The following is a 52,565-nucleotide window of genomic DNA, read 5'->3' as shown; positions in this document are numbered from 1 at the left end:
GATAGTTCATATTCCCTTCATTCAAGACAAGCAGTACGTCGATGCCGCGCTCGGCCATCTGCTGGCGCAGCCGGGTCGTGCGTGCGCGATACTCTTCTTTAGGGAATGCAGGCATGGACGATGATCCTATATTGACCACTAAGGTTGCATAAGTTAGTGCTTTGAGTTGCTCGCAAAAGGTAACATCTTGCCAGCGTGGCAATCATCCAAATTTATTTTGTTCTGGCTGAAATGCCTCAAAAATAGCCGTCAAATGAGGGATTCTGCGAAGAAGTGCATTTGGATGCTGGCCTCCGACCGTGCGCCCATCGCGCGGGCATCTGCCGCAATGCCGGTATCAATCTGGCGAACCACCTGAACTGGAAGAAAGTGTGAAGAGAGAGATCCAGGTCGCCCACGCCGGTAATCGACATCGTCGACGGTGGCGCTAGGGGCACGCAGCATCTTCTCCTGTTCGAGCAGCAGTCCGAGCCATTCACCATCGTCGAGGGTACGGGCCTTGGATTGCCAAGGTGTTGCGTTTGTTCGCCCGCCTCGAATCTGCTCATTCTACACGAATGGGGACCGGAACGCCCCAACGCCGATAGCGGCTGCGATCTGCTTGACATAGTGGAGGACCGCAGCCAGATGCTGGCCAATCAGCGGCAAGACTGAGATCATCTCAGGCTGCCACGGCAAGGACGCATTCCGACAATTCTCTCGCTTTCAGCATCGCCCGGATGATGCAGACCGCCTTGTTAGCCTGCGATCGCCACCTGCATGCGTGGCTTGCACGCAAGCATGCGGACAGCCAGAAACCCTGCTCCGGATCCGGTCACGCTGCCTTCCCCTCCAACTTCTTGGCTGCTATTTCCAATGCGTGCCAGAGCGAAGCGGCAAACGAACGCGCACCGAGCACGGCCACCTGGGTTTCACTGCGACGGATAACGAAACATGTCATTTGCTCAAGGACTGTACGCGTCGCGCGGCCCGGACCAAATTCAGCAAGATCGATGTTGATCAGCTTCTCCAGCAGTGCCTCGATAGCCTCCGTGCCAGCCGCGGACATAATTTCGACAGCCACCCACCCACCAGTCTGCTCGGTCACCGAGCAACTGGGGGCCTGCTCTTTCAGATTCGCAGCAAAGTCCTCTTCAGAGCGGCCTTGGGCCTCGATCATCCACTGATCAGGTCCGGTCCAGAAAGCAGCCACTTCTTGACCTGCTACCCAGCATCCCGGCCCCGGCAAATTCAAACCGAACGGCTGGGGCTCAACGGTTTCCCTGCGTAGCGCAAGAGAGGCAAGCGCTAGATTTTCGTTCTCACGAATCTCCAAGGTTGCAAACGATGCGGAACGAGGCTTTTCAGCGTAGAGGGCGATGAGCGGTTTCAGATTAGCCACGCAGACGTACTCCTTCAGCATCGACGAAATGCGCCGATACGACACGCAGGCGTGCACTCTCTCCTTCAACGGGGTTCGAAGCCACGACCACTTCGCCCAGCCGTTCATACCCGTTCTTGAGGAAAGCGAGTCCGATCATGGACCCGACATGGGGCGAATAGCAGGCCGATGTGACCCAGCCCTGATCGCTATCGAGGTCAAATGCTGCCCCCTCGGCGAAGAGATGTGACCCAACAACGATCTTGCCCCGAGGCTCGACAGGCTGGACACCCACCAGCCGGCGCGTATCCCCCGCCAGCCCCTCGCGCCGAGACATGATCGCGCCAATTGAGTCTTTCTTCTGCGACACCATTTTGCCGAGCCCGAGCATTTCCGCGGTGGTTTGGCCGTTAAGCTGGGCTCCACCGACGTGGCCCTTTTCCATTCCTAGGACAGATAGCGCTTCTACTCCGAAAGGTGTCACTCCAAGATCAACACCCATCTCCATCAGCCGTTTCATCAGCGCATGCCCGTAGCGGGTGGGAACCGCGATCTCGTAGCCAAGTTCTCCCACGAAGGAGACGCGGAAGAGCCGCGCCTGCAGACCGCCGCAAACCGTTAGCTCCGCACAGGCCATAAACGGAAACGCCTCGTTCGAAAGGTCGAATCGGTCAACGATTCGGGCGAGCAACGCACGCGAACTCGGCCCCGCAACAGCGATCTGCACCCAGGCCTCGGTCGTGGAGATGGGCTGTACGTCGAAGTCGGGCCAGAGGCATTGCCGGGCGAAATCCATATTGCGGTAGACCAGCCCCGCATTGGCTGACGTTGTGGTAACCACATAGTGGTCCTCGGCGAGCCGCGCGCACGTACCATCGTCATAGGCAAAACCGTCCTCGCGCAGCATCAGCCCATAGCGAACACGGCCGACCTTCAGCGTGGACATCATATTACTGTATAGACGGTCAAGAAACTTTCCCGCATCGGTGCCCTGCACGTCGATCTTTCCGAGCGTCGAGACGTCACATAAGCCCACTGCGGTACGCACAGCTCGGACTTCGCGATCTACGCTCATGCGCCAGTGCGTTTCCCCCTCACGCCGAAAATAATCGGCTCGCCGCCAAGGGCTGGACTCATCAAATACCGCACCATGGGCTTCGGCCCAGTGGTGAGTCGGCGTCAAACGGGGCGGGCGGAAGTGCGGCCCTATTTCGCCCCCCCCCAGGACCGCCAGCGCCACGGGAGTATAGGGCGGGCGAAAGACCGTAGTTCCTGTTTCCGGGATTGTTTTCCCGGTGAGCTCCGCCATCACCGCGAGCCCGATCATATTGGCGGTCTTGCCCTGATCCGTCGCCATGCCCAGGGTAGTGTAACGTTTCAGATGCTCTACCGACCGCATGTTCTCAACATGCGCGAGCTTGATGTCCTTCACAGTAACGTCGTTCTGGAAATCGACCCATGAGCGTTTCCTGCCCGGCACGTGAAACACGGGCGCAATAGTATATGCGTCCTCCTCCGGGCACGGCAGACTAGGCGATCTTGCTGCTATCCCGATGTCCTCCAACGCACATTTCGCCGTTTCAGCACCCGAACGCAGCGCTGCCGCGGTCGAAAAGCGCCCCGCAGCAGCGCCCGCCACAAGCAAGCCAGAAGGCCCGTTCTCGCCAGGCAGGAACGCCAGCAACATCTCATTCCAGGTCGGCTTACCCCCATGGTGCGAAGCCAGATGCACGTTCGGGTTCCAGCCGCCCGCGACCCCAAGGGCGCCGCAATCGATCCATTCGGACCTGCCGTTTGCCTGAACCTCAATCGACTTCAAGCCAAGTCGGCCGCGCGAGCCAGTCACCAGGCCCCCCCCGATCAATCGGTAGTCACCACGAGCCTTGGCCTCGGGTCGCACGTCGATGACAGCGGCGATCTGGACACCCTTGGCGGCGAGATCGCCCGCGGTACGGTGTCCGTCGTCGTTGTTGGTAAAGACCGCGACCTTTTCGGATGGGCACGCCGCCCAGCGATTTGCGTAAGCCCGCATCGCGCCGGCCAACATGATACCAGGACGGTCATTGTCCTCAAAGGCAATGGGTCGCTCTATCGCGCCTGCAGCCAAAACAGCGCGTTTCGCCGTGATGCGCCAAAGTGTCTGGCGGACGCGGTCACCCGGCTCCGCGAGATGATCCGAAACCCTTTCCACCGCACCATAGATGCCGTGGTCATAGACGCCGAAAACCGTTGTGCGGCTCATCACCCGAAGACGTGGCAGGCTCTCGAATTCTGACTCCAGCGCTGAGATCCAATCCGCGACTGGGACCTCGCCCAGTGTTTCCGTCTCGCACAAGAGCCGTCCGCCCAGGCGGAAATCCTCCTCCGCCAGGATTACACGGGCGCCCGAGCGAGCGGCCGTCAGCGCCGCAGCAAGCCCGGCTGGACCCCCGCCGATCACCAGCAAGTCGCAATGCAGGAAGCCCCTGTCATAAGCGTCGGGATCGGCCTGCATTGAGATGCTGCCGAGTCCCGCGGCCCTACGGATGGCGGGCTCATAGACTTTTTCCCAGAAGCTTTTCGGCCACATGAAGGTTTTGTAGTAGAACCCTGCTGTGAAAACCGGAGACAACAGGTCATTGATAGCCATTGCGTCGAAGCCAAGCGAGGGCCACCGATTTTGGCTTCGCGCCTCCATGCCCTCGAACAGCTCGACCGTTGTCGCGCGGGTGTTTGGCTCCTGCCGCGCGCCGGTGCGCAGCTCGACCAACGCATTGGGCTCCTCCGAACCTGCAGACAGCACCCCCCGGGGGCGATGATACTTAAAGCTGCGCCCCACCAGGCGAACGCCGTTGGCTAGTAGCGCCGAGGCGAGCGTGTCGCCGGGATGGCCCTGATAGCGTTTACCGTCAAACTTGAAGTTCAGTGTTTGTGAACGGTCGATCAGTCCGCCTGAAAGCCGCGTCATAGTCCGCTACTCTTTCGCACAAGAGCGATATCGCGCGCCAACTCCGCGCCGAGAACCTCGTGTGTGACCGTATTGCGCGTAACTACCAGGCAGGAGCGGTCGCCGTGCTCGTGGAACCACAGTTCGCGGTGCGCGCCCGCCGGATTGTCGCGCAAATATACATAGTCGCAAAATGCAGGCTCGGCGTCTGGTGTAGATGGGTCTGGACGGTCGATAAGCTGGGCGTCACCGAGATAGGTAAATTCTCTTGCATCGCGCAAACCCAGAATTGGATGGGGAATGAGCATGTTGACCTCACTGTAGATGTGGCTGCGCACCAGCGCCGCTTTCATCGATTAAGAATCCTCTTGCGAATCGATCGAGTCGGTAAGCACGCGCGGTCTCATGAGGAGTATCGGTCGCAAGGAGATGGGCGAAGGCATGGCCACTGGCGGGCGTCGCCTTGAAGCCCCCTACGCACCAGCCCCCGTTGAAATAAAGGCCTTCAATGCTCGTGCGGTCGATGATCGGCGAGCCGTCCATCGACATGTCCATAATGCCGCCCCATTGCCGCAGGAGCCGCACGCGCCCGATCATCGGCATCACGGCCATGGCGCCTTCGCAGACCTCCTCCACCATGGGCAAATTCCCACGCTGCGCGTAAGAGTTGTAGCCGTCGATATGGCCACAGAAGACCAGGCCGCCTTTATCGGATTGGCTTATGAAGAAGTTCCCCGCGCCGAACATGATTACACCGGGAATTATGGGTTTTAGACCTTCCGTGACGAATGCCTGTAAGACATGGCTCTCGATCGGAAGTCGCATCCCCGCCATCGCCATCACGCGGCTAGAGGAACCCGCCACTGCCACTCCGACCTTAGAAGCAGCTATATAGCCACGCGACGTTTCCACACCACGGACCTTGCCGTCAACGATCCGGAAACCTGTGACCTCGCAATTCTGAATTAGGTCCACACCGTGTAGGTCGGCGCCACGAGCGTATCCCCATGCGACAGCGTCATGTCTTGCCGTCCCCGCGCGCGGCTGCATAAACCCGCCATGGATCGGAAAGCGCGCGTTGTTGTAGTTTAGGAAAGGCACCATTACCCGCAGTTCCTCTCGACTCAAAAAGCGGGCATCGGCTCCGAACAGTGTCATCGAATTGGCGCGGCGCCGATAATTATCTCGCTCCCAATCCGAGTGAAAGAGGTAAATAACGCCGCGCTGGGAGACCATAGAATTGAAATTCAGTTCCTGCTCCAAACCTTCCCAAAGCTTCAGTGAAAACTCGTAAAAAGGCCCGTTGCCGGGAAGCAGGTAGTTCGAGCGGATGATTGTCGTGTTTCGGCCAACATTCCCGGAACCCAGCCAACCCTTCTCTAATACGGCGATACGGGATTGCCGGAATGTCTTGGCCAAATAATAAGCCGTCGCGAGGCCGTGTCCGCCGCCGCCAATGATGACGTAGTCATAGAACGGCTGTGGATCGGGATTGCGCCATAGAGGCTTCCATCCCGAATGACCTTTGAGCGCTTGAGAAAGAACCCGGAAGCCCGAAAATCTCATACACAGAGCCCTCGATAACGCATCAAAATCAGAATTTGCTCATTCAGGGCAAGCAGCCTGGAGATGCCTAGATGCGGTTTAACATTGTGCAAACGTGGCGGGAGACACAAAAAATCTGACAATCTGGCCGAAAGGCGTCAAAAAAGGGCGTCGAATGAGGGATTACGCGAATCCAATCGGACATTGCTACCTATGAAATGTCGCTACTCAGGCACCAGGCTTTGGTGCATCGTTCCTCTTTTAACGTTTGGCATATTGTTCGCAATCAGTTCTGATTGGAGCCATGTCGTTCAAACAGGCAAACAGGCATTGTCACGTTCTTTGAGGTGGCCGCAGCCCGACCCCGCGTTTTTGAGGCAGGCGTGCCTTCCTCGAGGCTGCGTAGCGAATTGCTGTGCAGAACGGCGGCAGGAGGGAACTGAAAGCGGTTGCGGGCTGCTGAGTGCATAAAGAAGAAAGGTTGCAACGCTCCCGGCGATAGGTGGCCTTGCATAATCGTTTCCGTTCGAAAAGGCACATGGCTGTTCTTGGCGCGATTGTTGATCTTGTGCGACAATGGTCGAGACCGAACTTGGCCATCCAACGGCGGACCGTTTCATATGACACGCTCATTCCATGCTCGATCAGCATTGTTTTAACTTTCAAGCAGACTCAGGTTGGAGCGCTGATCGTACCTACTCGGCTTACGCGACACTCCATAGCGGTACCGGTTCTGCCGGTTCGGTCACCACCGCCTTCTGCAACCTTGCCAGGTCCGCATACGGGATGTGGCATCGGATCGAATGTCCGGGCTGCGCTTCGGCCAGCGGCGGCTCCTGCTGCTCGCAGATCGCACCGATCTTGCGCGGGCAACGGGTGTGGAAGACGCAGCCCGACGGCGGGTTGGTGGCACTGGGTATTTCACCGTCGAGACGAATGCGCGCCGTCTCGGTCTGGTCGAGCTTGGGCACGGCCGACAGCAGCGCTTCGGTGTAGGGATGATGCGGCCCGGAAAAGACTTCCTCCGATGGCCCGATCTCCATGATGCGACCGAGATAGAGCACGGCGATCTTGTCGGAGAGGTAACGCACCACGCCAAGGTCGTGCGAAATGAAGATGTAACTGACATCCTCCTTGGATTGCAGGTCGGCGAGCAAATTGAGGATCGCCGCCTGCACGGAGACGTCGAGTGCCGAGGTCGGCTCGTCGCAGACGACGATGCGCGGATTGCCGGCGAAGGCACGCGCAATGGCAACGCGCTGCTTCAGCCCACCTGACAATTGACGCGGCTTGACGGCCAGATGCCGTTCGGTGAGGCGCACCGAGCGGACGAGGTCTTCGAGGCGCGTCTCCATCGCCTTGCCGGACAGGCCGGCCAGCCGTTTCAATGCGCGGCCGAGGATGTGGCGGATCGAATGCGAGCGGTTGAGCGCGGAGTCCGGGTTCTGGAAGACGATCTGCATCGCCTTGACCTGATCATCGCTGCGGTTCTCCAACCGTGGCGCCAGCGCCTTGCCCTCGAGCTCGATGGTGCCGCCGTCATCGGGCGGGACAAGGCCGAGCAGCAGCCTGGCGAAAGTGGTCTTGCCGCTGCCGGATTCGCCGACCAGTCCCAGCGTCTCGCCCGGTCGCAGATCGAGCGAGACATCCTTGACCGCACGCAAGGGGTGGCCATGGCTACCATAGGTCTTGTTCAGCCCCGCGACGCGCAGCACGGGTGCCGCCTTCTGCTTTGGTGCCGGCGCCACATCGCTAGGTGTAGCGCGCGGCAGGGCCTGTGCCTTGTCGTGATGGAAGCAACGCGACAGGCGCCTGCCTCGCTCGTCGCTCAGGTCAAAGAGCGGAGGCAATTCGGTGCGGCAGCGATCGTCGGCGAGAGCACAGCGGTCAGCAAAGGCACAACCCTTAATGTCAGCGCCAATGCCCGGCAGGAAGCCCGGAATGGTGTCGAGGCGGCCCTGGTCTTTGCGCTGGCCGCCGCGTGGCAGGCAGCGCAGTAGCGCGACCGTATAGGGATGGCGCGGGTCGTTGAAGACGACATCCGTCGGGCCTTCTTCCATTAGCATGCCGGCATAGAGCACCCCCACCCGGTCGCACATGCTGGATACGACGGCGAGGTTATGGCTGATGAACAGGATCGAGGCGGATAACTCTTGCCTGAGCTGTGCGATGAGGTCGAGCACCTCGGCCTCCACCGTTGCGTCGAGCCCGGTAGTAGGCTCATCGAGGATTAGCATCGAGGGGTCGTTGGCCAGCGCCATGGCGATCGCCACGCGCTGCTGCATGCCGCCGGAGAGCTGGTGCGGATAGCGCTGCATGACGCTTGGTGGATCGGAGATGCGCACCCGGTTCAACATGGCGATCGCCATGTCGGTCGCCGCCTGTCCCGTGATGCCGGCGAGTTCGAAGATCTCGGTCAACTGCCTGCCGATGCGGATCGACGGATTCAGCGCCTTGCCGGGATCCTGATAGACCATGGAGACGCTTTTGGCGCGGGCGCGCCGCAAGGCCTCGGCATCGAGCTTCATGACGTCCTGACCGTCGAGCGAGATGGCGCCGCCTGATATCGAGCCGTTCCTCGGCAGATAGCGCACGACGGTGAGCGCCACGGTTGATTTGCCGCAGCCGGATTCGCCGACCAGCCCGTAGGCCTCGCCCTGCCTGATGTTGAGGCTGATATTGCGCAGCACGGCGCGGTTCCGCCCGGCAACGCGGTAGGCGACTGACAGATCGTGCAGCTCCAGGGCGTTTTGCGCCTGTGTGTTCCGGGCCTTGGCGGAATTAGTCATTGAGCGCTCCATGGACGCCATCGGCAACCAAGTTGACACCGATCACCAGCGAGGCGATGGCCAGGGCATCGAACAGCACCGTCCACCAGAAGCCGCCGCCGATCATGCCATAATTGGTGGAGATCGATAGGCCCCAATCAGGCGAGGGCGGCTGGATACCGAAGCCGATGAAGGACAGTGTCGCCACCGCGAAGATGGCGTAGCCAAGCCGCACCGTGGTCTCGACAAGGATCGGCGGGATGACGTTGGGCAGGATCTCGACGAACATCGTGTGGAAGGCGCTCTCGTGCCGCAGTTGGGCCGCAGAGACATAGTCGAGTTCGCGCTCAGAGAGCACCGCCGAGCGCACGGTGCGGGCAATGATCGGCGCGAAACTTAAGCCGATGACGACGATGACCGTGGTCTTGGAGGTGCCGAGCGCGACGATGGCGAGCAGCGCCACGATGACACCCGGGATGGCCATAAAGGCTTCGAGAATGCGGCTGACGATATCGTCGACGATGCCGCGGAAATAGCCGGTGAGCAGACCCAGTGCCGTGCCGGCCACCGTCGCAAGCAGGGTCGCCAGCGGTGCGACGGTGAGGATATCGCGCGACCCGACAATGACGCGCGAGAACACGTCGCGGCCGATCTGGTCGGTACCGAACCAGTGCTCGGCCGAAGGCGGCGCCAGTGCGTTGATGATGTCGTCGGCAAGCGGGTCGTACGGCGCGAAATGCTCGCCGAACAATGCACAGGCAACCCAGAACACAACGATGCCGAAACCGGTGAGAAACATGCCGGACCGCAGCAGCGAAAACAGAACCTCGGCCATGGGACCGCGTCTATTCGTGTCGTCGGGTGCCGGCAGGCTGGTGTCGGTGGTGCTCATTGGTCTGTCCCAAGCCGTATCCGCGGATTGAGCACGGAGTAGAGGAAGTCGGCGGCCAGTGTCGCCACTGCATAGACGATGCCGATGGTAAGGATGCCGGCCTCGAGGATCGGGAAATCCTTGCCGCGCGCGGCGGTGAAGATCAGCGAGCCGATGCCTTGGTAGCGAAACAGCGTTTCGATGACGACGAGGCCGCCGATGAGATAGCCGGTCTGCGTGGCAATGACGGTGATGGTCGGCAGCAACGCATTGCGCAGCACATGCCGCCAGATCACCGTACGCCACGGCAGGCCCTTGAGCACGGCGGTTCTCGTGTAGTCGGAATCCAGCGCCTCGATCATGCCGGATCGGGCCATGCGGGCTATGTAGCCGAATAGCACCAGGAACAGCGGCAGCGACGGCAGGATCAGGTAGTAGAGCTGGGTGAAGAAGCCGGCGCCGCGCGGCCATGCGGCGGAAATCGGCAGCCAGCGCAGCCAAACGCCGAAGATCAGGATCAGGATGATGCCGGTGACGAATTCCGGCAACACCGTCACCGACACACCGCCCAGGCTGATGATGCGGTCGAGCGGCCGGTTGAGATTGAGCGCGGCGATCACGCCGCCGAGGATGCCGATCGGCACCACGAGCACGAAGGCAACCGCTGCCAGCTTCATCGAATTCCCCAGCGTATCGACGACGAAGGGCGCCACCGGCGAGCGGAAGATATAGGACGTGCCCATATCGCCCTGGACGAAATTCCAGATCCAGGTCGCATATTGGGTGAGCAGCGGGCGATCGACGCCCAGCGTATGATTGAGCGCGTCGACCGCGCGCTGATCGGCAAACGGCCCCAATATGGCGCGCCCGACATTGCCGGGCAGCACCTGGCCACCCAGAAACACCATGATGCTGAGCAGGAACAGCGTCACCAGGGACAGCGACACGCGCCGGGCAAAGAAGGAGAGAATGGCTAAGACTCCTTATGGAGCCAGCCCCCTGCGGGAGCTGGCTGTTAGAGGACTGGGTTTCCCTTTCCGCCTAAGCCTTCGACGCATTGTCCAGGAAAAGCTGCCCCCCTGCAGTCGGCTGCACGCCGGCCACTCCCTTCGCCGTTGCCGTGAGATAATCGGAGAAATAGCTGAAGATAATAGGCGTCTCCTCGAGCAGCAACCTCTCGATTTTGCCGGCTGCGGACTTCTGCGCCTCAAGGTCAAGAGCAGCGATGTAATTGTCTACCAACGTGTCATAGTCCTTGTTCTTGAAGTGCGCCGCGTTCCAGGTTCCTTCGCTCTTCAGAGGTGCTGTAAGGAACACGTTCGGCACGCCGCGGTGACCATAGCCAGTGATACCCATCGGCGAATCCAGCCAGGGCGATTTGCCGAACACCGCGTCTCCGTAATAGACACCTTCATCCATGATGTTGAGGTCGAGTTCGATACCGATTTCCTTAACCCAGTTCTGGATGAGCTGAGCGTATGCAGGGATTTCGAGGTAGCGCAAAGTGGTCAGCGTCACTTTGAAGCCCTGAGCAACCCCAGCCGCTTCCATCAGCTGCTTGGCCTGCGCAATGTCCTGCTTGCGCTGCGGCACGCTCGTATCTGTCGAGGGATAGGCAGGCGCGAATGGGCTATCGTTGCCTAGCGATGCCCGTCCTTTCATCAAGCCGGCAACCACCTTGTCGCGATCGATTGAGAGCGCAATCGCGCGGCGCACGCGCGGGTCCTTGAACGGATCGGAATCACAGCGCATGTGCACTTGCCGGTTCAAGGTCGACTTCAGGCTGATGATGTCTACGCTGGGATCGTTGAGGAGCCCAATGCCGGTCATACCCGATAGCTGGTTTACTATATCTACCTGGCCGCCCTGCAGCGCCAGAATTTGCGGCTGGATGTCGTCGAAGAAAGTGAACTCGGTGCGATCGGGCAACGCCTTCGGCCCCCAGTAGTCCTCGTTGCGCACGAAGGAGGCGCCGACCTTGGGCTTGTAGTTTTCAAGCTTAAACGGCCCGGTGCCGTCGAAGCTCTGTTCGTAGTCGCCCTTATAGCTGGAAGGCAGAATGATGGCGTTGAAATTATCCGACGACACCAAATAAGGGAAGTTGCCATTCGGTGCGTCGAGATGGAACTCAAGGGTGTAGTCGTCGACCTTCCTGGTCGCACCCTTTTGCAGGATGCCCTTGAAGACGGACAGCGCATTGGACGAGCCGGCCGGGTCTGCGAGCCGGTCGAAGCTGGCCACCACGTCGTCGGCCTTCATCTCGCCGCCTGAGTGGAATTTCACCCCCTTGCGCAGCTTGAAGGTCCATACAGTGCCTTTGTCATTCGGCTTCCAGCTTTCGGCCAACGCAGGCTTCAGCACGAGGTCGGGGCCATCGACGCAGAGAAACTCGCCCACCTGCTGAATGACAAGGATGCTGCCGGTGTCGGCGATGGCGACCGGGTCTATAGCTCCTGTCGGACCGGCGCAGGCGACACGCATGGTGGCACCGGGAGCGGCGCGGGCGAGCGACGGCATGCCGCCGAGACCGGCTGCCGTGGTGATGCCCCCCAGAAGCGGCAGCGACAGGCCGAGCAGGCTGCCGTGGCGAATGAAGTCGCGGCGGCTGACGCGGCCGTCGACAAGACCGTCGATCAGGTGATTTTCAAGCGGCGAGCTATTGCGCCGGATGAGGTCCAGAATGCGATAGTTCTTGCTCATGAGTTTAACCCTTTCCCCTTTTTCTTATCGCTGAAGAATGCATTTCCTTTTGACGAAACTTCGGCGGAGTTTCTCCTTATCCCGACCTTCAACCGCTTTTGCCAGCCTCGCCGAAAGTCAGCGCTCTGAAAATTTTTAGGCGCATTTTGCGAGACAGACCAACTTGCGAGACAGACCAACGAGCGGCGCGAGAATTCCAAAATATTTCTCTAACTGCGATCATCTAGATCGCACAGTTCATCCGGTGAAAAAGCTCAATCTGATGCTGTGCGCGCAATGACAGTTTCAAAAAGCGGACCGGAGTGATGACTTCAGCGCAACTCGCCCACCGCTACACCGCAACGCGTGGCTCGAACTTGACACGATCAAGCGAAATCATGCTCCGGAATTTTCGGACATTTGGGTTAGTATAGAGCTTCGTCTTGACGAAGACGTCAAAGGCCTCGACGTCCTCAACGGAGACCAGCAGCACGAAATCGGCGTCGCCCGTGACCATGTAGCACTGGGTAACCTCTTTGGCGGCGCGCATTGCGCGCTTGAACTCATCGACAAGGTCAAGACGCTCACGGTCGAGTTCTACCGTGACGACCACGGTGAGCAATTTTCCAAAAGCCTTCGGATCCACCAACGAGATGTCCGCAAAGATCACACCATCCGCACGCAGCTTGTTAACTCGACGCATACATGACGCTGCCGAAGAACCGGCCAGTTCCGCCAGTTCGGCGAAAGAGAGCCGGTTGTTCTTTTGTAGAGCCGTAAGAATCCTTCGATCTAGGTCATCCATGGGATAATGTCTGCTATGATTGCACGTTCAATGATCGCCCGAAATGCTGCGACAATCATCGCAGTGTGCCCTGAACAATGAAATGGTCAAATCATCTTTCCCCCTAAATTGCAGGAACTCGCCGCCGCCCGCCCAACCTCACCGCAACAGGCCTTAACAACTGACCGGTCATAGCTAGTGCGCGCGAAACTGTCGGCGGCAGGGCGGCCGAGATTTTTATCGAGCTTTCTTTCGGAGACTAGCAAGCGACGTGGGGACGGTGCCAATTGTAGCGATGCAGCCAGACCGGCAACTCTGCGGCGCGGTGATCTGAAGTCGGATAGGCGATGGCATAGGCCCATTCGCGCAGTGCCGTCTGGATGAAGCGCTCGGCCTTGCCATTGGTCTTGGGCGTATAGGGCCTTGTCCTGACTTGCTTGAGGTCGAGATCGCGGCAGGCCTTGGCGAAGGCCTTCGATCTGTAGCAGGAGCCGTTGTCGCATGACGCGGGCTATCGTGACACCGAGGCTGGCGTAGTAGGCCACCGCCGCCTTGAGGAAGGCGATGGCGCTTTCTTTTTCTCGTCAGGCAGGATCTGCGAGAAGGCGATGCGGGAGGCGTCGTCGATGCAGACATGGACGAACTCCCAACTGCTGCCGCGCGAGCTGGTATTGCCGGTGCGTTTGCCGGTAATGCGATGACCGATGCGCTCGAAACGGCCGAGCTTCTTGATGTCGATATTGATCATCTCGCCGGGATGCTCGCGCTCGTAGCGTCGGATCGGTTCGGCCGGTTCGATATCCCTGAGCCGCGACAGTCCGGCACGCTTGAGAACGCGGCTAACGGTGGCGGGCGAGACGCCGACCTCATGGCGATGTGCTTGCCGGTCCAACGTTGCCGCCGCAGCGCCATGATGCGCTCAGCGATCAACGCAGCGGTGGCCTGTGGCATATGGGCGGGCCGCGAAGAACGATCGATCATGCCGGCCCGCCCTTCGGACTTATAGCGCTCGACCCAGCGCGCCACGATCTTGGCCGACACCCCGTAGACGCGCGCCGCATGGGCTTTGGAGAAAGCGCCTTCTATCACCGACAGCGCCATCTCCTCTCGACGCAGCGGCGTGAGACGGGCATTCTTGTGGATGTTCATTCGGACCCTCCGGTGAGTGCTGAAGCCTGGTAACTCCAGTCTCCCCGGTCCGGTCCGAATGGACAACCTCCCGAAAGCCCACAGCTAGCGCAGATACGATGATGGGGGCTAGGCTTTCGCATGAGGCTCTGTTTGGCGGCGAGGTTGCTAGAGACCGAAGGTCATATTATCGAAAGTTCCCCAGCTACCTCCGCAAACGCTTCCACCGCGCGGTCGATGTCGGCGGTGGAGTGCGCGGCCGACATCTGGGTGCGGATGCGTGCCTGCCCCTTCGGCACCACCGGGAAAGAAAAGCCGATGACATAGATGCCGCGCTTCAGCATACGCGCCGACATCTCCTGCGCCAGGCTAGCATCGCCCAGCATCACCGGGATGATCGGATGATCGGCGCCGGCCAGGGTGAAGCCGAGCTTGCCCATCTGAGACCTGAACCGCGCGGCATTGGCATAGAGGCGTTCGCGCAGCGCATCGCCATGGCGGATCATGTCGAACACTTTTATCGAGGCGCCGGCGATCGCCGGCATCAGCGTGTTGGAGAACAGGTAGGGGCGCGAGCGCTGGCGCAGCCAGTCGACGACCTGCCTCTTGCTCGATGTATAGCCGCCGGAGGCGCCGCCCAGCGCCTTGCCGAGCGTGCCGGTGATGATGTCTACCCTGCCCTCGACGCCGCAATGCTCGGCCGAGCCGCGGCCGTTCTTGCCGACGAAGCCGACCGCATGGCTGTCGTCGACCATGACCATGGCGTCGTATTTGTCGGCGAGGTCGCAGACGCCTTTCAGGTTGGCGATGATGCCGTCCATGGAAAACACGCCGTCGGTGGCGATCAGCCGGAAGCGGCAATCCTTCGCCTCCTTCAATCGCGCCTCCAGTTCGGCCATGTCGTTGTTGGCGTAGCGGAAGCGCTTTGCCTTCGACAGCCGCACACCGTCGATGATCGAGGCGTGGTTCAGCGCATCGGAGATGATCGCATCCTCCTCGCCGAGCAGCGTTTCGAACAGGCCGCCATTGGCGTCGAAGCAGGAGCTGTAGAGGATGGTGTCGTCCATGCCGAGGAAGGACGAGATCGTCGCCTCCAACTGCTTGTGCTCCTCCTGCGTCCCGCAGATGAAGCGCACCGAGGCCATGCCGTAGCCATAGCGGTCGAGCGCCTGCTTGGCCGCCTCGCGCAATTCAGCGCTGTCGGCGAGGCCAAGATAGTTGTTGGCGCAGAAGTTCAGCACCTTATCACCTCCGACCTCGATCTGCGCCGACTGCGTGGACGAGATGACGCGCTCGGATTTGTATAGGCCCCCCGCCTTCAGGCCGGCGAGTTCGTTCGAAAGATGAGAAATGAAAGCGTCGGTCATCGGCGGACTCACGGCAGCAAAGCCCTCCCTGCGCGGGAGAGGAAGCTCGACAATATATCGCGGTACTATGCGTAATTTACGGCCCTTGACCATGCCGGATCGGCATGCTTCTCCCAATACAGGTCTGTCAGCTGACGAGTCAGAGCGCCGACCTTGCCGTCGCCTATAACGGTCTCGTCAATCTTGGACACCGGCATGATCCCGCCCGCTGTAGACGTAATGAAAACTTCATCGGAGTCCTTCAGTTCGTCGCGATCAATGTCGCCAGCGCTAACTGGTAGGCTCAATTCGCTGCATAGATCAAATACGCTTTGGCGGGTAATGCCGGCAAGGACGCCGTAAGCCGGTGTCTTTAAGCAGCCGTCCTTGACGGTGAAAACGTTGAAGCCAGGCCCCTCGGCAATGTTGTCGTTGATGTCGACGATCAATGCAGTTTCGGCACCGTAGTCGTAAGCATCGAACAGGCCCTTCACCAAATCGAGCCAGTGGTAGTTCTTGATGGTCGGATCAATCGACTTGGGCGGGATCCGGACAGTGTTGCTGATGGCGACATGCAAGCCGCGCTCCAGTTGCTCCTTGTTGGCAACCGACCCGAAAGGCACCGCGAATGCGATGAACCGGTTCTCCGACTGGCGCGGGTCACGGCTAAAGGTAGGCGACCCGCCTCGCGTGCAGATCATTTCGACATAGGCCGACTTGTGTCCGGACAGCGCCACACAGGTCGACAGGATCTTTTCGATCTCACTGCGGTTGTAGGGTAGCCTCATGCGCAACTTTTCCATTCCGCGGAAAAACCGATCCATGTGCAGGTCCAGCCTGAAGAACCTCCCTTCCCAAACATGAACGGTATCGTAGGTGGCGTCGGAATGCAGAAAGCCCCAGTCCAGAACGGACACCTTGGCTTCGGACATTGGAAGGTACTGACCATCCATAAACGCCACGCCGTGAGGATATTGCCTTTGATCCCTGTGCCGGTGTTCTATGGCTGGGAGACCCGTTGCAGGTTCGGCAAGTGTCATTCCTGAGTCCTCCAAATCTTAACGACGCAGGCGCTACGCACACCCGATTGCGATATGCCAACGAGGGACCGCCCAGCGGCTCCGCGTTCCAGCACTTCAAATGTTGGGGCACATCAGACCCCAAGCACGCCGGCGTGCCAAGTGTCGTCAGCGCGATCGATTTATCACTTCAGCGGGGCGATAAGCCCTTCTCTGGGCCTGGCGCCGGTCACCAACTAGTTTGCAGGCTTCGATCCACTGATTGCGATCAAACTGGCCCTTTAACCGCAATGGGCGCTTCAAAAAGGGGAGAGGAGTGGCGGAAACATTCAGCCGTACAACGGCTGAACTAACGTCCGGCGTTCGGACTTCACTTGCTCCAGCAACCATGCTCTTGAACTTGCGGACACGTGGATTTGTGCAGAGTTCTTGTCGCTTCGTATTCGGCAATCGGGAAATGAAAGGAACAGATCGTCGAAGCCGGCGATTGGCGCTGCCCAGGAACGGGACCGAAACGCCGATACTGGACGTTCCACAACTCGAGACCTGCTTGCAGGGGCTCACCCAAACTCGCGCCCTTGTTCAAGCTCATGTCCAACGGCGTCGTTGGAATGTGACCGATATCGACACCACGATCGAAGTCGCTTGGCTTTGCTCAGCATGCCGAGATGCGCCGCGCTGCAAGCGACCCCATCCAGCGCTCGGAAAACGGCGCCCTGCCGGTGGGGAGGACACCGGCAGGGCGCGCCGCACATAGATCTCGGTCGCGTGACAACCGGACGGCGGCGGCGGGCTGTACCTCCAGCGAGACCGATAAGGCCCGCCGGCGGACGTGGCTTGCAGTCGAACCCACGGCCGAGTCATCGCTGTTCTCGCAGCCGAAGAGTCCCAAAGTTCATATATCCTCGAGCTTTCGAGCTCGAGCGTCTTTCATGGAGCCGACAACCAAACTCATCCTTCCGCAGCGAGGTCGCCTGCCATCTTCATAAAAGCAGCGCCAAATTCGGGGTCGGCGGCGCTGTTGTTCTCGAGCACGCTAAAGTAAACAACGACGGTGCCGCTGTCAGAGTTGGCAAGCATATACTGCCCGCCATAGCCGCTGTGTCCGATCCACGTGCCGTCAGTATACATCTGGCGGCTATAGCGCATCCATTCACGCGGCCTCGGCATGGAAGGGCCGGGATTGCGGCGGGTATCTTCGATGAAGGCGGCATCGCCGACGCGGCGGCCGTCGATTCCCTCGCCCTTACGCGCAAAGAGCAGCCCATAGCGTGCGAGATCGCGGGCGGTGAGACAGGCGCCACTGGAGAGCGCCGGCACGCCCTCGCGGTCGCATCTCATATGGAAGCATCCCTCGATGCCAGCCGCCTCAACGATCTCGATCAGCCAGTCGCGCAACGGCCGGCCGCTGGCCCGCTCAATGATCCAGCCAATGACGATGCTGTTGGTCGACTTGTATTGCGCCTCGCCGCTGCGATTCACCAGATCCTCTCCGGTAACGCCGCAGACGAAGGAGCGGGTCGTCTGTTCCTTTTGACCCTCCGCCGCCAGGCGCCAGCCGCTGGCTACATCCAAGTCCCAGATTGAAGCGTAGGGGTCGCTGACGTCCTCGCTGAGATCGTTGGCGACATTCATGTCGGCGACTGCCTTGACGGTCGCTTTGGCGTACCCGGTACCGATCTCCGGCAAATAATTTCCTACTTTCTCGTCGAGATTGACGAGGCCGTCCGCCACCGCGCGACCGAGCAGTAGGTTGAGCGTCGTCTTGGTGACAGACATGATGGGATGCGGCTTCTCGGGCCCGAAGTCAGGCGCATAGCGCTCGTAGAGGACGCGCTCGCCACGCACCACGATGAAGGCCGAGAAATGCGGCATGGTGAGGAAACGTGCGACGCCGGGACGCTCGCCTATGGTCCAGTCGATGTCCTTCCTGAGTGGCAGGACGCGTGGGGCGCGCAGCGACATCGAATAGAGCGTCGTTGTGTGGAGATTATGGAAGCCGAGGCGGCGGTGGTCGGGCAGGTTCCAGCGCGCCTTGTTGTCGAACAGGGTAATCAAATCTGGATTGGCGATCGAGGGGACAGTCATGCGATGGGCCTTTGCAAGGTCGGGTTATTAATTAGGCGCTAGAGTTGTCCGTATCCCGAGTTCGAGTTCGCTCGGAGAACCTTTCCGTAAAAGCACGGGCAAGCTATTGAATTTGTCTTTGGCCGATGTTTCCATTTTTTAGATCCTCTAACAGGATTTCGGTTTGAATGCGCTTAGGGCGTCAGCGGAACCCCTCTTCTCTGCGGCACGACCCAGGCGCGCTTTTTGCTTGGCTTCGGGCAAAATCTATCTCCAAATCAGATTAGCTAGTTGTAGTCGGATCCGTCAGGTAGGTGATGTTGCGCTGATCGGACACGCCCAGCGTCTCGATATCGCACCACGTCATGTCCGACTTCACCGTGGCAAGCCACCGAACGTATTCACTTCTAGGGAACGCCTGCGGTCCTCTGCTGATTGTCATAGGGCTCAACTACTTCCGTCGTCATACGAGGATCGGCCAATGACACTGCACCCTTAGCCTCCGTCGTCCGCCTGTTTTACGAAAAAGCTGTCAGGTGACGGCACCGGAAATGCTAATATCCGGTAGAGGACAGTTTGCGCCAAAATTGGTCGATTGCTGAAATGCAATCCGCACGCGGCGGCGTGGATTGAAATGTCTGTCATAGGGCGATGAAAGTGCCCCCGGTCGTAAGCTAAAAGAACCTGTTCGGCATTGCAGAAAATGAGACAAAATTGCGATCCTACCGCATATTTGATGCAGCGACTATTTTCATGGTTTCCTTTCCAGCCGGGTCAAGCGGCTGCCAGCAGTCGGCTCCGGAGGAGTGGATAGGCGGCGCGCCCGTACATCTGGCGCTTGATCATCTTGAGGCATGTTCATGCAGATGTTGGAAGAACCGCTTGCTCTGCTCATTGCGGGTCTTCGCGAAGGAGCCACACACAGTTCCGGCGCGATGGCTGCCGCCACGGCGACTTTGGTGGAGCGGTCAATGACCGCTCCTTACGGGCGGCGGTCCACCTCTAGACGTTCGCCCTGCTGCATTCTAAGCCTCGATGCTTGATTTGGGTCCACAGCTGCAATCCGTTGCGCTGGCCTTCCTCCCAGCGTCTTTCGAGATAGTCTGGAAAACGATCCATGAGGACGGTGCGCGACGCAGGCGCCACCATCGGCGCGCTCGATGCGGTGGTCCGCCGGGCATGAGCGGTGGGTCGGCGCCTGGCGCTTTCGGCGACCCCGGAAACGGCGAAGCAGGCCGGCCGCGTCGAGGACGGGGCGGCACTGCGCGACGCGGTGCTGCTCACACGACCGGGCGACAATGTCGGGCCAGCCGGTCTTTTGCTCCTAGCCCGGCGCCGGCTGGCCGCCCGGCCCGCAGAGGAGCTTCTGACGCAGAGAAATCTGGCCGCGGTATTGGAGGAATTCGGTCAAGCCCACGACCAGGAGGCAGTCCGCGACCCGACGGACGATCTCCGCCATCTCGCCGCCAATGTCGGGACGGTGGGTATGATGAGCGGCGCCATCGCGATCGACGAAGGCCACGGCTTGGGGCTCTCCCTTGGAGTCTGGCTCGCCGACGCCCTGCTGGCGCAGCGGCTGGGTTGGGCATACGCGGTGTCGATGCTGGGCGCGGAGGCAGACCTGGGCACAGGCGCGCGACGGCATCGATCGGCAGCCAGCTCTGTGGCGATAAGCGTAGAAAGATCCTGAGCGCGCGCGTAAACGCTGTCTCTTCCGAAGAAGGGCGGAACCAGGCTGCTTCGCACCGGACCCACTCTACTTCACACGATAGCTGTCGTATCGGCGGCCGGTCATTCTCGAGCCGGCTCAGGTGTTGCGAATGCTTGCCGCAGCCAACACCTACGACGAACTCGCCAGTGTTGCCGGCCCTCACCGGCTGGCCATCAATATCCTATACACCGCTGGTCTGCGGCGTGGAGAGCTAGCCCGTGTGACCCTAAACGACGTCGAGCCGCAATCCGGATTGCTCTGCATCCGTACGGCTCTACTGGGGCCGGACTGAGACAGGCCATAAATCGTCTGGTCGTCACCCCGTCGTGCGGGACGGCGCAGGTCGCTTGCCGCGCGTCCATGATATTCGGTACAGTTTTGGCGTTCAGGCATTGGGCGCGTCGCCGACATCACCGCCGACCGAGTCGACCGTTTGCTGGCTTCACTGGAGAGCGACCGCCACAACAGCATCGCGACCAGAAACACTCGCTTGGCCGCGCTGCATACCTTCGCCCGATTCCTGATCACCGAGACCCCGGAGCATAGGCCGCACTCCAGCAAGTGCTTAGAATCCCCGTTCAAGAGGGGCGCACGTGTGGCTCCGATCGAATTCTGGAGACCACCGACGTCGAAGATCTGGGTTGTGGTGCGCACACTGGTCATCTGCGGCGCATTTTGGGTACGCACAGGGCTACAGATGCCGACGACGGACTTTCCAGAGTGAGATAGAACCCCGCCACCATGCGGCTTGAAATGTCGATGGCCAGCGTCAGCCAAGGCCGCTGAAGGGGCCGGCGATGCACGGCATCAACGATAAACAGATCGACCAATGTGTGGTCGATCTGGACGATATGAAGCGCATGATCGGCGCGATATTCCTGCACCACGGGCTCAAACCGTTCACGCGCCGCCTTCGCCCCTTCCCGATCACGTATCAGTAGCCGTGGATCGGCAAGCTTTACACGGGCTCTTACCGCCTTCCAGGAAGGCGCTACCTTCCGCAAGCTCGGCACAACTCTCGAACGCGGTCATGCAGGGCGGTGATCGAAGGCTTTTCCCGCCTGCGGTAGGTGTCGCGCATCGCGGTCTCGATGAGCGCCTCCATCTCTTCCGACAGGCGCCGCCGCCCTTTCGCCGGGCCGGGGTTGTGGCCGAGCAGCGAGCTCGCGACAGGAGAGGCTCGATATCGACCGAGAAGTTCATAAAGGCGGGCCCGCCTCACACCGAGCTGGCGGCACGCGAGGCCTATATCGGCGGGAGACAAGCGATCCTTCGACGCCAGGGGGCGGATGACGATCTCGCGCGCTACCGCCCTGCGCCAGTCGGCATCATCGGCCGCGAACTTGTCGGGGTCACGACCCATCACCGTCGCCCTCGCCTTCGTCCACCAAATCAGGGTAAGAATCCACCTAACCGGGACGAATCCACTGAATTAGGATGAGCGATGAATGTTACAAAACAACGACATCCAGTCCACTCATCCAAGAAGAGTGACACCGCTATCGTCGAGCAAAACCCCGGAAATCCTCCTGAGGAGAGCTCAGCGCCGTCCCACAGCACGACCGCGATCGCCAGCACCTCCCCTCTCCCGCCTCCAGCCGACGATTTGCCTGATATTGTCGATATCGTCATGGACATGGCGCAGGCGCCCTCCGAGTCGCAAGACGCCCCTCCCCTGCCCGCGCATCTGGAAGCGCTGGCCGAGCGCGCGCGCGATTACGTGGAGGTAGCAAGCTCGTTCAACACCCGGCGCGCCTACGCCGCCGATTGGAAGCATTTTTGCGCCTGGGCGCGCCGCCAGCATCTGGATGTGTTGCCGCCGGATCCGCAGGTCGTCGGCCTTTACATCACGGCCTGCGCGTCCGGGAAGGTGACGAGCGACAAGAAGCCTAACGCCGTCTCGACAATCGAGCGACGTCTGTCTTCGCGGACCTGGAATTTTTCTCAGCGTGGCCAACCATTGGACAGAAAGGACCGGCATATCGCCACTGTGCTGGCCGGCATTCGCAACAGCCACGCTTCCCCTCCCCGGCAAAAAGAAGCCATTCTGCCTGAAGACCTGATTGCCATGCTCGAGACCCTTGACCGCGGGACGCTGCGCGGCCTGCGCGATCGCGCCATGCTTCTCCTGGGTTTCGCCGGCGGTCTGCGCCGTTCCGAAATCGTTGGCCTTGACGTTGCCAGGGACCAAACCGAGGACGGCCGCGGCTGGATCGAGGTTTTGGACAAAGGCGTTGTCGTCACATTGCGCGGAAAGACCGGCTGGCGAGAGGTCGAGATCGGTCGTGGCTCGTCCGATGCCACATGCCCGATTGTCGCGGTGCAAACCTGGCTGAAACTGGCGAGGTCGGCCATGGGCCGCTATTTCGACGCGTCACCGGCCAGGGCAAGGCTGTCGGTGCCGAGCGATTGAACGACCAGGAGGTGGCGCGGCTGGTCAAGCGCGCGGCGCTCGCTGCCGGCGTGCGCGGTGATCTTTCCGCGGGCGAGCGCGGCCAAAAGTTTTCCGGCCATTCGCTGCGCGCTGGCCTCGCCTCCTCGGCCGAGGTCGACGAACGCTATGTGCAGAAGCAGCTTGGCCATGCCTCGGCAGAGATGACCCGCAGATACCAGCGCCGGCGCGATCGCTTCCGGGTCAATCTCACCAAAGCATCAGGACTATAGAGGACGGTCCGCGTGCCGATAGCTCAATTAGGCTGACAATTCGGTTCCGTCCTTGCAAATCAGGAATTGCACTCCATAATTGCGAGGATGATCAAGCGCCGCATCGAAACGCAACTCGCCGAACTGATAGACACTACCCCTGCGGTGGCACTGATTGGGCCGCGCCAAGTCGGCAAGACTACGCTCGCGCTCGAGATAGCCCAGACACGGCCGTCGATCTATCTCGATCTCGAGTCCGATGCGGACAGAGCCAAGCTTGCGGAGCCGGAGCTCTACCTTGCCGAACATGAGGGCGAGTTGGTGATCCTTGATGAGGTCCATCGGCTTCCAAACCTGTTCCAGAATCTTCGTGGCTTGATTGACCGCGGTCGCCGCAGCGGCAAGAAGACAGGGCGCTTTCTGCTGCTCGGGTCCGCTTCCATCGATCTCCTCAGGCAGACTGGTGAGACGCTCGCCGGCCGCATCGCCTATCTTGAAATGCATCCGATTGACGGACTGGAGGTGCCGGCCGAACAGTTGAACCCCTTGTGGGTGCGCGGCGGCTTTCCCGACAGCTTTCTGGCTACGAGCGACCGCGCCAGTCAACGGTGGCGGCAGGACTTCATCCGCACCTACCTTGAGCGCGATATCCCGCTGCTCGGGCCTCGCATTCCGGCCGAAACGCTGCGCCGCTTCTGGACCATGCTGGCACATCATCAATCCGGCCTCCTCAACGCGGCCGACTTTGCCCGAGCCCTCGGAGTCGATGGCAAGACAATTGCGTCGTACCTCGACCTGCTAGTCGATCTGCTGCTGGTGCGAAGGCTCGAGCCGTGGCATGCAAATGTCGGAAAACGTCTGGTCAAGTCGCCGCGGGTTTACGTCCGCGACAGCGGCATTGCACATACGCTGCTTGGACTCACAACCCTTGAAGATGTTCTCGCTCATCCCGTGGCCGGCGCCAGCTGGGAAGGATTTGTCATTGAGACCTTGTTTGCGGTCGCCCCGTCCGGCACAGAAGCCAACTTCTATCGCACATCCGCCGGCGCCGAGATCGACCTCCTCTTGACCCCTCCAGGCAGCCGCCCTTGGGCGATCGAAATCAAGCGCAGCCTGACGCCAAAAGTGGAGAAGGGCTTTCATCTGGCGTGCGAGGACATAGATCCTATCCGTCGCCTCGTTGTCTATCCGGGAGCAGAGCGCTTTCCGTTGAGACATGACGTCGAGGCAGTACCACTTCATATCCTTGCGAAAACGCTGGTCCAACTTGGCTGAGAGCATCCTCGCCCGCCTCTCTGTCCCCTTACGACCCGCCCCATCCGACACACAGCGCCTTTATAGCATTTCACTCCGTCGCTGACCGCTGAGGTCTTCTCAAAGCGTTAGTCGCGGCCTAGCCTGCCTCGACCCTCGCCCGAAACACTGCGATGAGCATTAGTCCGCCCAGACATTACTCGTTTCAGGCCCGCTCCGCGGATTTCTAGGGAGCCGCTTTTGCTGTTGATCTGATTGCCCGGTGTGAAATGGCGGCGCCGGTTACTGCAGTCTTGTCGTGCCCCATGACCTCGATCGTCCAGGACAAGGCAATCGCCGACGTCGAATTACTACTGCTCATCGTGGCTGACAAGTTCGGGCCGACCACTACGCGCATCTCATTGAAACGGGCCTTCACCACATCGCCCGGCCTTGCTGACGTCTATTGCTAGGCGATGCCCAGCACGTGGGCCTCGGCGGCCGAACTTGAAGCCTTCTGCTGGTGCCAAAGGGCAACCTCAAAAGCGAGGTTCCTTGTCCGCTGACAAAATCGGCAAATTGCCTAGCGTATTCAATTCCTTGAATCAGATTACATTCGTTATGCCGCGCAGCATGAGGGCATTAACCTCTTGTTAACTTAAAACTTCTTGCTGGTTCGAACGAATCGGACATAATGACGGTTGCTTGGCCACATTCCGCCAAAAATCGTTTTTAGAGAGTCTTGATCGAATGAACGTGAGTTCGCCCGTTCCCGCGAAAACCCCATTGCTGTTCGAGAAACGCATTCTCGAACAAGGGGATCAGATATCAAAGAAGCTTCACCTTCTCTCGATGCAGCGTTTTCCTCCCCACGCCAAGAAGAATTTGCGTTCTTTTTCGTTGGCGGAGGTGGCGACGTATCTCGGTGTTTCTCAGAGCCATCTAAAAAAACTACATCTAGAGGGCAAAGGCCCAGTACCTGAAACCTCGTCTTCTGGCAGACGATCCTACACGGCCGGGCAGATGATCGAGCTACGCCAATACCTTGACCAACACGGGCGCTCCGACGCCCGCATGTATGTTCCCCATCGTCGGTCGGGCGAGAAACTTCAAATCCTAGCTGTGGTTAATTTCAAGGGAGGTAGCGGCAAAACAACGACAGCAGCTCATCTCGCCCAGTATCTCGCTCTGACGGGACACCGTGTATTGGCTGTCGATCTTGATCCCCAGGCGTCGCTGTCTTCACTGCACGGGTTCCAGCCAGAACTCGACCAAACGACATCGCTTTACGATGCGATCCGCTACGACGACGAGAAGGTCTCTCTCTCGGAAATCATCAGGCCAACAAATTTCCCAGGACTGGATATCGTCCCAGCAAACCTTGAGCTGCAAGAATTCGAATACGACACGCCTTTGGCGATGACGGACAGGACGTCTAACGTGGGAAGGGCGTTTTTCACGCGCATCTCGACGGCATTGGGTGAGGTCGACGCCCTATATGATGTCGTCGTTATCGATTGCCCGCCGCAACTGGGCTATTTGACAATTACAGCGTTGACCGCTGCAACGTCAGTCTTGATAACGATCCATCCGCAAATGCTCGATGTCATGTCAATGGGCCAATTCCTGTTGATGCTCGGGAATATTCTGGAGCCAATCCGGGCAGCGGGTGCCGAGGTGAACCTGGAGTGGTATCGCTATCTTATAACGCGATACGAGCCGACGGATCAGCCGCAGGCGCAGATGGTAGCGTTCCTCCACACGCTTTTTGGTGAGTTCATCCTCAAGAACCAGATGCTGAAATCCACGGCGATTTCTGATGCGGGGATTACCAAGCAGAGCCTCTACGAAGTCGAAAAAAACGCGATGACTCGTTCCACATACGAGCGGGCAATGGATGCACTCGATGTCGTAAACGGAGAAATCGCTACGTTGATACATAAAGCATGGGGGCGCTGACTTGTCCGCTGACAAAAACGGACTTTTGCGCAGCGCTTTCAACAGACTAGGTTATATCCAGAGGTAGACCAAGATGGCACGTAAGAATCTTCTTTCCGGCCTCGCAGAGACGGAGGCAGACGACCAGCCGACATCTAGCTCAACTGCGGCCTATCCGATTCGCGGTGCTTCGAAATCCATGATCCGCTCCGTTAATGAGTTGGCAAAGCAGGCGGATGCGTACCTTGAAGGTGAGCATGTAGTCGAACTCGACCCGGACGCTATTGACGGCTCGTTCGTTTCCGATCGCATGGATGACGACAGGGAACAGTATCAGGAACTGCTGGAAGCAATTCAGCAGAGGGGTCAGGATTCCCCCATTCTTGTGCGCCCCCACCCGAGCATCGAAGGCCGCTTCATGATCGTCTTTGGGCATCGGCGTGTCCGGGTGGCCCGAGATCTCCAACGGAAGGTTAGGGCGGTCATCAAGGAGATCGACGACAAGGCTCATGTCATTGCTCAGGGCCAGGAGAATTCTGCCCGAGCAAATTTAAGTTTTATCGAGAAAGCGATGTTCGCAAAGCGTCTCGAGGAGTTGAATTACGACAGAGATGTCATCTCGTCGGCATTGGCTGCAAATGCCGCCGCCGTCTCGAAAATGGTGTCGGTTGCTACACGGATCCCGCCATCTGTCATAAGTAAAATTGGATCAGCTCCATCTATAGGCCGCGAGCGGTGGGTAGAGCTATCCCTGCTGGTCGCCAAGAAATCGGGCATAGTCGATGAAATCCTCTCCGAGCCCGAATTCAGCGGGCTAGAGAGTAACCGACGCTTTGAGCAGTTGTTCATGGCCCTGAACGCAAAGGAAAAGCGCGTCCGCAAGGCCAGTGTGAAACCCGGCGTCCGATCGTGGGCTCCGGATGACAAGTCGGTTAGCGTCAGCGTTCAGAGAGCAGGGACGGCCGTCACAATCGCCGTAAAGGAGACGGATGGCAGCCGCTTTGGAACTTGGATTTCCGACAATCTGCAAGGACTCTATGAGGCCTTCAGAAAGACGGAGAAAGCAGCAACTGGAGACTGAAACCGCAAAAGAAAAAGGCCCCCAAGCGACTTTCGTCGTGGAAGCCCTTCTCCGTAGTAGCTGACTGAGAATCGCATCTCCACGAATCACTGTCAAGAGTCATTGGCGTCGTTTCGGCGAGCAGGTTTCTTTTGCCTAATCGAGGGTGAAAGAAAATGGAGACGAATATTGCGACGACGCCCTTTGGGCGGCGGCCGATGACGCTTGGCATGATTTCAAGCCAAGTCACCGCGAGGGCCGTGCCGAAGGACGCGACCGTCCACAAATGGCATGTCTTCCAAGATATCAAGGACGCCAGGATCGCTCTGGGCGCCACTGATCGCGCTTTGGCTATTCTCGACGCGCTGTTGTCGTTCCATCCGGACACGGCGCTTTATGGCGACAGCGAACTGGTTGTATGGCCATCCAACGAGCAGCTGATCCGCCGCGCCAATGGCATGCCCCCAACGACCTTACGGCGACACCTGGCCGTTCTGGTCGAGTGTGGATTGATCATCCGTCGGGACAGCCCAAACGGCAAGCGCTTCGCCCGGAAAGGGCAGGGGGGCGAGATCGAGCAAGCCTATGGCTTTGACATCTCGCCGATCGTGGCGCGCGCTGAGGAGTTCAAGGATCTTGCGGAAGCGGTCAGATCTGAGAAGAAGGCATTTCGTCTCGTTAAGGAGCGGCTAACCATATGTCGACGTGATGTCGTCAAGATGATCGACACCGGCATTGAGGAAGGCGTGCCGGCGAACTGGGGCAGAGTTCGGCAGGCCTACCAGGCGATTGTTGGTCAGATACCTCGCACTGCACCTAGGCAGACTCTCGAGGCGATTGCCGAGGAGCTCGAAGGCCTTTGGGCTGAGGTGCGTGAGGCATTGGAATCATTTGTGAAAACACGGAAAATGGACGCCAATGAGTCTCAAAATGGGCGCCACATACAGAGTTCAAAACCAGACTCTAAATTTGAATCTGAAAATGGCTTAGGAAATAAGCATGAAGCGGGCGGCAACGTTGCGGACACCGACAACGTACGGAGCCTACCGAAACGCGAACTGCCGCTAGGGATCGTGCTGGATGCCTGCCCGAACATGCTTTGGCTGGTGAAGGGCGGCGGCGGAATCCGCAACTGGCGTGAATTTCTGGCCGCGGCCGAGGTTGCCCGGCCGTCCATGGGCGTCAGCCCGAGCGCCTGGGAGGAAGCGCGAACGGCAATGGGTGAGCAGCAGGCGGCGATTACCATTGCCGCGATCTACCAGCGGCAGGATCAGATCAACAGCGCCGGCGGTTATTTGCGCAGCCTGACAGATCGAGCAAAGGTCGGAAAGTTCTCGGTCTGGCCGATGGTGATGGCCTTGTTGCGGGCCAAGCTTGACGCGTCGAAGACGACCGGAACCGGAGCTGAAGCCGCTGCCGTCGATTTGGAGACTGCGGGCAAGGTTGTGCGCACCGAATCCCGGCTGGAAATCAGCGATGCCTTGCGACGCAGCCTCGACAGACCGGGGCGCGGATCATGATGAGGAGGGCGGGTTTTGATCCGCTCTATGAGCTTGAACGATCGCTGCAGCGCTTGTCGGGACGAGCGTCTTATGAGAGCATCGAAGGCATGAAAAACGAACACGACTGGGAGACCGACGCCCGATGAAACCGCCGGAATGGTGTGGTGGAACTCACTTGCCGAATTCGATCGTGCGACTTGGCTGGCGCGGGCCGGCAGCGCTTTTCCAGCTGATGCCTGGGCCGTGTACAAGCGGCTCGGGGATCTTGAGCGTCAGCCCCGGACCGTAAACTGAGGACCATTCTGTAGCGGGATGACGTCCTTGTCCCTCGGTCAGCTCGCGGGTAGTTCAGCGACGAGACCAAGCCGGCGGGCTCGATCAAGCAGATTCTTGACTGATGAGGCCGACCATTTTGCGCTCCCTCGTGAGGTTCGCTCATGCAGGCGCTCGAGCTGGCCAGCGATGTCGCGTAGCGATAGGTCTGGGTTGGACTGCGAAATCCCTGCCACAAGGGTCATCAGGCGATCTTCGGGAGGCTGAGGAGACGCCCTCTTTAGCAGAGTGGATTCGGCCAGGTGCTCGGTGACGAGCCACCTCACTGCCCGCCGCAGTCGTTCAGGCGTCCAATCGAGGCCGCGCTGCTTCAGGACCCGAGCGATATCGTCCCAGTTGTGGTCTGGTCGCATCCGGCGGACCGTCGGAAGCCACTGGTTCATCGTTGATTGTAGCCGTCGGCCATAGGCTGCCTTTTGCACCGCTGTCATCTTCGCCAGGGCTTCGGGCCTGCGCTCCCGGATACCAGGATTGCCTGGCAGGCGCCCCTTGGATCGTGCAGCGATGATGCCGGCCTTGGTCCGCTCCGAAATCAGCGCACGCTCGAGCTGGGCAACGGCGCCGAGTACCTGTAGCGAAAACATGCCCTGTGGCGTCGACGTGTCGATTGGATCTCGGAGAGATCGGAAATGCGCGCCCTTCTCAGTCAGATCCTCGATCACCTGAAGAAGATGGCTGACCGAGCGCGCAAGGCGATCGAGACGCACGACGACCAGGACATCACCGGCGCTGATGTCGCTCATCAATCGCAGTAGGGCAGGGCGAGCTCTCGACGCACCGGATCCATGTTCCTGGACGACGACGTCGCAGCCGGCCGATCGCAGCTCAATCTCCTGCGCTTCCGTCGCTTGTTCGTCCGTCGACACGCGCGCGTAGCCGATTTGCCGGCCCTTTGGTCGTCCGGAGCGTCGATCTTGCGCTTCACGGGCCATTCGCGTCGTCTCTCAGCATAGGAAAGGGGCGTTTTGTACAAACACCGAAGATATCAACAAACGATCGTTTGTAAACGTCTCTAGTGGCCCTTTGCGTAGCTCCTACGGCTTCGATCAGCATGAAAATCAACGTGTTCTAGCCTCCTGACCGCCCCAGGGCGTGGTCCTGTACAGTCCCGATATGAGGTCATTATCGATAATGAGTTTTGCCCCTGAAGAAACACGACGTAAGTCCAATGATACCCTCACTAGCTTGACCAACGCGAATCAGCCATCATGAAAACAATGGCTTACACGCTCGACAAACTGCCCCTGGAAACCCTGATAGGGCCGGTTGCCCGCGCGACCGAGGTTTTGGTCCGCCTCGACGAGCGGGTCGCCCGTTCGCCGGTGCGCGACGGCTTTGTCGAGCGCCAGCACTTTGCCGACGCGGTTTCCGCGCTCTGGCTCGAGGGCGAACTCGTCCACCTCGAGGACCTCGTGCTGCACGACGCCCACATGGACATCCGCACCCCGACCCACGAACTCACCCGGGCGCACGCGGTGCTGCGAACCCGCCGGCGGATTTTTGCGCAAAAACCGGATTGGGCGCTCAGCCGCGACGGTTTTTTGGCGCTGACCGGTCGCGGCGGCGCCATGCCGGCGGCGGGCCAAAAAAGCCGGGACGGGGAGGGGGCTGGAACTGCCTCTGTGGAAGCCGCCGATCGCGATGACGCCGAGGCCGATCTGCTGGCCGAAGAATTTGCCGAGATCGATGCCGTCCTGGCGCGCTCGTCAAAGCTTCTGAGCGGCGCCGACGCGCGGGTGAAAGCGGCGCGCCCGGACGACCGGCCGGAGCCGCAAAACGGCCTGATCTACGACCTCGACTGGAATGAAGAAGAACGGCTGGCCGAATGGCAGGCTGTGCTCGCGGAAACGCGGGGGCAACCAGTCATCCTGCGCGCTGCGGTCCTGCTCGAAGCCTGGTCGGACATCGAGGTGCTGCAGCATGCCACATGGCTCGGGCCGCTGCTCGTGGCTGCACTGCTGCGGCAGGAAGGGCTCGCCGCCCACCATCTCGCTTGCCTGCATCTCGGCGCGAAGAACATTCCGCGGGAGCGGAGGCGGGCGCGCAGTCGCGGCGATCGGCTGCTCGCCTTGCTCGATGCCATTCACGACGCAGCAGTGGCTGGCCTGAAGGAACATGACCGTCTCGTGCTGGCAAAAAGCCAGATGGAGCGGCGGCTGCGCGAACGCCGCGCCAGCTCGAAACTCCCCGGCCTGGTCGAGCTGGTGCTGTCCCGGCCGCTCGTCTCCACCGGCATGATCCAGGAGCGGCTAAAGGTGACAAAGCAGGGGGCGCTCAACCTGATCGGCGAGCTCGGTCTGCGCGAGATGACGGGGAGGGGAAGGTTTCGTGCGTGGGGGATCATCTAACCCGCAACTGAAGGCACGTCGTTCCACGTCGAGTGGGCCGGTGCCCTCGATCGGCTGGAAAGCCGAGGAAGCCAATCCTGTCGACCAAATTGAGCTACCATCGATTTTCGCTTTTCGAAGACCTGCATGGCGGAAGGCACGTAGTCGGCAGGATCAACATGGCGGTTTTCTGCCGCCCGCCCCCGGGGCTATTTGAGGAAGGGGGGATGGCAGAAGACGGGAAGTGTGGAAAAAAGACTCCCATATTCTCAAAGGGTTATGCGGAATCTGACGGAATATCGTCCGCAAATGCGCACTCTGGAGATCGGCACGGGTCCTTAGGTCGCAAGGGAGCGAAAGAGACAGGCATGGGGCCTTGCTCACGAACCGCTCAATGGTGATCGAAATGGAAAACATTTTTAGCAAATACGCTGGCGTCGGCGCTGTCGGCGTCATCCTGGCTCTCGCGGTCTCAGGTGCCCAAGCCGCGGACTACTGCACCACAAGTACGCAGCCTCGGCCAGCGCTACGCAGGCGAAGTTCGACCCACTGCTGACCTCCGTCTATGCGGAAATCAAGCGGGTACAGGAGGCGGGCTTGGATCCCGACAAATACCTGGTCGAGTACCGGGGCGAGTTGGTCACCTTGGTTCAGAAGGCGAACAACATCGCCGTGAGCTATCGCACGGGGATGTCACAGGCCTCGGGGGAAGCTGAAGGCTGCGCCGCAGCGATTGCGCCCGCCAACCTGCTCGTCAACGGCGCGATCAAGACCTATGCCATCTGGGCGACCTACGGCCTCGCTCTGCTCCTGCCGGATCGGATGACCAACGTCGAGGTCGGAGAAATCGCACATGGCAAGCCGTTCGGTGGCGATCACGCCATCGCACCGGAAGTCCGCGAGTTCATCCTCGGCGGTGACCGCGGCACGATCGCGAACATCGTTCGCGATCCGTGGAGGTGCGCGACGTTCCAGCGGAAGTGCTGATGACGGGGGGCCGGCTACAGGCCGGGCCCCTTGCACTCGTTTCAGTGAGTTCTCACATACCGCAACGGGAGGAATTTCCGTGAACATTTATCCGAACCTGCGTGGCATCGGTCCGCTGGCGGCCCTGTTGGCACTCTCAATGTCAGTTGCTGCTGCCTTTGCCGGCGGGGACGCTCCATGCGAACCACGATTGAGCGATCTGGAGCGCAGCGACCTCATCCGCTCACTGCATCGAGTTGATACGTCGTTCGCCGACGATGCAATTCAGCAGGCTATGATCGCCTACCACAGGCGGTGCCTGGATGGCGTCCAGATCCATAACAACTTTGCGTGGCTCAAGACCACAAGCCATCGCAAGCTGATTAACCTTCTGCGTGACGACCGTCTCAAACTACGCAAGGAAACGGCTGCGTTCGATGAGGACAGACGCGAAGGTGTCCCAGGCATCAATTCGCCGGTGTCCCGGTTCGATCCGGCGCGCGATCCACTCGACAAGCTGGTCCCTGGGTCGATGGCGATTCAACTGCGGACAATTTACGATCTCGATACAGCGCCTCTCCTCTTCGATTTCGGTGGCCGCCTTTCGGACAAGCTCAACGACGCTCAGCTGCGAGCGCTTTACCGCCGGATGGTGGAGGAGAAGACCGTACCCGAGATCGCCGCGTTGGAGAGTGTCCCCAAGTCCACTGTGAGGTCGCAACTCCTATCAGGTGAGAAAGCTCTCACTGACGTGATTTCCACCAGCGGGCCGTCCGTGGAATCGGCCGGATGGACGTCGAGCGGTTTCTGGACGACGGCAGGGGTGGTGACGATTGTGATCATCGTAGCGATCGGCCTGCTGAGGGGGATCGCTGGGTTTTCCGAAGCTCAGCGCGACTTCGCAGCCCGCCCCGGATTTCAGGCAAGCCCGAGGAGCCGGTCGGCGGCGGAAGACGAAGACGAATTGAGGCGCCGCTACTACGCTGCAGCCCAAGTTTCTCAACAGCGTGCTTTGGCCCGATACGCCTGAGCCCGTCCGAAAAGCGGTGCTCTCTGGACCCCGCACCCCTGAACGGATTATTCGGAAAGGGTTAGGATCGAGATCGTGAAGGGCGCTGACATCAAGCGGAAGTGCTGACGCCGTTGGGCCTTTTAGTGCAGACTTCGCTCGGGGTGATCGACATCTTGAGCGCTGATGCAACCTCGTCGGGCGAGCTCGGTCTGCGCGAGATGACGGGGACGGTCGGTTTCGAGCTTGGGGGCTGCTATGAACTGGCGAAAGGCCGTAAAGCGGTTGATTTCGGTCAGCAGTACCCGCATTGGTGCGCCCCATTGCAAGACAGTTAAGAACTTTTCGTGTACGATTCGGCGATGGAACTCTGTTCCGAGAAATGGCGAAAGACCGTAGCGAATTATGGCTCGTAGTGACCTCCTGGTTTCCTTGGTGCGCGCCGGTGCTACCGGCGACCGGGAGATGCTGAGGTCGACCGCCGAGGCCATCGTGGCCGAGGAGCGCGCCCAAAACCACCACATCGTGGCAGATAGATTGGAAAGGGCTCTGTCGTCCGTTCCGGTTACGCCTTCCCCGTTGACCACTGCTGCCACCTTGGCCGGTGCCGGCAAGGATGCGATTCTTGAGCTCGAGCCGCGGACGCAGATGTCGCAACTGCTTCTACCGCTGCCTGTTCAGGAGGGCGGTCGCCAGTTGATCGAAGAGCACGTCCGTGCCGATGTATTGCGCGCCCATGGCTACGAACCTCGCCATCGCGTTCTGCTTTCAGGACCGCCGGGAAACGGAAAGACCTCATTTGCCGAAGCGGTTGCAGAGGCCTTGGGCCTGCCCTTCTTCATGGTGCGATACGATGCTCTCATCGGGAGCTATCTCGGCGAGACGAACGCGCGTCTCAGGAAGCTTTTCGACTATGTCCGCAGCCGACCCAGCGTGCTTTTCTTCGATGAGTTCGACGCCATCGGAAAGGAGCGCGGCGACACGCACGAGACCGGCGAAATCAAGCGGGTCGTATCGTTTCTTTTGATGCAGCTGGACCAGCTTCCAAGCTACGTCATCGTCATCGCTGCAACAAACCACGCCGAACTCCTCGATCGCGCTGTCTGGCGCCGGTTCCAGCTTCGCCTTGGTTTTCCTGCTCCGGACAAGAAGCAGATCGAGATTTTCCTCGATCGCGTGATGTCTCAGTGGCCCGACCAACCGCGTCTCCCGGTACGCTCTGTGGGAAGCAAGCTCGGTCTGGTGAGCTACGCAGAGGCAATCGATTTTTGCCAGAATGTTCGACGACGACAAATATTGGGCTTGGGGGAGCTTTCGATCAATGACGCATTGCGGGCGGAATTAGATCTCTGGGCATCTCGAGTGCGACCAGAGGTGCCAAATGCCGAGCGATCCGACCAAACCCCTTCTCAGGCTAAATACCGGTCAACCCCAGCCAAGGCTGCCGGGAAGACGCGCGGTCATTCCGCGGCCTGAGGCCTACCCGCGAGCAGATCAGGAGCAGCGCTTCGGCCAAAGGTTCGCCCGCCTTGCTGAAGTGCTTGCGCGAGACCCCGCTGCTCTTGAGTTACGGGCCGATCCCGCAGCCTTGGCTCCCGAGCGGCTTCTCGTCTTTGAAGTGAGGGGGAGTATCGCTGCTTTCGCCAAGGCGGTGAGCAGGGTTGCGGGTCTTGAGTTGATCGACGAAGAGGAATTGCCGGGCGATGAAGACGTGGCGCCCGTCGCGTACTTGCTTGTTCCCGATGTACGGGCCTTGCGGCAGATCGAGAGCCTTTGGCGAACCTGGGTCGCCGGAAGGGACCTTCCGGAGGGACACACCGCTTGGCGCGATGTCTTCGCCTGTCTCAGGGATCTGCGGCCCTGGGGGCCCGAAGATCGAGTGCAGCCGGCAGACGCGTCAATCCTGGACGAGGAGATTTTCGGCAAAGCGGAGGACGAGCAGATCCCGCTCGAAATAGAGATCGTGTTCAGGTCGAATGCTGACGCCGCTGCGGTGAATGAGGCAACGGTCGCACGGGCGATCGGGGCGTATGGCGGGACAGTCCTCAGCCGGGCACGATTGGCCGATATCGCCTATCACGCAATTCTGGCGCGACTGCCGGTCGCCGCCATCAGGCCTATTGTGGACAGATCGGCCGCCAGCTTGGCCGGGATCGAGCAGGTCATGTATATCCGGCCTCAAAGCGTCGTTTCCGGAATCAACGTCGCCGATACGGTTCCGCTTGCCCCCATTGCTCCCCAGGCCGTCGTCAACGATCCAATTCTGGCGGTGCTCGACGGCGTGCCGGTGGTAGGCCACCCACTTCTTCGGCAACATGTCAGCGTCGAGGATCTCTTCGGGCTCGAGCCAAACACATTGGTGGCACAACGTGTTCACGGTTCGGCGATGGCCTCCCTCATCGTGCATGGCGACCGCAACCGACCGGAGGCGCCGTTGCCGCGGCAGATACATTTTATTCCGGTGCTTGGTGCTGCCGATCGCTTTCCTCCGGACCGGCTTATTGTCGACCTGATCTATCAGGCAGTGCTGCGCATGCGAGGCCCAGCCGATCCCTCAGCGCCGCACGTAATCATCATCAACATATCGCTCGGCAACGCTCGCCGGCCGTTTCATGGACACCTGTCGCCGTGGGCCCGACTTCTGGATCGGCTCGCCTACCAGTTCGGGATTCTCTTCCTCGTAAGCGCCGGCAATGTCACCGACGAATTTCCCGTGCGTGCATTTCCCACCAGCCTGGAATTCGAGAATGCACAGGATGACGCCCGAGCCCGTGCTGTCGTTCGGGCGCTCGCCGACATTCAGGCCGACCGCCGGCTCCTGTCCCCGGCGGAAACGGTGAATGGGCTCACGATTGGTGCTCGGAACGTTGACTGGGTGCCGCAAGCCGACAGGCCTCATGCGCGAGCGAATATCAATCCATTTCCCGCACTCGACACCTCGAATCCATCAAGCGCGCTCGGTCCGGGTTTCGCCGATGCCGTAAAGCCAGACATTCTCATGCCTGGCGCTCGCGAGCATCTTCGCGTGATGCGGAGTGGCGGCGGCGAGATCGTGGTGGCTCCAGCCCGCGCAAGCAGGGGAGCCGGCCTGAAGGTTGCCGCGCCTCCGGCTTTGGCGGGAGTCGAGGGCGCCGAGGCGTACACAAATGGGACGAGCGCCGCCGCCGCTCTGGCTTCCAGGACGGCTCACAGGATTCATGATGCGCTTGAGCAGGAATACGGCCAGGAGTTTCTCCAGCTGTCGAACGCGCAGCGTGCCGTCCTGATCAAGGCCCTGTTGGTACATCCCGCGCGCTGGCCCGACTCTACCGCGTCACTTGTCCGGGATCTTCTTGGGCCCTTCGGAAGAGGGCAAGCGCCGCGTCAGAAGGATAATATTCGGCGCTTTATCGGCTATGGCGCCCTCGACCCAGAGGACACGGTGGCTTGCGCTGCCGACCGGGCCACCTTCTGGGCAGTTGGATCGTTGGGCGACGAGCGAAGCCTGGACATAACGGTTCCGATACCAGCCGCGATCGGCGGGAGGGCGCAGCCGCACTATATTGCGGCAACGCTTGCCTGGCTCACGCCTGTCTTGCCCGGCCGCAAGGCCTACAGGGCGGTCCGCATGAAAATTCTGGATCCGGCTGATATCGAGGGCCTGGGCGTTGCCGCGCACGGAAACCAGCCCGACGGAAACCAAATCAATCGCGGAACAGTCTGCACACGCTGCTGGAGTGGCGACCGTGCGGCTGTTGTGACGGCCAACATGGTCCTTCCGCTGAGGATTCAGCGCGAGCCGAGCACGGGCGAGAACATCGACGAACTGGTTCCGTTCGGGCTTGCGGTCACGATCTCCATGCCGGGGCAAATTGCGCTCTACGACGAGGTTCGCGCACGAGTGCGCCCCGCGGCTGTGAGACCGTAAACCGCGCAACGCCGTTTCCGCTGCCGCATGGTTGAGGTGACCAAGCCATCACTGCGCGCCGGGTATCGATCCGCGGAGTTTGCCGAAGGTTCAAGGTGAAGGCGCGGGATTTCCGATAGATGGATGGAGTTTAATCTCTAGAGCACGTCCTGTTTAATCCGGTTCATATCCTGCGGCCTTAAAGTAGTTTGCGCATTCGGCTGGCGTGAAGAGGTCGAGAAGCGGACCGACGGCGTCCCACAAAGCCTTGATGGTTCTCTCGGCCTTTGCTCGCAACAACGCCTTCAGCTTGGAGAAGGCGTTCTCGATGGGGCTGAAGTCGGGACTGTAGGGCGGCAGGTAGAGCAGGCTTGCCCCTGCGGCCTCAATCGCGTCGCGCACGCCGGCGGCCTTGTGGGCGGGCAGGTTGTCCATGACGACTACGTCGCCCTCCGACAATGTCGGGACCAGCACCTGCTCGACATAGGCCACGAATACGTTGCCGTTCATAGCGCCGTCGTAGACGAAGGGCGCAGTCATGCCCGTCAGCCGCAGCGCTCCGGTGAAGGTCGTGGTCTTCCAGTGGCCATGCGGCACGCCGGCCCGGCAGCGCTCGCCGCGCGGCGCTCTTCCACGCAGGCGGGCCATCTTTGTGGAGAGGCCGGTCTCGTCGATGAACACGAGCTTCGCCGGATCGAGATCGAGCTGGCCGTCGAACCAGTCCCGGCGCCGCTTCTGGACGTCGGGGCGATCCTGCTCCAGTGCGTGCGCGGACTTTTTTTGAATGTCCAGCCGTGGCCGCGAAGCCAGGCGCTCAAGGCGCTGCGGCTGATCCGCACCGAATGCTCGGCGCTGAGCCGCTCCACCATCTCGTTCAGCGTGATGTCCTTGCGCTCCTCGATCAGCCCGACGATGAAGGCTTCATGCGCATCGAGGCTGGAGGCGCGGCGGCGGCCCTGCGGGCGTGGCGCCAGTTCGCCGATCTTCGCCCGCACAATCCAGCGGATCGCGCTGGACACTCCCACGCCGAACCGCGCCGCCGCTTGCCGCGCCGACATGCCCTCGTCCGAAGCCTTCAAGACCCGCGACCGAAGATCCCCGCTCAATGCTCTTCCCATCGTCCACCTCCATCGAGGTGGATGTTGAATCAGCACAAAACGCACCCGTCACATCACAATCGATTCATCGATCACAGGACGTGCTCTAGCTGGGTCTTTCGATCCGCGTCGCCCACCACTCCTGGCGGCGGCAGCTTTTGCAGGAGCCGCTCAATCGCCCGAATATCTCGAAACCAGGCCGCAGGTCGCATTCACTGCAGCAGATCTACGGCTCGCCGGCCGACCTGAATTTGGTCTCTTCGATGACGCTGCTGCGTCGTTCAATCCGTATCAGAGCGCGGCCCCGTTATTTCCGCCGGCGTCGATGCGATCGAGGTACTCGCCATTCCCAAGGTTCGGATTCGGAAAGGTCGGTTCAGGCGGCTCCCCTGTGGTGGCCACCCCCATAGGGCCTAGGATCGCCATCATTTCGTCCGCGAATCCCATGGTCTCCGTCCCCGACCGCCCGCGAAGCCAGGAGCTCGGCACGCCGTGACGATCGTCGTTCCAATCCATCAGCCAGCATATCAGCGGACTGAGCGGAATATCGCGATGACGGAACAGCACATTGTTCTTGGGCGTGTCCTTGAACCTGGTTGAGATGTAATCGCGAAGCGCATGATAGTGAATGTTCTGGCGAGCCATCTCGACAACCGGTTGTTCCGGCCGCGCACGGTGCCAGTGTGAGAGATGGTAGTAATCGAGATAGGCATTGAAGCTGATCGCGAGGACATCGGTGTAGGGACCGAACTCCGCCTCACCGTCGACAAGATCGAAGCCCGCGTAGACCTCGATCTGGATGTGAGGATGAAGCGACAGAGTCATGTATTGGTTGTCGCGCACCCGCGGCAATCCGGCAGCCTGCAGATACTTCACGAACCGGCGCCCATTGGTCGTCAGCGGTGCGATGAATGTCGGATATTCAAGCTTGCCGTAGAGAGATTCGCTTATATCGGCCACGTCTAAGAGCGCGATATGATGCCGGGCAAGCAGACTGAAATAGGTCGAGAAGAAAGGGTAGAGCCCCGCGCGGTTGAACGTGTAGGTGATCGGAATCCGGCCGTCGCGTTCCCGGACCGTTTTGCGAATGATGTCGGCCAGCAAGCTCGAATGGAACTGAAGCTTGCTGCAGAGCCCCCACAGACCTTCTACGAAGAGGTCGAGCGCGGTCACCTCGACGAGGCTATGACCGCTTCCGTCCCGATGCACCAATGCTTCGAGCTCCTTGCGGAGTTCAGCGTACTGAGCGCCGGAATAGACAGTCAGATCGAAGCGCCCGTGCAGGTATGCTTGGAACGCGTTGTCGAGCTTGTTCGTCTTCGAGAACGAAATACTCACGACACCGTCCTGATCGTGCCGTTCCTCGGAGAACGCGCTGCTCACATCGACCCAATACACGTTGCCGTCTCCGGGGTTATGGATCAGCAGGAAGAGTGGGATAGAAAGCTTGCGCCAATAGTCCAGATCATCCTTGTCCGGATAGAATCTGAAGGATGTTTCGGTCTCCGAGCGGATATAGCTTCCGCCCGACTTGACCTGGACCCCGATGATCTTGCCGGTCGGAAATTCCCCCAGTGCAATTTCAATGGTGCCGTCGACGCCAACGTCCTCTTCAATCAAGCTGCGCCAGATCAGGTCCAGCTCGTTGCATGCTTGTTCGACGGCAATGACTCCCGCTCGACCCTGCTTTGCTGTGCGGCTCCGTTTCTTCACAAGATATCCCCTCCTCGCCGCACAAATGCGGTGTGCGCCCGCGACGAACTATCCGCGGTGCGTTGTCGTGTGCATCCACTTACATCCAATACTCTTGATCCGCCGCCCGGCAAGCGCGTGCCTGACTGGGAATCCCGAAGGCGTCGTCCTGCGGGTCGGGCTGTTGCCCAAGCTGAAGGGTCTTTACCCTTGCGGGGACCATCCCTGACGCAGAGTGGGGAGCGTTGCAAGGGGCCGCTGCCCGCTGCGATCACTCGGCGTCGGCAGGCCGATGCCTTAAAAAAGAAGCCAACGCCTACTACGAGTGACATGGACATTGATGTCGTGCGCGCCGTCACACCGAAGGGAAGCCGTTGCCCGACGGCCGCTGTCTTTGCCGCTTGCGTGCTGCGGGCCTGCGAGATCACGGTGATGCGCGTATTCCGGAAAGACTGTTCTCGATCGGTGATCGACGGCATAAGGAGGAAGATCGAAAGCCTTTTTTAGGTCTAAATCGCCTAACGATGGAACAGGACGGAGCCATTCCAGCCCCATCTGCGGTGCAAAGCGAAGTAGGCAAACGCCCGAAGTCAGCGCTTCAATTTATAGACGAGCCGCAATACAAGCACTTCACTCCGCCGCGAACGAAGGATCAGAAATGAGCAATCTCTCTAGTGACCAGTCTTTCGAAATCGAAAAATCACGAGAGACGATCATACCCACCCGTCGCACCGTCTCGGAGGGGCTGGAAGCCATTCTGTACCAGTCCATTCCGGTCCTCGATCATGGGTTTGTAAGGGTTGTGGACTACATGGGTGACGATGGAGCCGTCGTCCAAGCCGCCCGAGTATCGTACGGTCGCGGGACCAAAAAGGTCTCGGAGGATCGTGGCCTTATCAATTATCTGCTGCGTCATTGGCATACGACGCCGTTCGAGATGGCGGAGATTAAACTCCATGTCAAAATGCCGATCTTCGTTGCGCGGCAGTGGATCAGGCACCGAATGGCCAACGTGAACGAGTACTCAGCGCGCTACTCGATCCTTGACCGCGAATTTTACGTGCCTACGCCTGATCAGTTGGCAGCACAGTCAGTGCAAAACCGACAGGGGCGGGGCGAGGTCGTCGGACCGGAGGAGGCGAAACATGTGCTCCGAATCTTAAGCGAAGACGCAGAGCGCAACTACGATCACTATCTTGATATGCTCAATCATAACGAGGCTGGCGAGCAACTAGATGAAAACCGTCTGGGGCTGGCCCGCGAACTTGCGCGCATGAACCTGTCGCTTAATTTCTATACCCAGTGGTACTGGAAGACAGACCTGCACAACCTCATGAATTTCCTCAGGCTGCGCGTCGATCCGCATGCTCAATATGAGATCAGGGCCTATGCCGAGGTCATCCTAGACGTGATGAGGAAATGGGTTCCAATGACGTTCGAGGCATTTCGTGAACACCGACTGGAAGCAGCAACCTTCTCAGGCGAAGCGTTCAAGGCCTTGCGCCGGATGCTTGCCGGCGAAAAAGTCGAGCATTCGGACACGGCGATGTCGAAGCGAGAATGGGACGAGTTTCTGGCAACGTTGAATCGGACGTAGCATCCTTAGCCGCATGGAACACCCAGCAGAAGATCACGATGAACTCGGCCGCAATGCCGGCTACATAGAATGCGAGCGAGCAATGGGCGACTTTGCCCGCCGCAGTAGCATCCTAACGCTTCCGAACAAGTGGCCATTGGAGGCTCGAGCCGGAGGATCGGTAACAGGCGCACAACTGGCTGTCACTTGGGCCAGAGCGAACCAGCCTGCGACCTTAAGGCTAGCTGCGGATGAAGAGCCCAATATCGCCGCTGTCACGTTTTTGAATAGAACGTATGGCCTTATCGCCGCCGCGTTCGCCGACCGCATCATCGGCCGAGATGGCGAGCGCGATGTGACATCAGCTATGCTAAAGCTGGTGAATCGAAGGCGGCATGCGCTGTACAGTGGCGACTTTGCCCAGATGATCCATGGCCAGGTCCTGCCGCTCATCTCCCTTGACCATCTGGAACCAGACGGCCCCAATCCACTTCTCTACCACCCTACAACCGGTGAGGTTCGCAGCGATTTTCTGGGCGTTGTCCAACAGACAGTCGGCCGGTTCTTGTCCCGTAACAGATTGGCGCTTCATGAGATCGACACCGAGGCGTTGGCCAGTCTATTGAAGGAACTATTCTCCAACACCCATCTTCATGCGCGCACCGATCTCCGTGATGCGTTGTATCGCCGATCCGCGCGCGGCATCGTGTTTGCATTGAGACCGGTCGACATCCCCTTTGAAAAGCACACCGCCGGATCCAATTCTCTTCGACAATACTTTGCCAGCATGAGGCGCTTAGCCATTCGGCCGCGCGTTGAATTCTTGGAAATTTCGGTCTTCGACAGCGGACCCGGGCTCGCGGCTCGCGCAAACCGCGCGGCGATTCCCGACGATTTTTCCATTGACCAGGAATATCAACTTGTTCGCAGCTGCTTCTTGAAGAACGTGACGACACAGTCGAATCCTGCACATGGGCTGGGGCTCCCTAGAGTGATGCTGGCTCTCAAGGCGTGTGGCGGCTTTCTCCGTTTACGCACCGGCCGCCTATCGCTTTACAAATGGTTTCCGCCTGGGCTGAAAGTCCCGCGCTTTGAGGAGGAAGATACCTCCTTCTATGATTCTGAAGGCGGCTTGACGATACGCCCCCATGCGCCGGTTGTTGGCGCAGTGTTTTCGATCCTTATTCCGATGGGCCTGGGAAGCTGATGGCATCGTTATATCACTTCCGTTGGACCAAGCCGGGCATCGGCGACATCCTCGTGGTGGTGACCACCGAGGAAAAATTCAATCAGCAAGACCTGACCAATATCGTGGACCAAGAGACGCTCGGCGAACATCCCTATCCGGATGCTCTTGTCGTGATCGCTCCAAAAGATGTTGCCGCAGCAGTGAAAACCAGTGTCAAGAGATCGATCGCCTCGGGTCCAACCCTTCGGTTAGCGAATGCGACTATCCCAGTGCTAGTGGTGGAATTTGATCCTCGCGGAAGACTCAAAGTGACCAAATCTTCCGCGATCCAGGGCACCATCTCGCTCACAGACAATGATTTCAAGGGCATGCTCCAGGCGGGAATCGTCAATCTCGCCCAAAAGCGAGAGGCGGTCCTCGTAGCACCGCCGGGACATCATTTCGTGCATCCCCGCAAACGTCACTCGGCCGCATTCCTGCGGGCCGCAAATATGCTTATCCAAGGTGAAGAGATCGGTTTCCTGTCGCTGGTTTTGCTCCCACACCTAAACGACAACATCCAAAAGATCTGGGTTGATTCTTCGTCGATAGCCTCCCTCGTCTATTCCGCCTATCTGCTGAAGAGCCGCCTAAATGGAACGTTCCTTACCCCTCGGATCGAAAGCTTTTCATCATACGAGGGTATCAAGAACCTAACCGTGCAGGATCCCGAGCGTGAAGTGGTATTGATCTCGGCAACAGCAACTGGCTCGTTGCCGAAGGAGGTTTCGAACCTCACTAAGCTGCCGGATAATCGCGTCATTACTCTGTTTTCGACAGCCGAGGAGGTGACGGGAACACTGATTTTCGACGCGAGAGCGGCAATGAGCAAGGCGGAGCTTGCCGCGCTGAGAGTGCATGAAGAGACCGACTGCGAGTGGTGCCGAGACGGCTCTCGCACAATCACCTTCGTCGGAGATCAATTCCTTGCCGATGCCGCAACGGTTTCGGCCCATATCGTCGTGCACACAGATGCGCCGCCGTCGTTGAAAAAGGTCATGAAGAAGTACCGTGGCAAGCGTGCCTTCAGCCTGAAACGAGATCCTGTCCGCAATGTGCATCGCCTTCATGTCGATCTGGACAAGACCCTGCTTGACGAGGAGGCCCGCGATCAGATCAGAATTCTCCTCCGGCGCCACGCTCCAGCTTCAACTAGCCATGTCTTGGCCGTTGGGGAAAACGATAGCCGGAAGTTTGCCGAGATCGTGGCCGATGAAATTGCCAATTTCGGTTTGCCACGACCGCGACAACTCGACGCGAACAACCTAATCAAAGAGGATGAAGATCGCCACGGTGTTATCGTCGTTTCGGCCAGCATAGGCGCCGGACAATCCCTGCAGGACGCAAGCCGAGATCTTCGTGAGCCCTTCAAAAGCCTGCCCAGAACGTTTTTTGCAGGTCTCCGAAAACACGCCGTCGCAACCCACCAGACGACATTGCAGCGTGACTTGGAGCACAACAACGATGCTCCCAAGCACGTCATATGCGTCGTGGACGAAATGACGCTTCCTCACCCGAACCAATTCTCCGCGTGGGCGACCGAACTGCGCTTTTGGCACGCAGTAGCGAACGACCTGAGAATGAATGATCCCATCAATCCGGCTCTACCCAAAGTCGAAGAACGGATCGTTGTGTTGTCCGGAGATATCAGCGCAGATCATTTTTTTCTGCCCACCGGAGCCGGCTTCGCGCTTCGACTTCGACCCAGCTTCGCGTTTTGGGATCCCGATTATGATGGCACGATCACCCAGGGCGATGTGTTTGCAACAATATCCTCAATTCTTGAAAGCTGTCGGAAGGTCTCGAAAGCAGGACAGACGAAAGCGCCTCTCGCGCAATCGCCGTTTCACTACGCCGTGCTCGCGAGTGAGAATTTCACACGATTCAATGACGGGATCATCCAAGCTTGTTTCCTGCGTGCAGCCTTCCCTCATGAACTTAATTTCGCGCATGCTGAAACTGCACAGCACAGCGTGAAGATTTGCAACATGATCCTCAAGATGCTGAGCGACGCACAGGACACTCAAGCGGAAGCCTGCCTTGAATTCCTCGTCGCACTTGCAACGAAGCGCATTAGCCTAGCGTCTGCTGATGTCGCTAGGCTTGCGGGCCACCCCAGGCTTGGTCTGCCAGACTTGATTGCTCTCACGCTCGCTTATGCGGTGGGAAAGGCCGTCGACCATACTGACGAAGGCGCGGTCGATCCGCCGGCATGAGGGAAACGCGACTGCGGAAATCTTGTGTCACCCTATTTGGAAAGGCGACGATGACCGCCTCCTTGCGCTGTCCGAAATGATGCATGCGCTGATCCGCGAACTTCTGAACCGTCATAAGAGATTCGCCGCAAGAACGGGGATGTCGTGGGGATCTAGACGTAGACGGGCCGATGCTTCCCGTGATCGACATGCTGCCCCAAATGGTGCGGGCCGGGGATTACGATCGCCACCATGCTGCCTTGAGACAGATGACGACCGCTGCCTCGCGGGTTGAGCCGTTTGAGTCGTATCTTGCGCTACGCGGGAGTTTTAAGGCCGAGCCGTCCGCAGAAATGGCCGTTGTGAGAGATGAAGTCACGGCCGCGATCCTGCTTCCTGCTTCAGTCGTTCACGGATTTAGGTGAGGAAGAATAGAGAATCGAAAGGGAACCATGGAAACGGCCCGCCTCTAATCGGCACCATCTCGGTCGCCATGTGACCCCCGGGGAATCTCTTTGAAACTCCGAAGTTTCTCAAGCTCTTCCGGCGGTAACCGCGAAGAAGAGAGTTCTTCGTCGACGCGCGCGTAAAGTCGAGGGATATCGATCAGTTTCTCGTAGGCTCTGGTGTCGACTTTAACGGTTTGTCGCTGAACCCGATCGCCCATGCCGAATGACCATGACGAGGAAGGCATCTGCTCCGCAAGCGCGAGAAGGAAGTCTGGTTCTAAGAGGGCAGAATCCGTCCAGGCCCGAACCTCCTGGGCGCCGTCGGTGCCGGCAAACCGCCTCCATTCGAACAGGAGCGAAGCCATTTCTTGATTGCGGATCAATGATCCCTCGCTAGCCGCGTCTCTCAATCGGGCAAGCGCAATGTTCTTGAAATCCTCCGCGACGGCTTCGCCGACAATGGGCTCACCGCGCTCCTTCCCATCCTCCGGTGGCGCGAAGTAGGCCAAGCAGCGATGCGCAAAATCCAGTGTCCACGCAAGGGAACCAACTGCCATCGCACCACGGTAAATTGCATCACGTTGCTCGATCGGAAACCGATCATGCACGAGCCGGTTCAGCAACCAGTGAAGTCTGAGATGATTGTTGCCGAATCCGCCGAAACCTTGCTTCGCATCGCCCTTGACGTTGAGGTCGTCGGCGATCGTGAACAAAGTGGCCACAAGTTGCGGGATTTTTGGATTAGAGATTTCCGGCGCGTGGACTGAGAGCTCATCCAGCAGCAATGGGACGTTCGTCTCTCCTGTGGCGCGCCTGACGCCGAGTGCCGTGCGGAAGGCGTCCTGGATGAAAGCTGTATCATCGGCGCGATCAACCAGCGCATCGAGTTGGTCGGCGGGTATAACGTCCTCCGAAATGGAGAACGCAAAGTAGCTTTGGAAATGCTTTTCCGAGGCAATCCGGCGTTCCCGGTCGAAGCCTTCACCTTGGTGATAAGTGTTGGCCCACCCGGCGTCCAGACGTGGGAAGAGACGGGTGAGACCCGTCCGCAACCTCTTTCGGTCCCGCTCGCTCCTAGTGTTCAGGCTAAAAAGAGCGTCGTAGTCCTCGGCCTGATTTTCCCGACGGTGACTGCCCATATGCTCGATGCCACAAAGCAGATCCGGGTTCTGGCGGACCGCAGCATAGATGGTCGGCTCTGACAACTGCATCGCAATGACGGCTAGAAAATCCGCCTGATCGACGTTCCCTGCGACTGCACCCCACGTGGTTGACAGCTGGTTACCGATGCGCGCCACATCGCGCGGCGTACGGATCGTCGGGCTTACGATGTCATAGAAGACATTCCAAAAGCGCGTCTTCTTTGCTTCGTCAGGCTCACCCATGATTTTCATTGCGACTTCTGCGGAATGCCACCGGAGGAAATCAAGACGCGGTGGGGGCAATTCGAAGGAGCCCTGAATGATCTTCTCGAGGTAACTGGCGCCCTCGGATGGAAAGCGTTCCGCGACAATGCGCTCCGCTATCTGTCGATCAAAAGCCAGCAGATAGATTACATTGGGCAACCGGCCAACCGATTTTATCAGACGGAAAATTGTGAGCACATCGTCCGGGCTGAGGCGGTCGATGTCATCGATCACGACAACGAAGCGCTTCTTTTGATCGGCCAACGCTTGAGAAATTAGCCTGTGTTCCTCTTCCACAGTCTTGTCCGACGCCAGAGCCCTACCGATAAAACCCGCCGCCCCCGAAACGATGGCGCCAATACCCGGAGCTTTCATGTCTGCGACGGCGCCCGCGATGGTCCCCAACGAGGAAATGCCTTGTCCTAGGGAGGCTATGGATTTCCTGAATTTCGAGGGTAGCGACGGCTCGATCGCCTTGCCAAGTTCCCGGAAGAACGCCAGGATCAACGTGTCAGCCCCGGCGAACCACCAGGGATTGAACGGCACGAGAACCATCTCACCCCTTTCGACGGATGGTTTCAGATGATGCTCAATCAGATTGATGGCGCTGCTCTTGCCTGCGCCCCAAGGCCCATTGATGGCCAGAACCGCCCCCGTAGGAACCACCATGTCCGCAATACTGCCCGCGAGCGCTTTCGCGAAAGGGGTGAGGCCGTATCGATCCTCGGATGGCAAGGCTATAGGCAAGTCGCTCGATATGGCCATTTCTTTATCCTGCGTCGTTGGCCGCTTTCCAGCGGCCTTCGTAGGCGGAGCTGTAATCTGAGGCTGGCTTTGGAGCTTCCATTACAACTCCAACGCTTCAATAGAACCGGCACCGAACCACCCTTGAAGCTTTGCCAAGGCCGCATTCGATAGTTCTTGGGTAAAAAGCAGCGTGAGGCGCCGTTTGGGCCTCGAACAGGCCACGTAGAACAAATTGCGGTTCCTCTCAAAGGTTGCTTGTTTGGCGGCGGGAATAGCCCCCGCTCCCGCCAATTCCAGCATTTCCTCGAAATTATATTGATTCCAGCCCCGACCGAGGACAACCAGAACATTCTCGAATTCAGCACCTTTGACCCCATGCTTGGTTTCAAACGGCGAATGTCCGTCGAGATATCTTCGCAGCGCTTTGACCTCCGCATATGCAACCGGGCGAAGCTTTTGTAGCTCTGCCATCGGCCGCGGCATCTCGACGCCCGCAGTCACATCGAATGCAGCCAACTCATGTTGCAAGTCTTCAACCCGATCCGGCAAGCGGGGACGCTGGGACGCTATCAAGTGGTCGACAACGTCACCAACAGACCCGTTGTTCCTCAGGGCCATGAGTGTATCGAAAGAGGCGGTCCAAGCGGCCTTGTCCGCTTGGCGCTTCAGGACCGGGACTGTTCCTCCCAGCGCCTCGAACATGGCGCCGTAACGCTTTGCTGCATAGGCGTCGGCGGCGGGCTCAAGTACATCGACCAAGAACGCGATTAGCCGGTTCTCTTTTTTAAGATAGGAGTCGTTGTACTGAAACGCTTGGGCGAGGTTTGAATAGCCCTGCTCACTCGCAAGGACCCGATGAGTCAACATGAGGATCTTGGTTTGGCTGGGGGCTAGGTCCCAGCCGTCGACAACCATCTTGGCTTTCGTGGTTTCGAGAGCCTGGTGCGCTGCGTTAGACGGCAGATCACCGCGCCAATGTTGGCCTCCTTGCCGTTGCCCAACCCAGCCGTTGGTATGGAAGATGCGGACCCGGCCAGGGTCAGCCGGGTCTTTGACAAACTGCGGCAACTCCGGGCGCATCCGATTGAGACATTCGACAATCGCATTCACGGAGCGAAAGTTCGCTTTCTTGCCGATTGGTGTGACGGCGGCGTCGTTGAGCTCGCCACATCCGTTGCCGTAAATTTTCTGCCAGTGGTCGCCGAAGAACCCAAAAAGCGGTGAATTTGGCTGGCCCAGGAAGCGAACCCTAAGCGCCTCAACCCAGGCTTTGTCGGTATCCTGATACTCATCAATCAAGATGATGGGGAAGCGGTCGGCCATGATTTTTCGAAACTTCTGATTTTCCATCAGCGAGATGGTGAGCGGGATGACGTCATCATGGTGGAGCGAGAGCACATGTTCGCGCACCGCGCGGTGGCCCAGACTGTATTCGACACCCCTGCTACCTATGCCGCCAGCCTCCAGAAGCTTTTCCTGCCAAATCGGCAATTGCTGCACCAAGGCCTTAAGCTGCTTCTGGAAGCCGCCGATAAGCAGCCAGCAGAAGGCATGGTTGGTATTGCAATAAATTATCGGATGCCGATCGGTTCGAGCTTCGATTTCATCCTTTGCGACGTTGGTGAAGGTGATGCAGGCGATTTGCTGTCCACGCCGCGAAAAGTCCCGCTCATGCCGCTTCGTCAGGTATTTAAGCGCCTCGATTAGCGAGTAGGTCTTCCCGGCGCCAGCACCGGCCTCAAGGCGAAAACTGCGGCCAGCCCGGATGCACGCGAAGACCTCATCCAGCGCTATGCGGCTCGCCGCTTCGGCCGGGGATTCGAGATTAGCCAACGGCGTCGCCTTCCGGAACAGGCCCCGCCGGCGCCACTGCCGCAGCAGCAGCCACGATCGCCAGTGCCGGATCGACGAGAGGCACGTAGTCGACTGCCAGCCAGCGAATGCCGTCAGCAAGATATTTTGGCGTTACCCAGCCTGTCTCCTGAATGGCGTACTTCAGCGCGAATTCCGATTTCTTCAGGTCCGCTGCCATGTCACGCGCAGCCAGCTCCTGCTCCTGTAGTGTCCCCGCCGGCAGCGCGAAAAGTACGGGGTTGGCCAGAATAAAGGCGTCTTCAAAAGTCCGACCGCAGGGGCCTAAGGCGACCTCGGGAACCTGATAGGCAATGCGGCCACGTCCGTCGATCTTGTCGTCGCTGGTTTTAGCGGTCAGCCCTGCCAGGGTGTAGGGATCGTCGTCACTGAACCAGTTCTTCAAACAGGCATTGCTAGAGGCAGTGCCCAGGTGGACCGCGCACGCTACACCGCCCGGCGCCACGACAGAATCCAGATCGGTGATGATGAGATAGTGCAATTCCAAGAAATCGAGGAGAGCAAAGAATAGATGCGCATATGCCCCGCCGACCTCCATGATCGTGAGATATTGGCTTGAGAGCTTAACCGCCGGCTCCAAGGCTTCTATTTTCCCGGTGACAACCGGCAACATGAGCCGTTCACTGAGACCTTCAACGAGAATGGCCTTGTCGGCGAAAAATAGATCGCAGCGCGTGAGCGTAAGATATTGGTGCAGAAACTGCCTGCCAGGTGCCGGCGTGCCCGCCAGCCCCTCACGCAGATCTTTGATTTGGGTCTGTCGAATACCGGCATCGGCGCCCGGCACGTCGGCGCCAAGAAAATATCGGATACTCTCGAAACCTGCTGCGTTCGCGATATGTGACGAATGGGTGGACACCACAAACTGAACGGGCCAAGGGACAGCGCCCTCACCTGCGCCAGCCAGTTGCGCGGCGATCTTGCTCAATTGTTTGATGAAGACCTCCTGCATCTGAGGATGCAGATGGGCCTCGGGCTCCTCAATGAAAACAAGGTGAATGCCAGGCGTCTTCGGCTCGGCCTTAAATGCTTTGTGGAATTCCACGATCCTGAGCAAAATGAAAATCAGATTGCGCACACCCAGCCCGTTATACGACTCGGGGAGCGTCACCCCGCCATACCCGGCGTATCGAACTTTGGTGAAGTTCGACAAGAGCTTGCGGATATCGAGAATTGTCTCTGTCTGGAGCTCCTGGCCGCCCAATCCTGGGTACCCAAAGCTGGTCAACGTCGGCATCAGGTTTTGCAGTTGATTTCCGAAATTGCCGTCAATTTGGGTCTGAATGCCCTGCACAACGGTGGCGAGGGCTTCTGCAATAACCCGGTCTGCTGCATCCGCGGTCGGCGAGGAAGCCGTGACGAAGAGGCCCTCAAGAATCTTAGCGAGAACGTCCGTTTCTCGCGATGTCACATCATCCAGACCGCGCTGTGCGTTAATGAAGCCGGTCTTTACCAAGCTACGCAGGGCGGCTGGTTGCAGTTGCCGGAAGTTTGTGGGGTCGTTCGGATCTTCCGCGCGAATCCTGAGTGCGAAATTGACCGGAATCCTTTCGCGCAACGCGACAAGGAACGCCTTTCGGGACGCATCGTCCAGCGACCCATCAAGGAGCTCGTCGAAAAGGGCGCCTATTCCACCGTCCTTCAGTTCGTAGCGAAGCACGATCAAAGCCTCGCTTACGGCGAGGTCGAGATCGACGACGAACGGTGCCAACGGACCGAGTTCCGGGGCGTTGGGATCATACCTGCAATGCAGACGCAATTCGATGGCTGGGAGGAGAGCACGGACTTCGTCTTCAGGCTGGCCTGCGAGATGCGCATGGACGGCATCGCAAAACCTGCGGTAGCAGGCGCTGGAGAAGTCCTCAAGCTGGAAGTTCACGGGGCCATCATCGAGAAGCCGGCGCATGACCTCGGAAAGCGAAGTTTTGCCGCTGTTGTTTCGCCCCACGATTACTGTTTCGGAGGCTTCTAAAACGAGACTTACGTCAGACAGCAGTCTAAAATTCTTGATTGCGACCTTTTGAATGCGCATAATTACCCTAAGTTTTACATTTCCAGACCCCGCAAAACGAATGACTTAATTGAAGCGAGACCGCAAGATACTTTGCTACTAAAGCAACCGGTAAATTTGAACGGACCGGCATGGCAGCCGAGTGGAGCGGGGGCGTCGCCTATCCGTGCTCGAAACAATTCAAGGGCTAAAGGTCCGGCATGCAATACGCCCTGATTGATAATGTTCGCCGCGAGGCGTTCCCCCGGCGGCAAGGGCACCTGCCCGACCTGCAGCTCCGGAATGAGTTCAAAATGCGGCCCACGCGTACTCCACCACTGGGCTCATCTTGGCCGCCGCAACTGTGATCCTTGGTGGGAAAACGAGACACAGTGGCATCCTGACTGGAAGAACTTGTTTCCGGAGGAGTGCCGAGAGATTTCGCACGTCGCCCCGGACGGCGAAATCCATCGGGCGGACATCAAAACACCTACGGCATCACGGTCACGTCCAGCACTCCGCCATGACTGATGCCGAACGCATCGCTCGCGAGACTTTCTACGGTAACCTGTGGGTCATCGACGGACGGGGCTTCCGGCACAACTTCGATATATATCATTTGCTTTCCGATCATCCACGCCAGGGTCAAAGCTCGATCACAGTAACTCCCGGCGTGGGGGCAAAGAAAAACCCGCGACCTGCCCGTTCGGCGACTTCAGCGAGCTGAGTCCGCCAACAACGTCGGCTTTCGGGCAGCGGCAACAGTCAGCTCAATGACGATATGCAGGCGCAAAGCTGACCTTGAGGTAGCAAGTTCAGGCCTAATGGATGTTCATGGTTTGTGCTTCGAAAGTCGCATAAATGGCAGTCCGGAACCCCCGGTCGCGGCATGCCTCCTTTTCGGCATAGATTGGACTCGGGCGTGCCTTACGCACCCCAAGCAGCCCCGTGGCCCACGCGTCCATTAGCAATCCCGTTCATGCGGTGCTCTGCTCTGTCCACATCCACGGCATGATGGGTGGATGTCACCGTGCGTCGCAGTGTGCCAGGATGGCGTTGCCAACGGACCATAAGGGAGGGGACCTTCCAGATTTGGCTAGACTGTTCGACGATAAGTCCAGAGCTGCGCCGGCGGTATGTTGCGGACGACGAAGTCATAGTGGGAAACCACGTAACGGTCTGGCATCTTGATCACCGGCGACAGAAGTCCAT

The 52,565-nt window shown here is 59.2% G+C and carries 38 protein-coding genes and 3 pseudogenes; 18 read left to right on the top strand and 23 right to left on the bottom strand.

Translation table 11 applies throughout. The features are described 5' to 3' along the window. Positions 1-814 precede the first annotated feature (814 nt). The 13 genes and pseudogenes from NKI73_RS26990 to NKI73_RS26920 form a co-directional block, all read right to left on the bottom strand. On the bottom strand, positions 815-1,381 hold the full coding sequence (locus NKI73_RS26990) for a sarcosine oxidase subunit gamma (protein ID WP_352634164.1): 567 nt from the start codon (positions 1,379-1,381) through the stop codon (positions 815-817). After that, complete coding sequence (locus tag NKI73_RS26985) at positions 1,374-4,307, bottom strand: sarcosine oxidase subunit alpha family protein (RefSeq protein WP_352634162.1); 2,934 nt, start codon at positions 4,305-4,307, stop codon at positions 1,374-1,376. Before NKI73_RS26985 ends, NKI73_RS26990 begins: the two co-directional genes overlap by 8 nt. Beyond that, positions 4,304-4,594, bottom strand: coding sequence for a sarcosine oxidase subunit delta (locus NKI73_RS26980; protein WP_352634169.1), 291 nt, complete (start codon positions 4,592-4,594; stop codon positions 4,304-4,306). Before NKI73_RS26980 ends, NKI73_RS26985 begins: the two co-directional genes overlap by 4 nt. 7 nt (positions 4,595-4,601) lie before the next feature. Beyond that, on the bottom strand, positions 4,602-5,852 hold the full coding sequence (locus NKI73_RS26975; RefSeq protein WP_352634160.1) for a sarcosine oxidase subunit beta family protein: 1,251 nt from the start codon (positions 5,850-5,852) through the stop codon (positions 4,602-4,604). 683 nt (positions 5,853-6,535) lie between these two features. Beyond that, positions 6,536-8,620: an ABC transporter ATP-binding protein gene (locus NKI73_RS26960; RefSeq protein WP_352634158.1), complete on the bottom strand. Its 2,085-nt coding sequence runs from the start codon at positions 8,618-8,620 to the stop codon at positions 6,536-6,538. After that, complete coding sequence (locus NKI73_RS26955; protein WP_352634156.1) at positions 8,613-9,491, bottom strand: ABC transporter permease; 879 nt, start codon at positions 9,489-9,491, stop codon at positions 8,613-8,615. The genes NKI73_RS26960 and NKI73_RS26955 overlap by 8 nt, the downstream gene beginning before the upstream one ends. Further along, entirely contained in the window at positions 9,488-10,441 is a 954-nt protein-coding gene (locus NKI73_RS26950; protein ID WP_352634167.1) for an ABC transporter permease, read from the bottom strand. The genes NKI73_RS26955 and NKI73_RS26950 overlap by 4 nt, the downstream gene beginning before the upstream one ends. A gap of 70 nt (positions 10,442-10,511) precedes the next feature. After that, positions 10,512-12,170 carry an ABC transporter substrate-binding protein gene (locus NKI73_RS26945; protein WP_352634154.1) on the bottom strand — a complete coding sequence of 553 codons (1,659 nt, stop codon included), beginning with the start codon at positions 12,168-12,170 and terminating at the stop codon, positions 10,512-10,514. 331 nt (positions 12,171-12,501) lie between these two features. Further along, the gene (locus NKI73_RS26940; protein WP_352634152.1) at positions 12,502-12,954 is read right to left on the bottom strand and encodes an Lrp/AsnC family transcriptional regulator; all 453 of its coding nucleotides are present in this window, start codon (positions 12,952-12,954) and stop codon (positions 12,502-12,504) included. 250 nt (positions 12,955-13,204) lie between these two features. Continuing rightward, positions 13,205-14,082 (bottom strand): annotated as a pseudogene (locus NKI73_RS26935) (IS481 family transposase); the annotation flags it as partial. Positions 14,083-14,243: 161 nt separating this feature from the next. Further along, a complete protein-coding gene (locus NKI73_RS26930) occupies positions 14,244-15,428 on the bottom strand; it encodes a glycine C-acetyltransferase (protein ID WP_352634151.1) in 1,185 nt (394 codons plus the stop codon). 65 nt (positions 15,429-15,493) lie between these two features. After that, entirely contained in the window at positions 15,494-16,447 is a 954-nt protein-coding gene (locus NKI73_RS26925) for an aminotransferase class IV (protein ID WP_352634150.1), read from the bottom strand. Between the two features lie 930 nt (positions 16,448-17,377). Then, positions 17,378-18,514 (bottom strand): serine hydrolase domain-containing protein, encoded by a 1,137-nt coding sequence (locus NKI73_RS26920; protein ID WP_352634148.1) that lies wholly within the window; start codon positions 18,512-18,514, stop codon positions 17,378-17,380. Between the two features lie 1,165 nt (positions 18,515-19,679). On the opposite strand from NKI73_RS26920, the gene NKI73_RS26915 reads away from it, so the two are divergent. Then, entirely contained in the window at positions 19,680-20,183 is a 504-nt protein-coding gene (locus NKI73_RS26915; protein ID WP_352634147.1) for a DUF1403 family protein, read from the top strand. 680 nt (positions 20,184-20,863) lie between these two features. Here the strand turns inward: NKI73_RS26915 and NKI73_RS33720 are convergent. Then, on the bottom strand, positions 20,864-21,007 hold the full coding sequence (locus tag NKI73_RS33720; protein ID WP_502909612.1) for a TnsB C-terminal domain-containing protein: 144 nt from the start codon (positions 21,005-21,007) through the stop codon (positions 20,864-20,866). Between NKI73_RS33720 and NKI73_RS26910 the strand changes: the two genes are divergently transcribed. Then, positions 21,002-21,145, top strand: coding sequence for a hypothetical protein (locus NKI73_RS26910; RefSeq protein WP_352634146.1), 144 nt, complete (start codon positions 21,002-21,004; stop codon positions 21,143-21,145). The genes NKI73_RS33720 and NKI73_RS26910 overlap by 6 nt on opposite strands. Positions 21,146-21,195: 50 nt before the next feature. Here the strand turns inward: NKI73_RS26910 and NKI73_RS26905 are convergent, their stop codons facing one another. Beyond that, the gene (locus tag NKI73_RS26905) at positions 21,196-21,567 is read right to left on the bottom strand and encodes a hypothetical protein (protein WP_352634144.1); all 372 of its coding nucleotides are present in this window, start codon (positions 21,565-21,567) and stop codon (positions 21,196-21,198) included. A 267-nt stretch (positions 21,568-21,834) separates the two neighbouring features. Here NKI73_RS26905 and NKI73_RS26900 point away from each other — a divergent pair. The 6 genes and pseudogenes from NKI73_RS26900 to repC all read left to right on the top strand — a co-directional run bounded on the left by NKI73_RS26900 (position 21,835) and on the right by repC (position 28,598). Next, positions 21,835-22,868 (top strand): annotated as a pseudogene (locus tag NKI73_RS26900) (site-specific integrase). Positions 22,869-22,955: 87 nt separating this feature from the next. After that, on the top strand, positions 22,956-24,122 hold the full coding sequence (locus NKI73_RS26895; RefSeq protein WP_352634142.1) for an ATP-binding protein: 1,167 nt from the start codon (positions 22,956-22,958) through the stop codon (positions 24,120-24,122). 284 nt (positions 24,123-24,406) lie between these two features. Then, complete coding sequence (locus tag NKI73_RS26890; protein ID WP_352634140.1) at positions 24,407-24,553, top strand: hypothetical protein; 147 nt, start codon at positions 24,407-24,409, stop codon at positions 24,551-24,553. Positions 24,554-24,830: 277 nt separating this feature from the next. Then, complete coding sequence (gene repA, locus NKI73_RS26885; RefSeq protein ID WP_352634166.1) at positions 24,831-26,039, top strand: plasmid partitioning protein RepA; 1,209 nt, start codon at positions 24,831-24,833, stop codon at positions 26,037-26,039. 73 nt (positions 26,040-26,112) lie between these two features. Further along, a complete protein-coding gene (repB, locus tag NKI73_RS26880; RefSeq protein ID WP_352634138.1) occupies positions 26,113-27,099 on the top strand; it encodes a plasmid partitioning protein RepB in 987 nt (328 codons plus the stop codon). A 155-nt stretch (positions 27,100-27,254) separates the two neighbouring features. Next, entirely contained in the window at positions 27,255-28,598 is a 1,344-nt protein-coding gene (repC, locus tag NKI73_RS26875; RefSeq protein ID WP_352634136.1) for a plasmid replication protein RepC, read from the top strand. A gap of 314 nt (positions 28,599-28,912) precedes the next feature. On the opposite strand, the gene NKI73_RS26870 is transcribed toward repC, so the two are convergent. Further along, the gene (locus NKI73_RS26870) at positions 28,913-29,845 is read right to left on the bottom strand and encodes a recombinase family protein (RefSeq protein ID WP_352634134.1); all 933 of its coding nucleotides are present in this window, start codon (positions 29,843-29,845) and stop codon (positions 28,913-28,915) included. A 285-nt stretch (positions 29,846-30,130) separates the two neighbouring features. Between NKI73_RS26870 and NKI73_RS26865 the strand changes: the two genes are divergently transcribed. The 3 genes from NKI73_RS26865 to NKI73_RS26855 all read left to right on the top strand — a co-directional run bounded on the left by NKI73_RS26865 (position 30,131) and on the right by NKI73_RS26855 (position 33,236). Then, positions 30,131-31,261, top strand: a complete 1,131-nt coding sequence (locus tag NKI73_RS26865; protein ID WP_352634132.1) for an RHE_PE00001 family protein — start codon at positions 30,131-30,133, stop codon at positions 31,259-31,261. 576 nt (positions 31,262-31,837) lie between these two features. Beyond that, on the top strand, positions 31,838-32,227 hold the full coding sequence (locus NKI73_RS26860; RefSeq protein WP_352634131.1) for a hypothetical protein: 390 nt from the start codon (positions 31,838-31,840) through the stop codon (positions 32,225-32,227). Between the two features lie 79 nt (positions 32,228-32,306). Then, complete coding sequence (locus NKI73_RS26855) at positions 32,307-33,236, top strand: RNA polymerase sigma factor (protein ID WP_352634129.1); 930 nt, start codon at positions 32,307-32,309, stop codon at positions 33,234-33,236. Positions 33,237-33,358: 122 nt separating this feature from the next. On the opposite strand, the gene NKI73_RS26850 is transcribed toward NKI73_RS26855, so the two are convergent. Beyond that, a complete protein-coding gene (locus NKI73_RS26850; protein ID WP_352634127.1) occupies positions 33,359-33,526 on the bottom strand; it encodes a hypothetical protein in 168 nt (55 codons plus the stop codon). A gap of 154 nt (positions 33,527-33,680) precedes the next feature. Between NKI73_RS26850 and NKI73_RS26845 the strand changes: the two genes are divergently transcribed. Both NKI73_RS26845 and NKI73_RS26840 read left to right on the top strand, forming a co-directional pair. Beyond that, positions 33,681-34,691: an AAA family ATPase gene (locus NKI73_RS26845; protein ID WP_352625079.1), complete on the top strand. Its 1,011-nt coding sequence runs from the start codon at positions 33,681-33,683 to the stop codon at positions 34,689-34,691. After that, complete coding sequence (locus NKI73_RS26840; protein WP_352634125.1) at positions 34,597-37,122, top strand: S8 family serine peptidase; 2,526 nt, start codon at positions 34,597-34,599, stop codon at positions 37,120-37,122. Before NKI73_RS26845 ends, NKI73_RS26840 begins: the two co-directional genes overlap by 95 nt. Before the next feature lie 153 nt (positions 37,123-37,275). Here NKI73_RS26840 and NKI73_RS26835 read toward each other — a convergent pair. Both NKI73_RS26835 and NKI73_RS26830 read right to left on the bottom strand, forming a co-directional pair. Beyond that, a protein-coding gene (locus NKI73_RS26835) for an IS630 family transposase (RefSeq protein WP_352634123.1) occupies positions 37,276-38,219 on the bottom strand; the annotation gives its coding sequence in 2 pieces (ribosomal slippage) (positions 37,276-37,883 and positions 37,883-38,219; 945 coding nt in all). Between the two features lie 270 nt (positions 38,220-38,489). Further along, positions 38,490-39,911, bottom strand: a complete 1,422-nt coding sequence (locus tag NKI73_RS26830) for a DUF4365 domain-containing protein (RefSeq protein WP_352625083.1) — start codon at positions 39,909-39,911, stop codon at positions 38,490-38,492. Between the two features lie 309 nt (positions 39,912-40,220). Between NKI73_RS26830 and NKI73_RS26825 the strand changes: the two genes are divergently transcribed. The 4 genes from NKI73_RS26825 (at position 40,221) to NKI73_RS26810 (ending at position 44,910) form a co-directional block, all read left to right on the top strand. Further along, positions 40,221-40,397: a hypothetical protein gene (locus NKI73_RS26825; protein WP_352625085.1), complete on the top strand. Its 177-nt coding sequence runs from the start codon at positions 40,221-40,223 to the stop codon at positions 40,395-40,397. A 151-nt stretch (positions 40,398-40,548) separates the two neighbouring features. After that, positions 40,549-41,487 carry an FAD-dependent thymidylate synthase gene (gene thyX / locus NKI73_RS26820; protein WP_352634121.1) on the top strand — a complete coding sequence of 313 codons (939 nt, stop codon included), beginning with the start codon at positions 40,549-40,551 and terminating at the stop codon, positions 41,485-41,487. Positions 41,488-41,500: 13 nt separating this feature from the next. Further along, complete coding sequence (locus NKI73_RS26815) at positions 41,501-42,673, top strand: sensor histidine kinase family protein (RefSeq protein ID WP_352634119.1); 1,173 nt, start codon at positions 41,501-41,503, stop codon at positions 42,671-42,673. Next, positions 42,673-44,910, top strand: coding sequence for a hypothetical protein (locus tag NKI73_RS26810; protein WP_352634117.1), 2,238 nt, complete (start codon positions 42,673-42,675; stop codon positions 44,908-44,910). Before NKI73_RS26815 ends, NKI73_RS26810 begins: the two co-directional genes overlap by 1 nt. 448 nt (positions 44,911-45,358) lie before the next feature. Here the strand turns inward: NKI73_RS26810 and NKI73_RS26805 are convergent, their stop codons facing one another. From NKI73_RS26805 to NKI73_RS26795, 3 genes are all read right to left on the bottom strand, one after another. Beyond that, positions 45,359-47,509, bottom strand: a complete 2,151-nt coding sequence (locus NKI73_RS26805) for a KAP family P-loop NTPase fold protein (protein ID WP_352634115.1) — start codon at positions 47,507-47,509, stop codon at positions 45,359-45,361. Between the two features lie 81 nt (positions 47,510-47,590). Next, positions 47,591-49,324 (bottom strand): UvrD-helicase domain-containing protein, encoded by a 1,734-nt coding sequence (locus tag NKI73_RS26800; protein ID WP_352634113.1) that lies wholly within the window; start codon positions 49,322-49,324, stop codon positions 47,591-47,593. Further along, complete coding sequence (locus NKI73_RS26795) at positions 49,317-51,395, bottom strand: ATP-dependent nuclease (RefSeq protein WP_352634111.1); 2,079 nt, start codon at positions 51,393-51,395, stop codon at positions 49,317-49,319. The genes NKI73_RS26800 and NKI73_RS26795 overlap by 8 nt, the downstream gene beginning before the upstream one ends. Positions 51,396-51,876: 481 nt before the next feature. On the opposite strand from NKI73_RS26795, the gene NKI73_RS26790 reads away from it, so the two are divergent. Next, complete coding sequence (locus tag NKI73_RS26790) at positions 51,877-52,080, top strand: hypothetical protein (protein ID WP_352634109.1); 204 nt, start codon at positions 51,877-51,879, stop codon at positions 52,078-52,080. A gap of 369 nt (positions 52,081-52,449) precedes the next feature. On the opposite strand, the pseudogene NKI73_RS26785 reads toward NKI73_RS26790, so the two are convergent. Beyond that, positions 52,450-52,565, bottom strand: a pseudogene (locus NKI73_RS26785) (phospholipid N-methyltransferase PmtA); the annotation flags it as partial.

Source organism: Mesorhizobium sp. M0496, assembly GCF_040321205.1.
In the GTDB taxonomy this organism is placed as follows: Bacteria; Pseudomonadota; Alphaproteobacteria; order Rhizobiales; family Rhizobiaceae; genus Mesorhizobium.
This window is presented reverse-complemented; position numbering and strand designations above follow the sequence as displayed.

What these genes read in the sequence shown, in the direction of transcription:
- NKI73_RS26795 (WP_352634111.1), bottom strand. Translation starts at nt 51,395, where the DNA reads ATGCGCATTCAAAAGGTCGCAATCAAGAATTTTAGACTGCTGTCTGAC.
- NKI73_RS26975 (WP_352634160.1), bottom strand. Translation starts at nt 5,852, where the DNA reads ATGAGATTTTCGGGCTTCCGGGTTCTTTCTCAAGCGCTCAAAGGTCAT.
- NKI73_RS26805 (WP_352634115.1), bottom strand. Translation starts at nt 47,509, where the DNA reads ATGGCCATATCGAGCGACTTGCCTATAGCCTTGCCATCCGAGGATCGA.
- NKI73_RS26850 (WP_352634127.1), bottom strand. Translation starts at nt 33,526, where the DNA reads ATGCGGGTACTGCTGACCGAAATCAACCGCTTTACGGCCTTTCGCCAG.
- NKI73_RS26895 (WP_352634142.1), top strand. Translation starts at nt 22,956, where the DNA reads ATGATCAAGCGCCGCATCGAAACGCAACTCGCCGAACTGATAGACACT.
- NKI73_RS26945 (WP_352634154.1), bottom strand. Translation starts at nt 12,170, where the DNA reads ATGAGCAAGAACTATCGCATTCTGGACCTCATCCGGCGCAATAGCTCG.
- NKI73_RS26925 (WP_352634150.1), bottom strand. Translation starts at nt 16,447, where the DNA reads ATGACACTTGCCGAACCTGCAACGGGTCTCCCAGCCATAGAACACCGG.
- NKI73_RS26960 (WP_352634158.1), bottom strand. Translation starts at nt 8,620, where the DNA reads ATGACTAATTCCGCCAAGGCCCGGAACACACAGGCGCAAAACGCCCTG.
- repB (WP_352634138.1), top strand. Translation starts at nt 26,113, where the DNA reads ATGGCACGTAAGAATCTTCTTTCCGGCCTCGCAGAGACGGAGGCAGAC.
- NKI73_RS26930 (WP_352634151.1), bottom strand. Translation starts at nt 15,428, where the DNA reads ATGACCGACGCTTTCATTTCTCATCTTTCGAACGAACTCGCCGGCCTG.
- NKI73_RS26920 (WP_352634148.1), bottom strand. Translation starts at nt 18,514, where the DNA reads ATGACTGTCCCCTCGATCGCCAATCCAGATTTGATTACCCTGTTCGAC.
- NKI73_RS26840 (WP_352634125.1), top strand. Translation starts at nt 34,597, where the DNA reads ATGCCGAGCGATCCGACCAAACCCCTTCTCAGGCTAAATACCGGTCAA.
- NKI73_RS26985 (WP_352634162.1), bottom strand. Translation starts at nt 4,307, where the DNA reads ATGACGCGGCTTTCAGGCGGACTGATCGACCGTTCACAAACACTGAAC.
- repA (WP_352634166.1), top strand. Translation starts at nt 24,831, where the DNA reads ATGAACGTGAGTTCGCCCGTTCCCGCGAAAACCCCATTGCTGTTCGAG.
- NKI73_RS26980 (WP_352634169.1), bottom strand. Translation starts at nt 4,594, where the DNA reads ATGCTCATTCCCCATCCAATTCTGGGTTTGCGCGATGCAAGAGAATTT.
- NKI73_RS26940 (WP_352634152.1), bottom strand. Translation starts at nt 12,954, where the DNA reads ATGGATGACCTAGATCGAAGGATTCTTACGGCTCTACAAAAGAACAAC.
- NKI73_RS26845 (WP_352625079.1), top strand. Translation starts at nt 33,681, where the DNA reads ATGCTGAGGTCGACCGCCGAGGCCATCGTGGCCGAGGAGCGCGCCCAA.
- NKI73_RS26810 (WP_352634117.1), top strand. Translation starts at nt 42,673, where the DNA reads ATGGCATCGTTATATCACTTCCGTTGGACCAAGCCGGGCATCGGCGAC.
- thyX (WP_352634121.1), top strand. Translation starts at nt 40,549, where the DNA reads ATGAGCAATCTCTCTAGTGACCAGTCTTTCGAAATCGAAAAATCACGA.
- NKI73_RS26955 (WP_352634156.1), bottom strand. Translation starts at nt 9,491, where the DNA reads ATGAGCACCACCGACACCAGCCTGCCGGCACCCGACGACACGAATAGA.
- repC (WP_352634136.1), top strand. Translation starts at nt 27,255, where the DNA reads ATGGAGACGAATATTGCGACGACGCCCTTTGGGCGGCGGCCGATGACG.
- NKI73_RS26905 (WP_352634144.1), bottom strand. Translation starts at nt 21,567, where the DNA reads ATGGGTCGTGACCCCGACAAGTTCGCGGCCGATGATGCCGACTGGCGC.
- NKI73_RS26790 (WP_352634109.1), top strand. Translation starts at nt 51,877, where the DNA reads ATGACTGATGCCGAACGCATCGCTCGCGAGACTTTCTACGGTAACCTG.
- NKI73_RS26865 (WP_352634132.1), top strand. Translation starts at nt 30,131, where the DNA reads ATGGCTTACACGCTCGACAAACTGCCCCTGGAAACCCTGATAGGGCCG.
- NKI73_RS26815 (WP_352634119.1), top strand. Translation starts at nt 41,501, where the DNA reads ATGGAACACCCAGCAGAAGATCACGATGAACTCGGCCGCAATGCCGGC.
- NKI73_RS26890 (WP_352634140.1), top strand. Translation starts at nt 24,407, where the DNA reads ATGACCTCGATCGTCCAGGACAAGGCAATCGCCGACGTCGAATTACTA.
- NKI73_RS26870 (WP_352634134.1), bottom strand. Translation starts at nt 29,845, where the DNA reads ATGGCCCGTGAAGCGCAAGATCGACGCTCCGGACGACCAAAGGGCCGG.
- NKI73_RS26825 (WP_352625085.1), top strand. Translation starts at nt 40,221, where the DNA reads ATGGACATTGATGTCGTGCGCGCCGTCACACCGAAGGGAAGCCGTTGC.
- NKI73_RS26910 (WP_352634146.1), top strand. Translation starts at nt 21,002, where the DNA reads ATGCACGGCATCAACGATAAACAGATCGACCAATGTGTGGTCGATCTG.